At 54.9% G+C, this 57,671-nt stretch carries 52 protein-coding genes and 1 tRNA gene (1 of these 53 running past the window's edge); 15 read left to right on the forward strand and 38 right to left on the reverse strand.

Annotation, left to right across the window (positions count from 1 at the left end; all coding sequences use genetic code 11):
- Positions 1-85 precede the first annotated feature (85 nt).
- From ACQUWM_RS13405 to ACQUWM_RS13415, 3 genes are all read right to left on the reverse strand, one after another.
- Complete coding sequence (locus tag ACQUWM_RS13405; RefSeq protein WP_428922486.1) at positions 86-1,438, reverse strand: phosphomannomutase; 1,353 nt, start codon at positions 1,436-1,438, stop codon at positions 86-88.
- A gap of 9 nt (positions 1,439-1,447) precedes the next feature.
- Positions 1,448-1,924 (reverse strand): bacterioferritin, encoded by a 477-nt coding sequence (bfr, locus tag ACQUWM_RS13410; protein WP_406985488.1) that lies wholly within the window; start codon positions 1,922-1,924, stop codon positions 1,448-1,450.
- Between the two features lie 98 nt (positions 1,925-2,022).
- On the reverse strand, positions 2,023-2,229 hold the full coding sequence (locus ACQUWM_RS13415; protein ID WP_406985489.1) for a bacterioferritin-associated ferredoxin: 207 nt from the start codon (positions 2,227-2,229) through the stop codon (positions 2,023-2,025).
- Between the two features lie 180 nt (positions 2,230-2,409).
- Here ACQUWM_RS13415 and ACQUWM_RS13420 point away from each other — a divergent pair, with 180 nt between their 5' ends.
- The 6 genes from ACQUWM_RS13420 to ACQUWM_RS13445 all read left to right on the forward strand — a co-directional run bounded on the left by ACQUWM_RS13420 (position 2,410) and on the right by ACQUWM_RS13445 (position 8,994).
- A complete protein-coding gene (locus ACQUWM_RS13420; protein WP_428922487.1) occupies positions 2,410-2,952 on the forward strand; it encodes a YaeQ family protein in 543 nt (180 codons plus the stop codon).
- A 216-nt stretch (positions 2,953-3,168) separates the two neighbouring features.
- Complete coding sequence (locus tag ACQUWM_RS13425) at positions 3,169-4,353, forward strand: thiamine pyrophosphate-dependent dehydrogenase E1 component subunit alpha (RefSeq protein WP_428922488.1); 1,185 nt, start codon at positions 3,169-3,171, stop codon at positions 4,351-4,353.
- 1 nt (position 4,354) lies between these two features.
- The gene (locus tag ACQUWM_RS13430) at positions 4,355-5,332 is read left to right on the forward strand and encodes an alpha-ketoacid dehydrogenase subunit beta (RefSeq protein ID WP_407001446.1); all 978 of its coding nucleotides are present in this window, start codon (positions 4,355-4,357) and stop codon (positions 5,330-5,332) included.
- Between the two features lie 26 nt (positions 5,333-5,358).
- A complete protein-coding gene (locus ACQUWM_RS13435; protein WP_407001447.1) occupies positions 5,359-6,960 on the forward strand; it encodes a dihydrolipoyllysine-residue acetyltransferase in 1,602 nt (533 codons plus the stop codon).
- A gap of 9 nt (positions 6,961-6,969) precedes the next feature.
- Complete coding sequence (locus ACQUWM_RS13440; protein WP_407001448.1) at positions 6,970-8,895, forward strand: protein kinase domain-containing protein; 1,926 nt, start codon at positions 6,970-6,972, stop codon at positions 8,893-8,895.
- A 22-nt stretch (positions 8,896-8,917) separates the two neighbouring features.
- Positions 8,918-8,994: transfer RNA gene (locus tag ACQUWM_RS13445), tRNA-Arg, on the forward strand.
- 352 nt (positions 8,995-9,346) lie between these two features.
- On the opposite strand, the gene ACQUWM_RS13450 is transcribed toward ACQUWM_RS13445, so the two are convergent.
- From ACQUWM_RS13450 to ACQUWM_RS13490, 9 genes are all read right to left on the reverse strand, one after another.
- Positions 9,347-10,375 (reverse strand): Rieske 2Fe-2S domain-containing protein, encoded by a 1,029-nt coding sequence (locus ACQUWM_RS13450; protein WP_428922489.1) that lies wholly within the window; start codon positions 10,373-10,375, stop codon positions 9,347-9,349.
- A 260-nt stretch (positions 10,376-10,635) separates the two neighbouring features.
- Positions 10,636-11,760: an FAD-dependent oxidoreductase gene (locus ACQUWM_RS13455; RefSeq protein WP_428922490.1), complete on the reverse strand. Its 1,125-nt coding sequence runs from the start codon at positions 11,758-11,760 to the stop codon at positions 10,636-10,638.
- A gap of 41 nt (positions 11,761-11,801) precedes the next feature.
- Complete coding sequence (locus ACQUWM_RS13460) at positions 11,802-12,959, reverse strand: alpha/beta hydrolase family protein (RefSeq protein WP_428922491.1); 1,158 nt, start codon at positions 12,957-12,959, stop codon at positions 11,802-11,804.
- Positions 12,960-13,135: 176 nt separating this feature from the next.
- Positions 13,136-13,528: a 4-carboxymuconolactone decarboxylase gene (gene pcaC, locus ACQUWM_RS13465; protein ID WP_428922492.1), complete on the reverse strand. Its 393-nt coding sequence runs from the start codon at positions 13,526-13,528 to the stop codon at positions 13,136-13,138.
- Positions 13,529-13,541: 13 nt separating this feature from the next.
- Positions 13,542-14,927 (reverse strand): 3-carboxy-cis,cis-muconate cycloisomerase, encoded by a 1,386-nt coding sequence (locus ACQUWM_RS13470; protein WP_428922493.1) that lies wholly within the window; start codon positions 14,925-14,927, stop codon positions 13,542-13,544.
- 53 nt (positions 14,928-14,980) lie between these two features.
- Positions 14,981-15,589, reverse strand: coding sequence for a protocatechuate 3,4-dioxygenase subunit alpha (gene pcaG, locus ACQUWM_RS13475; RefSeq protein ID WP_428922494.1), 609 nt, complete (start codon positions 15,587-15,589; stop codon positions 14,981-14,983).
- Positions 15,590-15,600: 11 nt separating this feature from the next.
- Positions 15,601-16,323 (reverse strand): protocatechuate 3,4-dioxygenase subunit beta, encoded by a 723-nt coding sequence (pcaH, locus tag ACQUWM_RS13480; protein ID WP_428922495.1) that lies wholly within the window; start codon positions 16,321-16,323, stop codon positions 15,601-15,603.
- Between the two features lie 89 nt (positions 16,324-16,412).
- Positions 16,413-17,336, reverse strand: coding sequence for a pca operon transcription factor PcaQ (pcaQ, locus tag ACQUWM_RS13485; protein ID WP_428922496.1), 924 nt, complete (start codon positions 17,334-17,336; stop codon positions 16,413-16,415).
- Positions 17,333-18,214, reverse strand: coding sequence for a helix-turn-helix domain-containing protein (locus ACQUWM_RS13490; RefSeq protein WP_428922497.1), 882 nt, complete (start codon positions 18,212-18,214; stop codon positions 17,333-17,335). The genes pcaQ and ACQUWM_RS13490 overlap by 4 nt, the downstream gene beginning before the upstream one ends.
- 113 nt (positions 18,215-18,327) lie before the next feature.
- Between ACQUWM_RS13490 and pobA the strand changes: the two genes are divergently transcribed.
- On the forward strand, positions 18,328-19,512 hold the full coding sequence (gene pobA, locus ACQUWM_RS13495) for a 4-hydroxybenzoate 3-monooxygenase (protein WP_428922627.1): 1,185 nt from the start codon (positions 18,328-18,330) through the stop codon (positions 19,510-19,512).
- A 49-nt stretch (positions 19,513-19,561) separates the two neighbouring features.
- Here pobA and ACQUWM_RS13500 read toward each other — a convergent pair whose 3' ends face one another.
- The 5 genes from ACQUWM_RS13500 to ACQUWM_RS13520 form a co-directional block, all read right to left on the reverse strand.
- Positions 19,562-19,861, reverse strand: coding sequence for a DUF2218 domain-containing protein (locus ACQUWM_RS13500; RefSeq protein ID WP_428922498.1), 300 nt, complete (start codon positions 19,859-19,861; stop codon positions 19,562-19,564).
- A 10-nt stretch (positions 19,862-19,871) separates the two neighbouring features.
- Positions 19,872-20,537, reverse strand: a complete 666-nt coding sequence (locus ACQUWM_RS13505) for a CoA transferase subunit B (RefSeq protein WP_428922499.1) — start codon at positions 20,535-20,537, stop codon at positions 19,872-19,874.
- A gap of 1 nt (position 20,538) precedes the next feature.
- Complete coding sequence (locus tag ACQUWM_RS13510; protein ID WP_428922500.1) at positions 20,539-21,237, reverse strand: CoA transferase subunit A; 699 nt, start codon at positions 21,235-21,237, stop codon at positions 20,539-20,541.
- 23 nt (positions 21,238-21,260) lie between these two features.
- Positions 21,261-22,490: an MFS transporter gene (locus ACQUWM_RS13515; protein WP_428922501.1), complete on the reverse strand. Its 1,230-nt coding sequence runs from the start codon at positions 22,488-22,490 to the stop codon at positions 21,261-21,263.
- Positions 22,491-22,754: 264 nt separating this feature from the next.
- Positions 22,755-23,828, reverse strand: a complete 1,074-nt coding sequence (locus ACQUWM_RS13520; protein WP_428922502.1) for a Rieske 2Fe-2S domain-containing protein — start codon at positions 23,826-23,828, stop codon at positions 22,755-22,757.
- Positions 23,829-23,999: 171 nt separating this feature from the next.
- Between ACQUWM_RS13520 and ACQUWM_RS13525 the strand changes: the two genes are divergently transcribed.
- Both ACQUWM_RS13525 and ACQUWM_RS13530 read left to right on the forward strand, forming a co-directional pair.
- A complete protein-coding gene (locus ACQUWM_RS13525) occupies positions 24,000-24,464 on the forward strand; it encodes a MarR family winged helix-turn-helix transcriptional regulator (RefSeq protein WP_428922503.1) in 465 nt (154 codons plus the stop codon).
- Between the two features lie 214 nt (positions 24,465-24,678).
- A complete protein-coding gene (locus ACQUWM_RS13530; RefSeq protein ID WP_428922504.1) occupies positions 24,679-25,629 on the forward strand; it encodes a PDR/VanB family oxidoreductase in 951 nt (316 codons plus the stop codon).
- 73 nt (positions 25,630-25,702) lie between these two features.
- On the opposite strand, the gene ACQUWM_RS13535 is transcribed toward ACQUWM_RS13530, so the two are convergent.
- The 10 genes from ACQUWM_RS13535 to ACQUWM_RS13580 all read right to left on the reverse strand — a co-directional run bounded on the left by ACQUWM_RS13535 (position 25,703) and on the right by ACQUWM_RS13580 (position 39,711).
- Positions 25,703-27,646: a methyl-accepting chemotaxis protein gene (locus ACQUWM_RS13535; protein WP_428922505.1), complete on the reverse strand. Its 1,944-nt coding sequence runs from the start codon at positions 27,644-27,646 to the stop codon at positions 25,703-25,705.
- Between the two features lie 180 nt (positions 27,647-27,826).
- Positions 27,827-27,994, reverse strand: coding sequence for a hypothetical protein (locus tag ACQUWM_RS13540; protein WP_428922506.1), 168 nt, complete (start codon positions 27,992-27,994; stop codon positions 27,827-27,829).
- Between the two features lie 217 nt (positions 27,995-28,211).
- On the reverse strand, positions 28,212-30,683 hold the full coding sequence (locus tag ACQUWM_RS13545; RefSeq protein ID WP_428922507.1) for an efflux RND transporter permease subunit: 2,472 nt from the start codon (positions 30,681-30,683) through the stop codon (positions 28,212-28,214).
- Positions 30,680-31,672 (reverse strand): YCF48-related protein, encoded by a 993-nt coding sequence (locus ACQUWM_RS13550; protein ID WP_428922508.1) that lies wholly within the window; start codon positions 31,670-31,672, stop codon positions 30,680-30,682. The genes ACQUWM_RS13545 and ACQUWM_RS13550 overlap by 4 nt, the downstream gene beginning before the upstream one ends.
- A 172-nt stretch (positions 31,673-31,844) precedes the next feature.
- Positions 31,845-33,176: a DUF1329 domain-containing protein gene (locus ACQUWM_RS13555; protein ID WP_428922628.1), complete on the reverse strand. Its 1,332-nt coding sequence runs from the start codon at positions 33,174-33,176 to the stop codon at positions 31,845-31,847.
- 83 nt (positions 33,177-33,259) lie between these two features.
- Complete coding sequence (locus tag ACQUWM_RS13560; protein WP_428922509.1) at positions 33,260-34,939, reverse strand: DUF1302 domain-containing protein; 1,680 nt, start codon at positions 34,937-34,939, stop codon at positions 33,260-33,262.
- Positions 34,940-35,234: 295 nt separating this feature from the next.
- Positions 35,235-36,899 carry an arylsulfatase gene (locus ACQUWM_RS13565; RefSeq protein WP_428922510.1) on the reverse strand — a complete coding sequence of 555 codons (1,665 nt, stop codon included), beginning with the start codon at positions 36,897-36,899 and terminating at the stop codon, positions 35,235-35,237.
- A gap of 27 nt (positions 36,900-36,926) precedes the next feature.
- Positions 36,927-37,712, reverse strand: coding sequence for a cyclase family protein (locus ACQUWM_RS13570; protein WP_428922511.1), 786 nt, complete (start codon positions 37,710-37,712; stop codon positions 36,927-36,929).
- The gene (locus ACQUWM_RS13575; RefSeq protein WP_428922512.1) at positions 37,712-38,719 is read right to left on the reverse strand and encodes an NAD-dependent epimerase/dehydratase family protein; all 1,008 of its coding nucleotides are present in this window, start codon (positions 38,717-38,719) and stop codon (positions 37,712-37,714) included. Before ACQUWM_RS13575 ends, ACQUWM_RS13570 begins: the two co-directional genes overlap by 1 nt.
- Positions 38,716-39,711, reverse strand: a complete 996-nt coding sequence (locus ACQUWM_RS13580; RefSeq protein ID WP_428922513.1) for a fumarylacetoacetate hydrolase family protein — start codon at positions 39,709-39,711, stop codon at positions 38,716-38,718. Before ACQUWM_RS13580 ends, ACQUWM_RS13575 begins: the two co-directional genes overlap by 4 nt.
- A 282-nt stretch (positions 39,712-39,993) precedes the next feature.
- Between ACQUWM_RS13580 and ACQUWM_RS13585 the strand changes: the two genes are divergently transcribed.
- Positions 39,994-40,899, forward strand: coding sequence for a LysR family transcriptional regulator (locus tag ACQUWM_RS13585; RefSeq protein WP_428922514.1), 906 nt, complete (start codon positions 39,994-39,996; stop codon positions 40,897-40,899).
- Positions 40,900-40,923: 24 nt separating this feature from the next.
- Here ACQUWM_RS13585 and ACQUWM_RS13590 read toward each other — a convergent pair whose 3' ends face one another.
- The 6 genes from ACQUWM_RS13590 to ACQUWM_RS13615 form a co-directional block, all read right to left on the reverse strand.
- On the reverse strand, positions 40,924-41,505 hold the full coding sequence (locus tag ACQUWM_RS13590; RefSeq protein ID WP_428922515.1) for a cupin domain-containing protein: 582 nt from the start codon (positions 41,503-41,505) through the stop codon (positions 40,924-40,926).
- 54 nt (positions 41,506-41,559) lie between these two features.
- The gene (locus tag ACQUWM_RS13595; protein WP_428922516.1) at positions 41,560-41,892 is read right to left on the reverse strand and encodes a Rieske (2Fe-2S) protein; all 333 of its coding nucleotides are present in this window, start codon (positions 41,890-41,892) and stop codon (positions 41,560-41,562) included.
- Positions 41,893-41,897: 5 nt separating this feature from the next.
- Positions 41,898-42,839, reverse strand: a complete 942-nt coding sequence (locus tag ACQUWM_RS13600) for a VOC family protein (RefSeq protein ID WP_428922517.1) — start codon at positions 42,837-42,839, stop codon at positions 41,898-41,900.
- A 171-nt stretch (positions 42,840-43,010) separates the two neighbouring features.
- Positions 43,011-45,074, reverse strand: coding sequence for a cytochrome c3 family protein (locus tag ACQUWM_RS13605; RefSeq protein ID WP_428922518.1), 2,064 nt, complete (start codon positions 45,072-45,074; stop codon positions 43,011-43,013).
- Between the two features lie 201 nt (positions 45,075-45,275).
- Positions 45,276-47,540, reverse strand: a complete 2,265-nt coding sequence (locus ACQUWM_RS13610; RefSeq protein WP_428922519.1) for a glycoside hydrolase family 3 protein — start codon at positions 47,538-47,540, stop codon at positions 45,276-45,278.
- Positions 47,541-47,765: 225 nt separating this feature from the next.
- On the reverse strand, positions 47,766-48,545 hold the full coding sequence (locus ACQUWM_RS13615; RefSeq protein WP_428922520.1) for an IclR family transcriptional regulator domain-containing protein: 780 nt from the start codon (positions 48,543-48,545) through the stop codon (positions 47,766-47,768).
- 194 nt (positions 48,546-48,739) lie between these two features.
- Between ACQUWM_RS13615 and ACQUWM_RS13620 the strand changes: the two genes are divergently transcribed.
- Genes ACQUWM_RS13620 through ACQUWM_RS13635 form a run of 4 tightly spaced genes read left to right on the forward strand, consistent with a single transcriptional unit; the run spans position 48,740 to position 52,355 of the window.
- Positions 48,740-49,555 carry a CoA transferase subunit A gene (locus tag ACQUWM_RS13620; RefSeq protein ID WP_428922521.1) on the forward strand — a complete coding sequence of 272 codons (816 nt, stop codon included), beginning with the start codon at positions 48,740-48,742 and terminating at the stop codon, positions 49,553-49,555.
- Positions 49,555-50,331 carry a CoA-transferase subunit beta gene (locus tag ACQUWM_RS13625; protein WP_428922522.1) on the forward strand — a complete coding sequence of 259 codons (777 nt, stop codon included), beginning with the start codon at positions 49,555-49,557 and terminating at the stop codon, positions 50,329-50,331. Before ACQUWM_RS13620 ends, ACQUWM_RS13625 begins: the two co-directional genes overlap by 1 nt.
- 8 nt (positions 50,332-50,339) lie before the next feature.
- Positions 50,340-51,542 (forward strand): 3-oxoadipyl-CoA thiolase, encoded by a 1,203-nt coding sequence (gene pcaF, locus ACQUWM_RS13630; protein WP_428922523.1) that lies wholly within the window; start codon positions 50,340-50,342, stop codon positions 51,540-51,542.
- A gap of 24 nt (positions 51,543-51,566) precedes the next feature.
- Positions 51,567-52,355: an alpha/beta fold hydrolase gene (locus ACQUWM_RS13635; protein ID WP_428922524.1), complete on the forward strand. Its 789-nt coding sequence runs from the start codon at positions 51,567-51,569 to the stop codon at positions 52,353-52,355.
- 11 nt (positions 52,356-52,366) lie between these two features.
- Here the strand turns inward: ACQUWM_RS13635 and ACQUWM_RS13640 are convergent, their stop codons facing one another.
- Together ACQUWM_RS13640 and gcvA are read right to left on the reverse strand one after the other, a co-directional pair.
- A complete protein-coding gene (locus tag ACQUWM_RS13640) occupies positions 52,367-52,504 on the reverse strand; it encodes a hypothetical protein (RefSeq protein WP_428922525.1) in 138 nt (45 codons plus the stop codon).
- Between the two features lie 171 nt (positions 52,505-52,675).
- Positions 52,676-53,617, reverse strand: coding sequence for a transcriptional regulator GcvA (gene gcvA / locus ACQUWM_RS13645; protein ID WP_428922526.1), 942 nt, complete (start codon positions 53,615-53,617; stop codon positions 52,676-52,678).
- 126 nt (positions 53,618-53,743) lie between these two features.
- Between gcvA and ACQUWM_RS13650 the strand changes: the two genes are divergently transcribed.
- The gene (locus ACQUWM_RS13650; protein ID WP_428922527.1) at positions 53,744-53,923 is read left to right on the forward strand and encodes an RSP_7527 family protein; all 180 of its coding nucleotides are present in this window, start codon (positions 53,744-53,746) and stop codon (positions 53,921-53,923) included.
- Positions 53,924-53,960: 37 nt separating this feature from the next.
- Here the strand turns inward: ACQUWM_RS13650 and ACQUWM_RS13655 are convergent, their stop codons facing one another.
- From ACQUWM_RS13655 to ACQUWM_RS13665, 3 genes are all read right to left on the reverse strand, one after another.
- Complete coding sequence (locus ACQUWM_RS13655; protein ID WP_428922528.1) at positions 53,961-54,914, reverse strand: ketopantoate reductase family protein; 954 nt, start codon at positions 54,912-54,914, stop codon at positions 53,961-53,963.
- A 70-nt stretch (positions 54,915-54,984) separates the two neighbouring features.
- Positions 54,985-56,007, reverse strand: coding sequence for a formylglycine-generating enzyme family protein (locus ACQUWM_RS13660; protein WP_428922529.1), 1,023 nt, complete (start codon positions 56,005-56,007; stop codon positions 54,985-54,987).
- On the reverse strand, positions 56,004-57,671 hold the 3' portion of the coding sequence (locus tag ACQUWM_RS13665) for an arylsulfatase (RefSeq protein ID WP_428922530.1). The gene runs 30 nt beyond the window's last position; only the last 1,668 of its 1,698 coding nucleotides appear in the window; the start codon falls outside the window, past its right edge — the gene reads right to left on this strand; it ends in the stop codon at positions 56,004-56,006. Before ACQUWM_RS13665 ends, ACQUWM_RS13660 begins: the two co-directional genes overlap by 4 nt.

The raw sequence follows: 57,671 nt of genomic DNA on the forward strand, positions 1-57,671 counted from the left end.
TTGGGCTCCGCCATCCATGGCTCCGCACAGTTTCTGACAAAGATCTCCGCCTGACTGGCCCCATACTTCTGCGATAGGCTTGGCCTTACTTGTTCAAACGTTCCATTTCCGTCAGAAGCTCTTCGGTTTTCGCTTTCATCAAGGCGATGTCACTCCGAGATTCTACGTTCAGGCGAACGACCGGTTCGGTGTTGGACATCCGCAGGTTGAAGCGCCAGTCGTCGAACTCAACGCTTACGCCGTCCACGTGGCTGACGCTTTTGGCATCGGCGCCGTAGGCGGCTTCGATGGCGGCGATGACCTTGGGGGGATCGGCGATGGTGCGGTTGATTTCACCGCTGGCCGGGTAGGCTTCGATTCTGGCATCGATCAGTGATGACAGTGGCTTACCGGACTGGCACAAACGCTCTGCCACCAGTAACCAGGGAATCATGCCGCTGTCGCAGTAGGCGAAGTCCCGGAAATAGTGGTGGGCGCTCATTTCGCCGCCGTATACCGCATCTTCATCCCGCATGCGCTGTTTGATGAAGGCGTGGCCGGTTTTGCTTTCGATGGCTTCGCCGCCGGCGGCTTTGACCAGATCGAGGGTATTCCAGGTCAGGCGCGGGTCGTGGATGACTTTGCCACCGCCGGTCTTGCGGAGGAACTGGTCCGCCAGCAGGCCAACGATGTAGTAACCTTCAATAAATCGCCCGTTTTCGTCGAAGAAGAAGCAGCGGTCGTAGTCACCGTCCCAGGCTATCCCCATGGCCGCACCGTTGGCTTTAACCGCTTCGGCGGTGGCGGCACGGTTTTCCTCCAGGATCGGATTTGGTACGCCGTTAGGGAAGTGGCCATCCGGCTGGTGATGCACCTTGATGAACTCAAATGGCAGGTGCTTCTCCAACTGGTCAATCACCAGGCCCGCACCGCCATTTCCGGCGTTTACCACGATTTTCAGCGGTTTCAGCGCAGCGGCATCAACGTAGCCGAGAAGGTGATCGATATAAGCGCCCATGACTTCCAGGGGCTCATAGCGGCCCTGGGCCGGCGCGTCGCCAAACGGCTCGGGGACGCGGTCGCGGATGTCGTTGAGGCCGTTGTCGGAACTGATAGGCCGGGATTCCGGGCCCACCATTTTCATGCCGTTGTGGTCTTTCGGATTGTGGCTGGCCGTTACCATGATGCCGCCGTCCATTTTGTAATGGCTGGTGGCGAAGTAGACCTGTTCGGTACCGCACAGGCCAATATCAAACACATCCGCGCCCGCGGCCATCAGGCCGGAGCTTAGGGCTTCGGTGATCTCATGGCTGGACAGGCGGATGTCATAACCGACAATCACCTTTTTGGCGCCCGTCACTTCTACATAGGCCCTGCCAATGCGCTCGGCCAGTAACGGGTTGAGCTGATCCGGCACGCGGCCACGCAGGTCATAGGCTTTAAAACAGGACAGATCCATTGTCTGGAATTACTCCGCAGCAGACGATTGCAGTTGAACGTAATTCTGAATACCCATCTGACCGACCATTTCCAGTTGTGTTTCCAGCCAGTCGATGTGTTCTTCTTCGCTGTCCAGAATATGGCGGAACAGCTCACGGCTGGTGTAATCCTTGACGGTTTCACAGTGAACGATGGCTTCCTTGAGATCCGCATGGGCCGTCAATTCCAGCTTCAGATCACAGGACAGCATTTCCTCAACGTTCTCGCCAATCAGCAGCTTGTTCAGGTCCTGCAGGTTGGGGAGGCCCTCAAGGAACAGGATGCGCTCGATAAGAAGATCGGCGTGCTTCATTTCATCAATGGATTCTTCGTATTCCTTGGCGGCAAGTTTGGTGATGCCCCAATCCTTGTACATGCGGGAATGCAGGAAATACTGATTGATGGCGGTAAGCTCGTTGGCGAGCACTTTGTTCAGGAACTGGATGACTTTCTTGTCGCCTTTCATGACGGTTCTCCTTGCTTGGATGTTCGATCCGTACAAGGATAGCCCTTCCTAAAGGAAGAAAAAATCACAAATGGGAAAGGGTCGCAGTAACAACCGGATCAGGCGGGCTGAGCCAGCATGTTTGCCATCGCAAGATAATCCGGGGTGCGGCTTTCACGCAGGATTTCACGTGCGGTGCAGGCGCAACGGCCACACTGTGTACCCACGCCGAGTTCCTTACCGAGCTGACGCATGGAATTGACGCCGTTATCGGCGGCTTCACGAATTTCGCGGTCTGTTACACCATGACAAAGGCATACATACATAGAAAGATCACTCACGGCCCAATGAAAGCTAGTGATAATTATTGTCATTTGCATGCGGCTTTGCAACCCCTGTGAGCGATTTTTGTGCAAATCAATGTATCAGCAGCCTCTCAGCAGAACCCGGCCATTTGATTTACACTGCCCACATATCACCAAGCGAACACGACTACGGAAAGCTCAATGGCGCTCAAGGCAACCATCTTCAAGGCAACACTGAACATCGCCGACATGGACCGGCACTACTATGGCGACCACCACCTCACGGTCGCCCGCCACCCGTCGGAGACCGATGAACGCATGATGATCCGGCTGCTGGCGTTTGTCCTCAATGCCAGTGAGACCCTGGAGTTCACCAAGGGCATCAGCACTGACGACGAGCCGGATCTTTGGCAGAAGAGCCTGAGCGACGATATCGAACTGTGGGTGGAGCTTGGCCTGCCCGACGAGAGTCGTCTGCGCAAGGCCTGCAATCGTGCCGAACAGGTGATCCTTTATACCTACGGTGGCCGCGCCGTGTCCCTGTGGTGGGAAAAGCACCGGGGGAAGCTGAGCCGTTTCAGAAACCTGACCATCATCGACCTGCCCCCGGAAGCCACCGCCGAACTTGCCAGCCTCGCGGAGCGGGGAATGAACCTGCAGTGCACCATCCAGGACGGAGAGGTCAACATCGGCAACGAGGAGTCCCTGGTCAGCATAACGCCCGCCCCTCTCTACCCGGCGTAACAATCCATACGACGATTCGGGAGCCCGCGCTCCCCTCACGCAAAGATTAAAATCATCGTACCGGGTCTACCCGAAAGGCGCAGTTTACGTTAAGGTAAACACCAAGTAGTCCTGTGAGGATCACACCAGATCCCGTCAGGTTGTCTACAATAAAATCAGCGACACCCTCACAAGGGGTGTTTTTGTTCCTCAGGCCAATACCCCAGGAAGAGGATTATGACAACAACAAAATCCAAAGTTGTTTATTCCCCGGTCTTTACCGACGGTGCGGAATTCCGTATTCCCACCTTCAAGTTACTGAAGCAGGACGGCTCCCTCTATAAGGGCGCAAAGGCGCCTGATCTCGACAAAGAGAAAGCCCTGCGCATTTACCGCGCGATGGTCACCACCCGGATTCTCGATGAACGCATGCTCGCCGCCCAGCGACAGGGGCGCTTGAGCTTCTACATGCAGTGCACCGGCGAAGAAGCCGCCGTGATCGGCAGTACCGCTGCGCTGGATGACGCCGACATGATCATGGCGCAGTATCGGGAACAGGGTTCCCTGGTCTATCGCGGCTTCACCATCGATGAGTTCATGAACCAGCTGTTCGGCAACGAACTGGACTATGGCAAAGGGCGCCAGATGCCCGTTCACTACGGTTCCAGCAAGCTGAACTACATGACCATTTCATCGCCCCTGGCCACGCAGATTCCCCAGGCCACCGGTTACGCCTACGGCCAGAAAATGGCGGGCGAGGGCCACTGCACCATTACCTATTTTGGCGAAGGCGCCGCATCGGAGGGTGACTTCCACGCCGCCCTGAACATGGCCGCCGTGCATCGCGTTCCGGTGATCTTCCTGTGCCGCAACAACGGCTACGCCATTTCCACCCCGGCCGCTGAACAGTTCGCCGCCGATGGCGTTGCACCCAGGGCCTACGGTTACAAAATGGACGTGATCCGCGTGGATGGTAACGACATTCTCGCCATGCACGAGGCCACCAAAGCAGCCCGCAGCCTGGCGGTGGAGCACAATCGCCCGGTACTGATCGAAGCCATGAGCTATCGCCTGGCCGCCCACTCGTCTTCCGACGATCCCTCCGGCTATCGCAGCAAGGACGAGGAAGCCGTTTGGCGTGAGAAAGACCCCATCCTGCGGATGCGGCTCTGGCTCGAGAGCAAGAAGTGGTGGAGCGAAGACGACGAAAAACAGTTGCAGGAAAACATGCGCCGCGAGGTGCTGGAAACCATGAAACGGGCACAGAAGCGGCCACCACCCCCGCTTGATTCGCTGGTCAGCGATGTCTACGACGAGGTGCCGCCCGCCCTCGCCCAACAGCTCGACAAGCTCAAAGCGCACATCCGCCGGCATCCGGACGCCTATCCGAAGAGTGCCGAACACGCCAAGGGAGGGGCTTGAGATGACCAAGATGAATATGCTCCAGGCCATCAACAATGCCCTCGACACCGCCATGGCCGAAAATGAACGGGTGCTGTGTTTCGGTGAGGACGTAGGCGTCTTCGGCGGTGTTTTCCGCGCCACCAGCCACCTGCAAGAGAAGTACGGCAAGGCCCGCTGCTTCAACACGCCGCTGGTGGAACAAGGCATCATCGGCTTCGCCAACGGTCTGGCGGCCCAGGGTTCCGTACCCGTGGCCGAGATACAGTTTGCCGATTACATCTTCCCGGCATTCGACCAGATCGTGAACGAGTCTGCGAAGTTCCGTTACCGTTCTGGCAACCTGTTCAACGTGGGCGGATTAACCATTCGTGCGCCCTATGGTGGCGGCATTGCCGGCGGGCTTTACCACTCGCAATCACCAGAAGCCTACTTTGCCCATACACCAGGCCTGAAAATTGTGGTGCCGCGCAACCCGCACCAGGCCAAGGGCCTGCTACTGGGAGCCATCCACGATCCTAATCCGACTCTGTTCTTCGAACCGAAACGGCTCTACCGCGCCTCCGTTGGCGAAGTACCGGACGAAGACTACCGGCTGCCGCTGGGCGAAGCGGAAGTGCTCAAGGAAGGCACGGATGTGACCGTGCTGGGCTGGGGCGCGCAGATGGAAGTGATTGAACACGCCGTCGAAATGGCGGAAAAAGAAGGCATTTCCTGTGAAGTCATCGACCTGAGAACCATCCTGCCATGGGATGTGGAAACCGTGGCCAACTCGGTATTGAAGACCGGGCGCCTGGTGGTGACCCATGAAGCCCCGCTGACCGGCGGTTTCGCCGGCGAAATTGCGGCGACCATACAGGAGCGTTGCTTCCTGTACCTGGAGTCCCCGATCGCTCGGGTCACCGGGATGGACACCCCCTTCCCGCTGGTGCTGGAAAAAGAGCATCTGCCCAATCACCTGAAGGTCTACGAGGCCATCAGGTCGAGCGTGGAATTCTAGGTTGATATCAGGACAGGAGAGCAATCATGAGTGATTTTATACTGCCCGATATCGGCGAAGGTATCGTGGAGTGCGAACTGGTCAAATGGCTGGTCGCCGAAGGTGACATCATAGAAGAGGACCAGCCCGTAGCCGAGGTGATGACCGACAAGGCACTGGTGGAAATTCCGGCACCGTACAAGGGCAAGGTTACCCGCCTGTATCACAAGGAAGGCGACATCGCGAAAGTCCACGCCCCGCTGTTTGAGCTGGTGGAAGAAGGTGGCGAAAGTGAACAAGGTGCAGAACCTCAAGCACAGCCCGTCGAAACCGACACCGCTAGCGAGGCGCCTGTAGCGCAGGAACCATCCGGCGCCAGCAACGCAACCGCTGACGACGTCACCGAGGACTTTATCCTGCCGGATATCGGCGAAGGCATCGTCGAGTGTGAAGTGGTGGAATGGCGCGTGGCCGAGGGTGACGAGATCGAGGAAGACCAGCCGGTAGTGGATGTCATGACCGACAAGGCGATGGTCGAGATCACCGCCCCCAAGGCCGGCCGTGTCACCAAACTCTATCACCAGCAGCAGGAGATGGCCCGGGTGCACTCCCCGCTGTTTGCGTTTATTCCCCGCGATCGTGATGAGCCCGCCGAGACAAAAGCCGCGACACAGCCGGCGCCTGCTTCGGAGTCCTCGCCGGCAACCGCAAAACCGGTCACAACGGGAAAACGGCAGCGGATTCCCGCCAGCCCCGCCGTGCGCCGCCTGGTGCGGGAACATGACCTGAACCTGGCGGACATCGCCGGCTCGGGCAAGGATGGCCGGGTGCTGAAAGCCGATGTGCTGGCCCACCTCGACAAGCCCGCCGCGCCTGCGCAAGGCCAGGCACGTGCCGGCGAATCACAGCCGGGCAGTGCACGCAGGCAGCCGGAGGGTGAGCAGGAAGTGCGGATCGAGCCGATCAGGGGCATCAAAGCCGCGATGGCCCGCAGTATGGTGGCGTCGGCGACCACCATTCCTCATTTCATCTACAGTGAAGACATTGATGTCACCGACCTGCTGAAACTGCGGGAACAGCTCAAACCGGAGGCCGAAGCCAGTGGCTCACGGCTGACACTGATGCCCTTCTTCATGAAGGCCATGGCACTTGCGGTTCAGGAATTCCCGGTACTCAACAGCCGTCTCAATGACGACGTTACCGAGATTCACTACCTGTCCCAGTGCAATATCGGCATGGCGGTGGACAGTAAGGCGGGGCTGATGGTCCCCAACGTCAAGGGCGTGGAAAGCCGCACCCTGCTGGGCGTTGCCGATGAAGTGGCGCGCCTGACCGAGGCGGCCCGCTCAGGCCGTGTCAGCCAGGAGGATCTCAAGGGCGGCACCATCACCATCTCCAACATTGGCGCTCTGGGCGGCACCTACGCCGCACCCATCATCAACGCACCGGAAGTGGCGATTGTGGCCCTGGGCCGGACCCAGAAACTGCCGCGCTTCGACGCCAATGGCCAGGTGGTGGAACGCTCCATCCTGACAGTGAGCTGGGCGGGCGACCATCGCATCATCGATGGTGGCACCATTGCCCGTTTCTGCAACCGCTGGAAAGGCTATCTGGAATCGCCGCAATCGATGCTATTGCATCTGGGCTGACGGGGCATCATGGCGCAGAAGACGCAACTGCAGCAGTTCTACATACCTGAAGAGCAGTCGATCTACCTGCTCAGCCATGACGATGCCAAGAAGCTCAAGGACTGGGTGGCGCTCTGCGCCACCCAGCTCCGCCAACTGGGTTACCAGGACATTGAGATGATCGGCAAGGGCGCCTACGGCTTTGTATTTGCAGGCCGCCTGCCAAGCCAGAGCGCCAATGATCCCGAGCATGTATTCAAGTTCACCCGCATCAACCTGCCACAACACCTTCAGGACCGGCTCGAAGACGAAGCTTACATCCTCGAGCAAGTCCGGCACCCGCGGGTGCCCCGACTCATCGCCTATCAGCGGGCACGCAACCAGCCCATCCTGGTGATGGAGCGGGCCGCCGGCCTTAACCTGGAAGAAGTGTCCCTGCGTGAGGGCCGCCTGAAACCGAGGCTGGTGATCCGGATCGCCGACCAGCTTGCCGACATCCTGCGCAACCTGCGCCGCGAGAACGGCCCCGCCGGACGGCCCATCGTGCACGGCGATATCAAACCATCAAACCTGGTCTTCGATGCCAGCACCGAAAACATTGCCCTGATCGACTGGGGCTCATCGGTGTTCGCGCAGCTCGACGCCAATCAGCAGTTCATCACCGCCAATGTCATGGAGCTGATGTCCGACAACCTTCAGCAAACCAACGCCCGTCTGGGGGATGTCTACTTCATTGGCGAGGAGCAGCTGAACGGCGGCCTGTCGTCGCCCCGCTTCGACGAACAGGGCGCAGCCGGAACACTCTATGCACTGGCTTCCGGCCAGTCATGCCGCTTTGGTCATCAGGCAATTCCCGCGAGCTCCCTGGGGCTCCCCATGGAATTCGCCCGTATGCTCGATGGCATGCTGGCCCCGGACCCGGAGACGCGTCGACAGGCCGGTGACTACTACCTGAAAGAAATGCCGAGAATGGCGCGCACGGTGATGATCGATCTGCCGGAACCGCCCGTGGCCCCTCTGGTGCCAGTGTGGACACGACCATCAGACCACGAAATCGACACCGTCGTGTACAGTTCCCGCAAATCCTTCCTGCGGCAGGAGGGCGCCCCGGAAACCCTCAACGACGTCAACGACGTTCAACTGGACCGGTACTACAAAAACTTCATGCAGGGCATGGGGGAGACCGAAAAGGCGTTCCTTGCCGCCGTCAGCCGACTGGGGCGATACCCCGTCGAAGGCGGCCTCGCCGTGCGCTGGGAGACCGACGGCGTCTACATTGACACCTCACTGAACCTGCACGACCCCAACCTGAAGGCGGCCTTTGTCAGGGCCGTCAACAACATGGTGTACCTGGCCCAGGCCATCTACCGCCAGGGCATTTTCAAGAGCTGCCTGTTCAACGCCCGCAACACCCTGCACATCGACCGCGACGAACCGGACCAGCCCTTTCAGGTCGAACCCGGCATGCAACTGCGCTACGAGGTCAGCGCGGCACCGGAAGTGGAAGACGAGTCCCGGGTGCATTCCTACTTCGAGGACGGCCCCGACCCGGAGGAATTCCTGGTCCTGCCCAAAACCATCATCACCGCACTGGAAGCCCTGAACGACATCCACCACACCGGCATGATCATCTTCGAGGCCCTGCCCCGCCACCTCAAGATCCACAGCCATTACCGGCTGCTCGACCCGGACCGGGAAGAAGAATTTTCCCGCCTTCTCGACGAGATTCTCTCCGCCGTGGATCATATTACCGGCCTCGGCGTCTCCGGCTTCATGAAAATGCCCTACAAGGACACCCGTTTCTTTCCCCACATCGAACGGTTGCCAGAACGCTACTACCCCAGAAACCCCAGGGCCGAAGCCGATTCCGCCAGAAACCCGGACCAGCGCTCCGAAGATGCCAAGAGGACTGGACAGAACACCCCATCACACGTAAGATTGCGCACTCGAAATTGACGCACCAAGCGTTTGATTTCTTCCGCCCGTAGCTCAGCTGGATAGAGCGTTGCCCTCCGGAGGCAAAGGTCTCAGGTTCGAATCCTGACGGGCGGGCCATATTCCATAAAAAAGCCCACTTCGTGTGGGCTTTTTTATGGAACTCTGGTTTGTTCGTTAGTCCTGTTGAGAACCTGCGTTTGACCCGGAGCCTGCAACGCAGGCGGAGGGAACGTCGGAACGCAGTGACGACGGCCCCGTAGGGGTGAGGTCGCTAAGCGGCCGAATACAAACGGCGCCAGCAGTTTGGGCGCCGCAGCGCAGCGAAGGCGGGGCGAAGCCCCGAGCAACGCGCCCAAAGCGTTGCGAGTCCATCCTGATCTTTTAGGCAATTGCCGAGTTTGATTTAAGCCGATATCGAATCAGAGATAGTCTGGGCTTGGCTTTATGGTGTGTAAGCATCCCTGTTTTATTAGCTAGATTCCTCAGCCAGGATTTTGTCGATAATTTTTCGTGCCCGAACGCCCCCACCATCAATGTTGAGCTTCAGAAGCTGTCGTTCGGGGTTGTTGGATAGATTGCGTTGTTGTGACTCCAGCATCTCCAGGTCTTCCTCAAAGATCTGGCCCTGGCCTCGCCTGATCTCATCGGTTAGTGCTTCGTCATCCGGTTTGAAATTTCGCGCCATGCCCCAGAAGTACCAGATTGACGTCTCAGTCTCGGGAGTGATGAAGTCAACCACAATACTTGAGGCCTTTCGTTCCTGCGGAGCATCATAGCCACCATATCCAGCATGGGCGACCCCCACCTCGATCATGACGTGGCTTGGTGGCGTGAATCGACAAACCTGCCAACGATCCACCGGCACATCGTCGGCGAGATTATTACCTCGTAACGCCGCTCGCCAAAACGGGGGTGCACTGATATTTTCCATGTGCCGGCTAGTGATCACTTCCTGTCCGTCCACTGAGGTTTTCGGCGCCGCTTCTTCTATCTCAGGCTGCCCGATGCTCGAGGCATGGACATAGGTTTCATGGGTCAAATCCATGAGATTATCAATCATGAGGCGGTAGTCGCATTGAATATGATAAAGGCCTCCGCCGTAGGCCCAATTGGGGTCGTCCGCCCATTCAAGTACGGGGATTGCCGCCTCATCCGCAAGCGAAGCCTCGCCGGGCCAGATCCAGATAAACCCAAATCGTTCTACAACCGGGTATGCTCGGATGCAGGGGAAGCCTTTTACCCGCTGTCCAGGCATCTCCACGGTCGCGCCATCACCTCCCATTGCCAGGCCGTGATAACCACACACCAATTCGTCTCCACGGACAAACCCAAGTGACAACGGCGCACCTCGGTGAGGGCAGAAGTCCTCAAGGGCATGAATTCTCTTGTTGGCGCTTCTGTAAAAAACGATAGTTTGGTTACAAATCGTTCGGGAAAGCGGCTTTTCATCAATTTCGTCAGAGGTGCAAGCAACATACCAGGTGTTTTTCGGGAACATATTGATACTCACTTATTGTTGGTTGGATTGTCATGAGCCTGAGCCAGACTTACTGCATCGCTACATCTTTCCGTTAAACATCATGCACTTCTGACTTGTAATATGGGGCGACTAACCAGTTCATAAAAAAGGGCCATCCTTGGCCAAATAAGTGACATCCGTTCAATTGCAGGTCTCAGACAACAACTGCAGCAACAACGCTTTGGTACAAGCAAACTGGTGAATCCAGCTAACCTGCAGACTAATACCGAGCAGCAAAATCAGATCGGTTCTGCTGCCACCGCCAGCATTTCCTTGGTCAGGCCAATCCGATCAAATGTCTCGTCTTTATTCATTTCCACTTGGCCAGTCAGGACGGATTTCTCGTAAATGTATTTGCAACGATCAAATCGCCTTTTCATAAACCGTTTCAACTTCGTCTCAACCGACTCTTCACCCACCAGCTCAAGACTTAGAACCAGCGCATCCTCGATCGCCATACCTGCTCCCTGCCCCAGGTGAGGTGTGGTGGCATGAGCAGCGTCACCGATCAGTAGCACTCGGCCCCGATACCAATCTTCATCGACAAAGACGACCTCAAGCGGCTTGTAGACCACCTCCGAGTCCTCGGTAATCTGTTCACGCAATTGGCCGATCAGGCCTCCGAAGCGCTCCAGACGCTGGCGCATTTCAGCAGCCAACTCGAAAGTCTCGAACCGCGGATTTCCAGGTTCGTGAGACGTGACGTACATGTACATGAGATCTTTAGCTAGGGGGACCAATCCTGCGTTCGTGTCGCCGAAGGCACACACCGCCAGATGGTCAATAGAAGGGTCCCGGGGGAAGTTATAACGCCAAACGCCCTGGCCGGTGAACGTCGGCTGATACTTCTCGCCAAAGACCATTTCCCGGACCTTTGAATAGACACCGTCCGCCCCAACCACGAGATCGTAGCGAGACCATGACCCGTTCGTCAGGTGCACATCCACACCCTCGGCATCCTCGCTGAGCTTATCCACGGTGACTCCCAGATAAACCTTGGCGCCGAGCTCAGTCGCCGTATCAATCAGCACGTGATGCAGGGAAAGCCGTGATATACCAACGTTTGCAGGATATTCAGGTCCGGCCAGGCGCTGCCCCGGGATCCGCACCAGCATCTCACCTGCCGGGTTGTACATACAGACATCCTCAAATGCATAGGCTGCATCCAGATATTTATCTAGCACCCCTAGCCGAGACATCTCGCGAACAACGTTGCTTTGCTGGATAATGCCAACCCCGTACACCGTCCACTGGGATTTCACCTCAACAAGATCCACTTCAATACCCTGACGACGCAGCGCAATAGCGGCACAGAGCCCCCCGATACCGCCGCCAACGATCAAAACCTTGCTAATATTGCTCACGATTCTCTCCCTTGTTCTTGTAATTGGGTAATCTTGGTTGTTCAGGCCACGCGACCACCCAGTGTTTCAGCCACCCAGTCGGCAATGTACTGACCGGCATTGATTGAATTATCGAAGCTGGAGTGTTGTACACCGCCCTCTCTCTTGGTAAAGATTTTCAACTCACGCTTGGGAGAGTTAACCAGCTGCTCATAAGTGCGGTGGGCCCACTTCAACGGAATCTGCGAATCCTGCTCACCGTGGGTCACCAGGAAGGGCACCTTGATCTTCTCGACAACGCCATCAAGATGGACATTCTCGGCGATCTGCATGAACTCCTGGATGTCCTTACCACCCCATACCCAGCGAACGTGTTCCCAGTAGTGAGGAACCGGGAAATCCCCTTCCCGTTCAAGGCGACGCTTTTGAACATCACGCCAGTCGTGGTTCGCACCCCATGTCACACCACAGGCGAAGCGGGGTTCGAAAGCAACAGCCCTGGGGCAAAAATATCCGCCCAAAGACACGCCTTCACAACCAATACGGCGCTCATCCACATCGTCCCGGGCTTGCAGCCAATCCACGACCGGGGAAGCCCAGTGTTCCGAGTCATAGCGTGCCTTCAAATCATGCAGCCTCAGCGCTTCACCGGTTCCGGGCTGATCAATAATCAGGGACGACACGCCCCGCTTGGCCAGCCAGCCCGGAAGACCAACGCGGTATTTCATTTCCTTGGTGGAGTCGAGGCCATTGACCTGGACAAGAACCGGAGCGGGACCGTCGACACCTTCAGCCTTGACGTAAAGACCGGCAATTACTTTGCCTTCATAGGGGATTTCTACTCGTTCACAATTTTCCTTGGACAAGCGAAGGCCCAACTGGAAAGTGTCAAGAGCCTTGTGATACCACGTCAGGCGCTCAGGGTCATCGAGAGCCTGAAGCCTTTCACTTGTGAGGTAATAAATAGCTGCTCGGTTATATTTTTCACCTGCTGACAGGATCCGTCCGCGCTCCTCATCCTCTTCTGCCAGGTCACAAAGCTTGTCGGCCATCTCGGACCAGGCTTTACGAAATGCGGCAGAACCTGCTGCGTCCGGCTGTTTGGACGCTTCCAACAAAGGTTCACACATCTCGACGATTTCGCCGATTCGCGCCCCCATCTCCAACGCGAGATCAACTGCGAGATTCCAGGGATAATTCGTGGGGAAGTACCGGAACATAGAGAACTTGTCCTTATCGATTCTTGGCTGTTTAAACGAAGATTTTTGATTGATTTCCCACTACCTTGCACCGCAATCAAACCTTGCACAAATCACTTGTATGGATAGAAAGTATCGCCTGTCTAGATAGTTCGGGAGTGTATAGGGAGAATTCTTCGCGGTCGTTTTACCCGCGGTTAATCCAGCGACTCCGTGCCCAGTTCATCCCAGACGGACTCGGCTAAATGGAACGCACTGTTCGCCGCAGGAATGCCACAGTAAATCGCACTGTGCATCAGCAATTCCTTGATTTCTTCACGACTCACTCCATTGCTTTTCGCCGCTTTGAGATGCATCGCCAACTCATCATCCCGGTTGAGCGCAATCAACATGGCAAGGGTAATCAGGCTGCGGGTATGCCGCTCAAGGCCGGGCCTGGTCCATATGTCACCCCAGGCATGGCGTGTAATCATTTCCTGGAATTCGCCATTAAAGTCTGTGATTCTTTCGAGGCTCCGGTCTACATGCTTGTCGCCCAGAACAGAGCGTCTTACCACCATGCCTGCCTCGTAACGCTGTTTTTCGTCCATATCTACACTCCACTTAATCGGGACTGGCGTTCGAATCGCCGTCAAACAATTCGGCATACTCTCGCACCGCCTGATGCACCCATCGACTGGACTGCCCCAGGTACTCGCCGGGTTCAAGCAACCGTCGAATATTGGCTTCAGTGAGATGCTCAAGAACGGCTGAATTTGCCAACACCACTTGCAACAAATCCTGGTTCTGCGCAACTGCCACCTTGCAGCATTCCTCCAATAACTTGTGGGCAGGATGCCGGCCCATATGCTCAGCCAATTCGAGGCTGACAGATTCGGCAAGGATCAACCCACGAGTACACTGGAGGTTCTCAGACATTCGTCCGGCATTGACCTCAAGCCCGCCGGCCAAATAACCAGCCTGCTCAAGTGCCCCCGAGACCAGCTTGCAAAGCTCCGGCAGGGTTTCCCACTCTGCATGCCACAAGCCCAGGCTTCGTTCGTGTTCTTGCGGCATAGCCGACAACATGGTGGCGACCAGGCCGGGAGCCCGGGTTGCAGTGCTAATCAGCATTGCCGCTCCAACAGGATTGCGCTTGTGCGGCATGGTTGAGGAGCCGCCCTTTCCAGGGGCAGATGGTTCGAACACTTCACCCAACTCTGTCTGCATCAACAGGCTGATATCCCGCCCGATCTTCCCAAGGCTTCCGGCCAGGCTGCCTAACCAGCCCGCCAACTCAGCAAGCCGATCACGCTGTGTGTGCCAAGGCTGCTCCGGCAACGCCAAGCCAAGTTCCTTTGCCAGATTTTCTGTTACTGGCCAGGCATGCTCACGTAGCGTGGCCAGGCTGCCGGATGCACCGCCAAACTGCAGACACAGGAGACGCGACCTCATTTCCCTGAGCCGCTGGATATGACGGGTCACGGGCCCCAGCCACCCGGACACTTTCATGCCCAGGGTCACAGGAGGTGCGTGCTGCAGCCAAGTCCGGCCGGCCAGCACCGTTTCTTCATGGCTAGAGGCCAAGGCAGCCAGATTGTCACCAAGCGTCTTCAGTTGTCCTTCCATCAAATCCAGAGCCGCTCTCAGTTGCAGAATCAGGCCCGTGTCCATGACATCCTGGCTGGTGGCTCCAAGATGAAGGTATCGCTCGCTGCCATCCCCGGCGTCCGTAATTAAACGCTCAAGGGACTTGATGAGAGGAATTGCGGGGTTGCCGGACAGCGTGACCGCGTCTGACAGGTTCGTAACATCGAACAGTTCGGCCCTGCACTGTTGTTCGATTGAGTTTGCCGCGACTGAAGGAACGATACCGGCCTTCTCACCTGCCCGGGCCAGCGCTGCCTCAAAGTCCAGCATGGCCTGCAACCGGCTACGGTCAGAAAAAATAGCCTGCATGGACTTCGCGTAGAAAAAGCGGTCCAGAAGCTGATCACCATGCTCAGTCAATGCTTACCCTCCCCTCGATGCCCCGCATGCGCGGCACGTAAATACTTATTCAATTAGAAGTCGAAGAATACCGTTTCTTCAGTCCCCTGGACCCTGATATCGAACCTATACAAGGTCCTCCCGTCCCTTTCTCCGATGGGACGCGCAACCAGAGTCTCACGTCGCTCTATTTGCTCTACCCTGTTTAAAACCGGGTCGGCTTCGTTCAGGTCCCGCTCATCTTCAAAATAGATTCTTGTCTGCAGGTGTATGTTGATACCACGGGCAAAAAGCGAAACATTAATATGTGGCGCCATAGTCTTGCCGCTGCCCTGAGAAATGCTGCCAGGCTTTACCGTGTGAAGTTCCCATTCACCGTCGTCGAACGTAGTCGAGGCACGGCCGAAACTGTTAAATGGGTTTTCGGGGTTATATACCTGCTGGTAGTTTCCCTCACTGTCTGCCTGCCAGAATTCCAGAAACGCGTCTCGCACCAGATGTCCATTGCCGTCGAACACGGAGCCAATCAGCGTAATAGGTCGCCCCGGCGCATCGGATCGAGCCAATATGTTGTGAATTTCCTGCCCTCGCTCAGGCAGTCCGGCCGCTGTCAATACAAGCCCGATATGGACGTAGGGACCACCGGTCTGCGAAGGGGTTTCTGGCAACAGTTCAACGCTCATCGCACGATCTCCTAGCAATTCTCAAAGAAAGTCTGATGCTGCCCGCGCAGCACAATGTCAAAGCGATAGGCCAGCGCGTCCATGGGATTGGCCGCACTCATGTCCAGCTTGGCAATCAGCCGCCTGGCCATGCTTTCGTCGCTGATCGTTTTGATAATCGGGCACTTGGGAATCAATGGATCACCCTCGAAATAGAGCTGGGTGACAAGCCGGGTTGCAATGGCGGGCCCCATCACGGAAAAGTGAATATGGGCCGGTCGCCAGTCGTTGGGGCCATTCGGCCATGGGTAGGGCCCCGGCCTGATCGTACGGAAGACGTAACGACCTTCACTATCGGTTCGCGTGCGACCCACACCCCCAAAGTTCGGGTCCAGCGGAGCCATGTACTTATCATTACGGTGCCGGTAACGACCGCCTGCATTGGCTTGCCAGATTTCGACCAGGGTATTCGGGACTGGAGCCCCGAACTGGTCAAGGACTTTCCCGTGAATCAAGACCCGCTCACCGATGGGCTGACCGCCATTGTTGAAGTTGAGGATCAGATCGTTGTCGTGCTCATCAAACCTGAGGTGGCGAAAATCCGGCCCGGTGACTTCCGACACCGATTGCGGGATACCCACCAGTGCCTGACGTGGCGAACGCGCAATAGAGGTTTTATAACCAGGGGAATAGGCAGCCGGGTGCCGGGTTCGGTCACGGACCACGAAACGATGGTTAACAGATTGTTCAGTCATGCAGGCCTTCTCCTTTAACGTAACCGTATTCTGGCTAGCACGGGAAAGCCTGACTAATGAAATTAGCCACTCATGACATAACCTATGGGTTATCCCGGTCGGGCATCCCCCATCTGTTTCAGCAACTCCAGGCACCACTCGCCGGCCACAGAAAGCGGCGTCGAAGGATTGCGACAGACACCAACAGCACCTCCCCGGTACGCCTCGCGCAGTGGCAAGGCAACCAGTTCGCCTTTTTTGAGGTCAGACTGAATGGCATCTTCAGGGGCAACCCAGACCGCATCCGTGATCTGAACGTAGCTGCGGGCCAATGCCGTGGAAAGGGTTTCAACACAGGTCGGCGGAATACGGACGCCATGTTGCAGCAACAAGCTGTCGGCCTGCTGCCGAATACTGGTTTCCTTCGTAGGTAACACCAGGGCATAGTCCGCCATGCCACTGACAATTGCCTCCATGGGGCTGCCAACCAGCGGGTGGCCAACACGGACCACCAGCCGAAGCGCGTCGCCGTAGAGTGACTCGAACTGCAGACCGGAAACATGGGGGCTATCACTTAAACGACCAATCACAAGGTCAAGATCGCCACTGCGCAGCAAATTCAGCAAATACTTGGCAGGCCCCCCTTCGGCGATGACTACCACATCTGGATGGGCTTCATGAAAAAGCCTCAGTAATTGAGGCACCAACCCTACCTCAACAGAAGAAAGTACACCCAAACGCAACTCTCTGGTTCTAAAATCACCACTCATAACACTGCGAACGCCATGCCTCAGTGCCTGAACACTGGGACCGGCCGCGTTGAGAAAGGTCAAACCGGCATCGGTTAGAGTCACACCTCGCTTTCCCCTCTCAAACAGTGCGTAACCGAGCATGTCCTCCAGCTCCCGAATCGTTTTCGAGACGGCAGGCTGCGTGATGGCCAGGGTATCTGCCGTCCTCTGGAAGCTCCCCTGCCGGGCCACCTCCAGAAAGCAGTTCAGATGACGAAACTTGAGATGAAGATCGGGATTCATTGCTCGACTCTCCTGACGTCCTTATTCCTGAACTCCCTCGGGGAAGTGCCTGTGAGGCGCTTAAAAAAGCGTGAAAAATAAGCCGGTTCGGAAAAGCCCAGCCGGTCAGAGATTTGAGACACCGACATGGTGGTGTATATCAGACCCCGCTTCGCTTCCAACAAAACTCGCTGATGAATTACCTGCAGGGCAGAGTGGTGGCATAACCTTCGGCAAACGGCATTCAGATGGGGAGTACTGACGCCCATTCGTTCAGCATATGCGTCCACCGGCCACTGCTCGTTAAAATTCGTCTCCACGAGGTGGAGAAAGACATCCATATGTCGGCGCCCGCGATCCATCTCCTGACCTGTCCGAACCTGGTCATGGTGCCGGCGACACCCCCATACCAGTATTTGATCCACCAACGAAGAAAGTACAAGATCGCGGCCAATTCGACGCCCCGCGTATTCCTGACCTAATTGATCAAACCTGGAGTCGAGGTACATTGCTTCGGTCTCATCGAGGACATAACAGTCGGGTGATCGAAGCACCTGGCACTCAAGCCGCTTTTCCACTTGCTCCAGCAACGGCAACGCGACGCTCAGCACATATCCCTGTACGTTTTCGGCAAACCTGAACCCGTGCACGCAAAACATAGGTATCACCTGCACCGCCGGCCTTTCCAACACGCTTAACCGACCTTCGATCTCTATTTCGGCACGCCCTTCCCGCAGGTACAGCACTTGCGCCAAATCCGCGTGCTGGTGCGGAAGGATATGCCAATCGTGCAAACGACTTCGTTCCGCCACCGACTCAATATGCATCAAGTCCGGCGTCGGCCAGATTTCTGTTTCTCCGTATAGCCGGAACACCGGCACCGCTTCCTGAGCCTGCATGCCAAATCCTCGAAAAGTCCAATTTACTCATTCGATAGTGCCTTCATACCAGTGCTAAGACAACGAAGAATGAAAGATCAATAAATCAACAACCACAAAAAGGCCAAAGCATGATGAAAACCAAAGTAGCGATTATCGGCGCGGGACCCAGTGGGCTGCTTCTAGGCCAATTGCTACACAAGGCCGGGATCGACAATGTCATCATTGAGCGCCAATCACCCGACTACATTCTCAGCCGCATTCGTGCAGGCGTTCTGGAACAGGGCATGGTCGATCTTCTTCGCGAAGTCGGCGTCAATGAGCGCATGGACCGTGAGGGAATCGTGCATGGCGGTTTTGAGCTCGCCTTTTCCGGCCGCCGCGAACGCGTCGATCTTGAGGAACTGACCGGTGGTAAATCGGTAATGATCTACGGCCAGACTGAAGTCACCAAAGACCTCATGGACGCCCGCCAGGACTCTGGTCAGCTCAGTTTTTACGGTGTGCCGGACGCTACATTGCACGATCTGAAAAGCGACAAGCCCACGGTGACTTTCACGCATAACGGTGAGCAAGTTCTTCTGGAGTGCGACTACATAGCCGGCTGCGATGGCTATCATGGAGTGACACGGAAATCGATCCCGGACGACGCCATCAAGTCTTTCGAGCGAGTCTATCCGTTCGGCTGGCTGGGCGTACTCGCGGATACACCACCGGTCAGCGAAGAGCTGATCTATGCCAAACATGAGCGCGGTTTTGCCCTGTGCAGCATGCGCTCCCCAACTCGTACCCGCTATTATGTTCAGGTCAGCCTCGATGAAAAAGTTGAGGACTGGAGCGATGAGCGGTTCTGGGAAGAGCTTAAATACCGCCTGCCTGTAGATACGGCCAATAAACTCGTGACAGGCCCCTCCATCGAAAAAAGCATCGCACCGCTACGGAGCTTCGTGGTGGAACCCATGCAGTATGGTCGACTGTTTCTCGTCGGCGATGCCGCCCACATTGTGCCGCCCACCGGAGCCAAGGGTCTGAACCTGGCCGCAAGTGATGTCAGCACTCTTTCCCGCATCCTGGACAAGGTCTATCACGAGGGCCGCACAGACCTGCTCGCACGCTACTCAGAGGTGTGTTTGAGGCGCATCTGGAAAGCAGAGCGCTTTTCCTGGTGGATGACCTCAGTCCTGCACAGGTTTCCGGAAAGCGACGAATTCAGCCAGCGTATTCAGGACACCGAACTGGACTACTTCGTCGGCTCGCGCGCCGGGCGTACGACCATTGCGGAAAACTACGTGGGGCTGCCATATGAATCCATAGAGTAAACTGCTCTGAGCCACCCACTTGAGTGCCGCAAGGACGCGCCTCACTTCTTTAGAACTGATCGCAACGTGATTCTTGAGTCCACCGAATCTCCAAGCGCTCTTTACCAGCCATTCTCTGAACGTGATCAGAAACCACTTCCCGTAATCGTTCAGCATTCTCTGCCTTGCATACCGACTTCAAGGTCAACACGTCCTCATGCGCTGCCATCACCAATGGTCCGGCAGGCAACTCAATTCTACAACTCACCTCCCCCTCCTCTACAGCGAACTTGTGGGCCCAATGACGCATCAAACGCACCAGAATTTTTTGGGGCTGAGAACAAATCACTGACGCACTGCTTTCTATCATCTTTACTCCCTTAATAACTCATCTCGTAGTGGTATTTTTCAGACTCAGTCCATAAAAGCTCACAACCTGTTCTGTCATTCAGGTCGTCCTCGCTTACACCTTCAGCTACCTCAACAACTTTCAGCCCTTGGTCAGTCACATCCATAACGGCAAGGTCTGTAATGATTCGGCTGACCACGCCAACACCTGTCAGCGGTAACGAACACTCCGGCAGTATTTTATGGCCGCCGTCGCGCGCCACGTGTTCCATTAGCACCACAACGCGTTTAACGCCGGCCACGAGATCCATGGCGCCACCCATGCCTTTCACCATTTTTCCCGGAATCATCCAGTTGGCCAGATCGCCGCTCGCGGACACTTGCATTGCACCAAGGATTGCCAGATTGATATGTCCGCCCCGGATCATTGCAAAGGACTCAGCATTGTCGAAAATACTGCTACCTGGAAGGCAGGTTACCGTCTGCTTTCCAGCATTGATCAAATCCGGATCCACTTCATCCTCTGCCGGGAATGGCCCTATTCCAAGTAGGCCATTTTCACTCTGCAGCCAGACATCCATTCCCTCGGGAATGTAGTTGGCTACCATCGTAGGCAGACCGATTCCGAGGTTTACGTAAAAGCCGTCAACCAGTTCCTGGGCGGCACGATGCGCCATTTGCTCACGGGTCCAGGCCATATCAATTGCTCCTCGTGGTACGTTTCTCGATACGCTTTTCTGGCGACGCATTTATAACAAGGCGATGCACGTAAATGCCGGGCAAATGAATCTCATCCGGTCCCAGTTCTCCAGTCGCTACGACTTCCTCTACTTCTGCCACACAAACCTTCCCTGCTGCAGCAACCTGGGGATTAAAGTTACGCGCTGTCTTATTGAAAATAACGTTTCCCGCACGATCCGCTTTTGCCCCCTTTATCAACGCCACATCCGCAGTGAGGGACTCCTCGAGAACGAACCAGTCTCCATTGAACTGACGGGTTTCCTTACCTTCGGCAATACGGGTGCCATAACCAGTTCGGGTGTAGAAAGCCGGAATACCCGCGCCGCCGGCACGGAGTTTTTCCGCGAGCGTACCTTGTGGGGTGAATTCCAGCTCCAACTCCCCGGAAAGATACTGTCGCTCAAATTCCTTGTTCTCACCGACATAAGAAGAGACCATTTTGCGAACCTGGCGACTTTCAAGAAGTAACCCCAGGCCGAATCCATCCACCCCGGCATTATTGCTGATTACCGTCAGATCCCGCTTGCCGGAATCACGCAGACTTCTAATCAGAGCTTCTGGAATTCCACACAATCCAAAGCCACCCACTGCCAGCGTCATTCCGTCATTCACCAATCCTTCCAGTGCCACCGTGGCACTGGGGTAAAGCTTATCCATTACATTACTCCTCGGTCCTGTAACTACGCCCCGTCGTGAAGAATCCGCGTCGCTGCATGTTTTCTGAAAGCCCCCACTATGGGGAGCAGCAAACAAGCAAAGCCCAGCACAACGTGCCAGCTACCGAGCACACCCAGAGCGAAAGGCAACCGCTCAATAACACCGCCACCTATCACCAGCACTACCAAGGGGCTGAGAAATTCGCCCCCAAAGAATGCCGCCGTGAAGCCACCCATTGCGCGGCCACGCATATCAAACTCAACGAGGCTCATAATCCAGGTCAGCAAGGTCGGGATCATCAGGCCCACGCCCAGGCCATTGACAGCGACACCGATAACCACTTGCATGTGGGTTTCGGCTGACATCATCAGGAAAAGCCCCCCACCAGCAACAATAAAGGCGCCTGCAAGCAAGCGCTCAGCGGGGAAACGAGTCAAGAGGCGAAAGCTAATAGCGCCAACAACCACACCCAGCTGATTGCCGCCCATGGTCATGCCGATCTGGCTTGGAGAGCTGATGCCGAGCAAGTTGAGCAGATAGCCCGCCTGTACCGGTACAATCATCAGACTTGCCCCCGCCATCAATGCCAGAACATACAGAGGGCTAATCTGGCGCCAAGGGAAGTGCCCCGCCTTGTGCTCAGCGGCCGCAGAATGCTGCTCCGGCACGGGTTCCCAGATAAGGCACAGGATCAATGGAATGAAGATAAACCCAACCCCATAAAGCACAAACGGCGTACGCCAGCTATCTTGTCCAAGCATCCCGCCCACTACGATAAACACCACGGCAGAACTGGAGGCAAACACAGTTTGCAGAGCCAGCAAGCGCTGTCGCTTGGCACCAGAGTAATAATCACCAATCAGTGTGGTGCATACCGTCATAATGCCGGCTTCCGCCAAGCCCAGCCCCGCTCGGCTTGCCACAATGCCATAAAGCGAATCCAGCCAGAGTGGCAATAGCCCACAGACCGTGTAAATCAGCATGCACACAAGCAGCAACGGCTTACGCCCGAACTTATCGGTCAGAACGCCCGCAAAAGGCGCCAGCACGGCTATCATCAGCGCAGGGAGTGTCAAGACAATCGGCACCAGCCCGACGCTGCCCGGCACCTCATTAAATTGGGCCTGAATAGCCGGAAGCACCGGAGCAAGCAACACTGCCCCGAGAACTGGCAAGCAACTGCCCAAAAGAAGAAGGAACGCCTGAGGCAAACCAGCTCGACGATCACTGATCAAAGCGCGATCAAGAAACATATATGGCCACCTTGTTATTATCAGAAAGATATCTGGCAGATCCGGGACCCGGATTACGCAGGATGACAAACATTCTCAACGGTGAATGTGGCCACAACAAATCGAGTCTGGGGATTGGATGTATCGGTAAAAATGATAGTTAGAGCGCTGATCCGGGTCTCTAGATCGCTCTGCGGAACCTTATGCTCGTTGAAGGGGCCAATACCAGTGGCTTGCTGGCCACTGGTATCAGGTAAACGATGGGTGTCGCAGCGAACTCAACAACTACTTGCCTGAACGAGTCCTCAGATGCTCAATGATGCGACGAGCGCGATTGGGTGCAGCATCTACATGAATGTCAATCATCGGCTCGCCCGGGAAATCGATCATGTTGCGGTATTGCGCCTCAATGACCTCTTTATCTTCCTCAAAGGTGTATGCCGTTTGATCCACCACCTTCTTCATCACCTCTTCCTGGTTTTCGGTCGGATTACTGGCGATGGTCCAGAAGTAATGACTGGTGGTCTCGGTTTCCGGAGTGATGCCATGGAAGCCACGCATGTGGAATCCGCCACGGCTGGGGTTGTCGATGGGCTCGCTACCGGCATCTACTGCACCCGTCCATATCCTTAGATGTGAAATATGGAACTCAATCTCCTGCCAGCGATCGACCCGTCCCTTGAACGGATAGGCTGCCGTATAGGTAGGAGGTGGCTCGGAGTCCAGCATATGGCGTACAACATGAACGGATTTCTCGTCAGAACTGACATCCATTTGCGCGTTCATATGAACTTTCGCATTGCCACCAATGGTCTTAAGATGGACATAGCCTAGGTGACTCAAATCCAGCAGGTTGTCATGGATAAGCTGGTAGGGGGCCTGGTAGTGGAAAACACCCCCATCGAAAAAATACTGATCGGATCTATGAGGGGAGTAACGAGGTGGCTCAAACGCCGGAGGCTCATTCGCATCCTCGCCGAACCATATCCATACAATGTCGTCCTGCTCTTTTACCGGATAAGCCTTGACGCGTGCTCGCCTGGGAATCTTTTCCTGTCCGGGAATCTCTGTGCACTGACCCTGGGAGTTATAAAGCATTCCGTGGTACCCGCAACGCAAGCCATCCGGCTCAAGGGTTCCGCAGGACAGGGGCAATGCCCGGTGGCAGCAGCGATCTTCAAGCGCGGCAACTTCGCCATCCGCATTGCGGAACAATACAATCGGATTCCCCAGCATCATACGCGCCACTGGCTCGTCTTTGAGCTCCCTGGACAACGCTGCGACGTACCATTGGTTTAGCGGGAATGGTGGCAAATGTTCGGTTTTCTGTTTTACGGGTTGGGCTGCCAAATCAGACATGAGGGGCTCCTCTCTTCGAAATGGTGCCGCCAATACCTTTTGGATTAATAGGCTGTGTATACGGCAACCAAATGTCTTTATTCTTGTTGACTAACAGTGTGTGATACACAGTACTAATCTTATCCAATTTAGTTGACAGGTCAACTATATTTTTCCGCAATAGGACGTCATATGCATCAGAAGCCTCATCTGGATCTGGACAACTATGTGCCAGCCTTGCTCAATTTTTTGTCCAACAAACTTGCCGCAACGGCATCAAAGGAATACCGGAAGCGCTTCGGTGTGGGCGTGCTTGAATGGCGAATGCTGTCGATGCTGGCCGTGGAAGATCACATCACGGCCAATCGTATTTGTCAGGTCATCGGGCTGGACAAGGGAGGCGTTAGCCGGTCCTTACACAAGCTGGAGCAGAGCGAACATGTAAAGTTCGAAGTGGATCCAACGGACGCCCGTCGCCAGGTCGTCAGTCTGACCGCCAAAGGCTGGAAGCTGCATGATCAGATACTTACCGTGGCCCTGAAGCGGGAACAGATATTGCTCGGCGGGCTCTCACAGGAGGAAATCGAGACACTGATCGGCCTGTTGAGACATCTTCACGGCCGCGTGAGGTTTCTGGGCGATCTGGAGAATCAGTAACACCCGGATACGCCACCAAAGTTCTTTTGACGCTCACACTGCACATAGCCCTGCATCATCCCCGCAGATGCCTGACATCGGAATAATCGATTAGTCAGCTACCTCGATCGCCCACTAACTTGAGCTCTTCTACTAATACAGATTGTACCCTCACCCAGTGAACGTTCCGGGTGAGGTTTGGCAAATACAATCCCGCTTGTTAATTGGTACGCTCATGATTGATGTGATTGTTTCTCGTAAATCCATGATTGCCGACGACGTCTGTGCATTTGAACTCGCAAGCCCTGACCACTCTCCCCTGCCAGCGTTCAGCGCCGGGTCGCACATCGATGTTCACCTGCCCAACGGCATCATCCGTCAGTATTCACTTTGCAACGCGCCTGATCATGTACACCGGTACGAAATCGCAGTCCTTCGGGAAGGCCAGTCCCGTGGTGGATCCGTCGCGATGCACGAGTTGCAGGAAGGCGATGCGCTGCAAGTCAGTGAGCCTCGCAACCTGTTTCCACTAACCCCTGAGGCAAAGCGTTCTTTCCTTTTTGCAGGCGGCATCGGCATTACGCCGATACTTTGCATGGCAGAACGACTGGCGCACATCGATGGTACCTTCCAGTTGCATTATTGCGCCAAAAGCGAAAACCGGGCGGCGTTCAGCGACCGGATCAGCGCGTCTTCCTGGTCAGACCATGCCTCTTTCTACTTCAATGAACCAGAAGGTAGCGCGCGGCTAGCCGCAAAAGCACTGAAGGATTACGAACACGGTGATCACCTCTATGTGTGCGGCCCGGCAGGATTCATTGACTTTATTCTCTCACAGGCTCGAAATTCAGGCTGGCCAGAAAACAGCCTTCACCGGGAGTTCTTTGCGAGCGACAGCGCCGAACCCCATGAAGATGACGGCGCTTTTGAAGTGCAACTGGCCAGCGATGGCCGCTGCTTCAGTATTCCCGCCGACCAGTCAGTGGCTGACGTCTTGGACGACGCCGGTGTGGAAATTCCCCTGTCTTGCGAACAGGGCGTTTGCGGCACATGTGTCACTCGTATCCTGGACGGTCAGCCGGATCACCGGGACATGTTTCTGACCGCCGAAGAGCATGCCCGCAACGATCAGTTCACGCCCTGCTGCTCTCGCGCCAAAAGCGCCAGACTGGTTCTGGATTTATAATCATCAGCGCAGTATTTTACGTAGAGGCACCGCTCATGCTTTCCTGACAGGTGCCTCTACACTGCTTCCTGCATCAGACAGAAAATTGACCCACGGCCGATTTGAGCCGATAACCAACCTCACGAACGCCATCCGCAGATGTCCCCAATCCATCGCTGTCCCTGAGCCCGTTATCGGCAATCGCTTTAACACGGTCAATGCTCTCACTGATTTCTTTGCTTACGGTACTTTGTTGCTCAGCCGCGGTCGCAATCTGATGGCTCATTTTCTCCATAAGTGAGACCGCATTTGCTATCCGCCCCAGGGCGTCACTGGACTTTTCGCTCAGCGAATAAACATCGCTACTCAGGTTTTCACAACGTTGCATACCCTCTCTGGCATCGTCGCTTGCCGCATGTAATTGAGCAATCAGGGTCTCAATTTCTGATATTGAGTCCCCGGTACGCATGGCGAGAGAACGGACTTCATCCGCGACGACCGCAAAGCCGCGACCATACTCGCCCGCCCGCGCTGCTTCGATAGCCGCATTTAATGCCAGCAGGTTGGTCTGCTCTGCCACTGAACGAATGACATCCAGAACTTTTCCAATCTTCTGACTCTCACTATCCAGACTGACCATGGCTTTATTGCCTGCGGTCATCTCGGATACTAACTTCTCACCGGTCTGTCGGGTTTGCTCCAGTATCTCCTCCCCCTCGTTTCCGAGATGAGTAGCCTGATCAGCCGCCTGACTCGTTTCTACCGCATTTCTTGCGACTTCGTGCGCCGTCATCGTCATCTGGTGAACGGCACTGGCCACCTGCTCGGTTTCTGCATCCTGTTGCTCCAGCCCCTGCTTGGTCCGTGACGTCACTGAAAGAAGCGTTGTTGCGGTTTCATCAAGATGCTGAACGTCACTGCGGATTCCCAGAACCATAGTATTCAAACGCTCGGCCATGCGCTGCATGGCAGCCTGCAACTGGCCTACCTCGTCACTTCCGGTTTGCTTGAAGTCCGCGATCGAGAGATTTCCGTCGGTAATCCGGCGAACCATTTCCACGCAGTTACCCAAGGGATCGACAATCGACTTGCGAAGTAACCAGGCCGCCAGGCCGCCAGCGGCCAGCGCAAGCCCAAGGGCCGTCAGCAAACTTGCACGACTTTCTCTTCCCTTCGCTTGCAGAGCCTGCAAACGCTGATCATTAAGCTGCTGCAGTACTATCCCTACATTTTCTGCGGCCACATCTGCCTTCTCCGCCTCAATTTGAGATTGCTGGACACTGTCGTAATAGCGTTCAAAGGCGGTCCGATAGCCACCTAGGGCCTCCAGGGCCTCGGATAAAGTTTCTGATTGCTCCTCACTCAACCGCGCAGCCAGGCTCCTGATGCTGTTCGTCGCGTCGTTTACCCTGAGTTCCCAGTCAGAGATGTACTGATCGTTGGGGTCAAGCACCCAGTGCAGCTCACTGTCCCTGATCTTTTGCAGTTTCTCGTTCAGGCCGACGACCTGCTCCAGTTGGAAAAGACCTTGCGCATTTATAGTGCCATCCTGCTCAGATTCGTAAGCCAGAGAATCGAGTTGATCGAGAAACGCTCCGTAAAAACTGGAAGACATCTCCCGGGCATGCTCAAGCATATCCATTTGCGATGAAACGGACCGATTGAGTTGAATGGAGAGATCTTCAAAAGCAGTGGAAAATTCGGCAAGAGCTTCTTCTACACGCTCCCTGTCACTCCTGGACCAGCTTTCAGAGAGGCCGTTATGTCTGTCCTGCATATTCTGAATGGATTGGCGTACCTGCTCGGCATCGCCAGGGTTACGGCTGAGTGCGAAGCGCTTTTGTAATACGCTTAACTCAACAGCTTGGCGGCCAAGCCGCTGTTCGTGCATCATCAACTGGATGCTTTTTTGTGTATCCTGCTGGGAATTCAGTGCATTCAATGCAACCCAGAGGGTTAAAAAGAGGATCAGGGCAAAGCCAAGCGCCAACCGCGTACCCACACGCAAGTGGCGCCAATTCAAAATTGAGTGACGCATATGTCATTCCGATTTTTTCGTTATCATTCAGGATAAAAAACATGCACATCGCGGAAGGGAAGAGGACTCCACGCAATGTCAGTAGAGTGAATGGTGCTCTTCGGAATAACTAATCGTTTCTCTGGAAGGTAGGTATTTAAGAAGAAGATGGGTGGCGTTTGAGCCACCCGAATTGCTGGCTCAGTCTTCAAACGCAAGTCGTTTCGCCAGGTGGCAATTCACTTTTCCATCACAGCCCAGGCACAAGCTACTTGCACGACAAGACAAATCTTTCCCGATGCTGCCGGAAGCACCAAAGCGGTGGCCGGAACATAGCCAATATTCAAAAAAAGCGATAACACGTTTCATGGCAGACCTCCTGCAATCATATGCTGACATGATATGTATACCGATCCTTCTCTTCATTGACACACATCAATCTGCAGATTCGTGAGATCGCATTTAGCGACTGTGTAGGAGGAACTCGTTTGATTGATACCTGGAGACCCAGGACCGGAACCTAAATGCTTCAAGGTACGCGGCCCAGGCCTGGAGTAAATCAATTAAGAGCGTTTGCGGAGATAGCTCACTCCCACACAGCTGCTATTCTTCTTTCAGCTTCAGTTTTAGCAGTTACTCCGCCTTTGGGGACACTCGATTCCAAGCCGTCGCTTCGCCCCCATTCCTTATTAAGCAGGAAGTAGGAAAGTGCTGGGAGTAGAACAAGACAGCTGACCATGTTACCAAGGAACATGAATGCCAGAAGCAGCCCCATATCCGCCTGGAATTTAATGGGCGAAAGCAACCAAGTAGAAACGGCTATGGCCAATACAACACCTGTCAGGAGTACCACGCGACCCGTCGTCAGCAGTGCGCGATAGTATGCTTGTTGAAGGGAAGCACCACTTTTCAGGTTCGCCATCAGCGCACTCATAACGTAAAGGGCATAATCGATGCCTATACCTACGCCAAGAGCAATCACTGGGAGTGTCGCGACCTTGATACCGATACCAAGCGTTGCCATTAGCGCCTTGCACATAATCGACACGAAGATGAGCGGGATAATGGCGCAGAGTACTGCCCGCCAGGATTTAAACGTCAACAAAGAAAGCAGGATTACCGCCGAGTACACCAGCAACAACATTGTCCTGTCCGCCTTTTCGACGACCTGATTCGTTGCAGCCTGAATACCGGCGGTACCTGCAGCAAGAAGAAACTTGGCGTTTTCTGAGTTGTTTTCCCTAGCGAATGCCTCAGCCGCAGACGACACGTTCTCCAAGGTCTCTGCTTTGTGGTCATTAAGGTACGCCAGCACCGGCATCGTATTGCACTGGATGTTATAGAACTCCCGCGGCGCATTTGCCGTAACAAAGTTCAACATGCTTTGGTTGGGCAATAGATCCAGCCATTTAGGGTGACCCTCGCTCAACCCTGCCAAGACGTGGCGGGCCATACTGGCTAGCGACGCAGTGGAGTCTACACCCGGCAAAGCACGCAAACGCCACTCCAGCGCATCCATCCGCATCAGCGTGTCGTAGTTGGAACACGCACCATCTGGCGTACGAACCAATACGGCAAAGATGTCTGTGCCTGCGCCATAGTGTTCCTTCACGTAGCCTACGTCCCGGTTATACCGGGAGTCCGCTCTTAGTTCCGGCGCCCCCTGGTGTACGTCCCCAACCTGAACGTCTTGGCTGATGACATACGCGCCCGCCCCGATCAGCAAATGCACCGAAACCACAAAGAATGCAAACGGGCGGCGGGTCAGCTTACTCAGACCATGCCAGAGACCTCTGCGGTTCCCACTAATGCTTTCCAACTGGTTCTGGCGTTGAACACGCTCGCAAGCCTTCCTGCCGACACCAACATAACTCATGAGAACCGGCAGCAGAATCAACTGAGTCAGAACAAGCACCGCCACGCCGACACTGGCGGTCAGGGCAAGATGCTGGATAGCAGCAATACCGATCACCATCAGTACGGCAAAGCCGACGGCATCACTCAGGATGGCCGTAAAACCGGGCTTGAACAGCCGCCGGAATGTGAACCGTGCTGCTTCAAGACGTGATGCTCCCAGACTGATGTCCTGCATGATGCCATTCATCTTCTGGGCACCATGGCTCATCCCTATAGCGAACACGAGGAATGGAACGAGAATGGAATACGGATCCAGCGTGTATCCAAGTGTAGGCAGCAGTCCAAGCTGCCAGACAACCGCAACCAGGGAGCATCCCAGGACAGCCAGTGTGCTGCGAATACAGCGTGAGTACCAGAACAGGAAAATGCCAGCTATGACTACGGAAGCCAGGAAGAACAGCAGAATGGACCGGAGACCGTCCATCAGGTCGCCCACGATCTTTGCGAAACCTGTTATGTGAATATCAACGGCATCCGAGTCGTATTTGCTGCGGATCTCCTCAAGCAGCTCGGCGAATTCAGCATAGTCGAGGGGTTCACCGGTTTTCGGGTCAGTGTCAGATAGAGGCACAAAAACGACACTCGAACGCCGATCAAACCCAACAAGCTGACCAATCAGGCTGGAGCGTTCAATATTCTTTCGAAGCTCCTGAATGCTCTGCTCGGAACCATCGTAATCATTGGGGATAACCGGGCCGCCTTCCAGACCAACTTCAGTTACCCCGGTCCAGCGAGTGTTCGGCGTCCACAGTGATTTGACTCCTGTTCTGTCCGCACCTGGCAACAAAAACACTTCGTCACTAATATCCTTGAGGGTATCCAGGTACTCTTTGTCAAAGATGGTGCCCTCTGTGTTGGCCACGGTGATACGTATCGCGTTGCCCAGACCGTATACATCATCCTTCGTTTCCAGATAATTACGGATATAGGGATGGTCGGTGGGTATCATTTTCTCGAAGCTGGCATTCAGCTTCAGTTCCGTGGCCTGGTATGCCATCACAAGCGAGAAAAGTGCACACGCAACAACAATCAACAGGCGATTGCGGAAAACCAGTCGCTCCAGTAATCCACCACTGTCGAGATTTTCTGCCGAGTGCTTAGATCGGTTCCCCGAGGGCGAATGCTCGTGCTCTTGTTTCATTGCTGTTCTCCAGGCTCAGTCGATAGCGCCTGAGCGTCAAACCTGATGGGGCCTCGGAAGGTTGCTGCCACGAACGCACCGTCGCCTGAAGATATCAGGGTGGAAGATGGAGGCAGGGATCGCATTGGTATTGGGCTCAGGCTAAGCTTTTCGACTCCGGCCTGGTAGACGTTTCCAGCCTGGTCGACTAGCAACACCCGCTCGTCCGTTACAGCGAAAGAACCATTGATCGAAATTCCCGAATTTGCGGGAAGCTTCTTAAAACTGTCATCCGAGGGAGAATGGATGAAAGCATTACCCCTGAGCCCGGCCAATAGCCAGTCACCAGAGTTCACCGGTGAGATCGTAAAGAAGGAACCGCTATAGGGCGTCTGATGCTGGAAAAAACGCTCATCAGGCCCATCTGCCCTGAGATAGAGACCTTGCTCACCAACCATGGCCATGCTCGTGCCATTTGAGCTCAATCTATACAGGTGCAGCATGTCGGGGTTTTCAAGCTGTTCGAACCATGGCTGCCAGGTTAGCCCCCCGTTTTCGGTTCGAAAAGCCAACCCAAACGCACCAATAATAAACCCCTGCTTTTCGTCCAGAAAAAGGACATCCAGGAAGGGCTTGTCCGGGCCGTCCTCAACCAACAGGTTCGCGTAGTTCTGTAGTGGCCAGGCTTCATCCTCGGTCATCTCCGAGGTTATTTCCCCAACCCTTGCGTCGATAGCCTTCGCGGCCCGGATCCCGTCATACTGCTTCTCCCAGGTCTCGCCACCATCGCGGGTATGGAGAACGACGCCAGAATGGCCTACCGCCCAGCCAAGTTGTTCATTGACAAAGTCGATGGCTGTCAGCGTGACACTGACGGGTGATGGCACCTGTCGCCACGACTGACCATGGTCATCTGACAGAAGGATGACACCTCGCTCACCGACAGCAACCAGTCGGTCACCTGCTGACGCCATACCGATAGTGATTGACCGCTGGGCTTCATCAGTCATCAATGCCGGTCGTTCGTGGGGCAAAGACAAACTCTTCTCAGACTCTGCCCTTACGTCACCAACGCCCAACGATAACGAAAGTGCCAGCAATAGGACGCAAAAGGGTTTAGTGCTCATTTCGTAATTCTCTGGGTAGGCAGCCGGCCCGGGACCTTGGACCGGCTGTGGAGGATTAGCGAAGACCGCGTGACATCAATCCGGATGCGGTAAAGATCCTGGTTGGGTATCGGTCCGTTTCCACATACTTCAGATCCGTCTCGTTATAGACACCGTTGGCATACCAGGCACCTGAGACCAGATCATAAAAGCCGTTGGTCATTACTGTGGTGGCAGGGAGATCCGGCCTTACCACTGGGATTCCCCAGAGCGTCTTCCAGAGTTTATCCTGTTGATCCCAACGATCTGCCAGTACCGCATTCCAGGAGTCTTCGTCGATATAGTAGATGCTCCGGGGTGCCTGGTGGCGCTGCCCTTCTTTTAGCGTGGCCTCTACCACCCAGACCCGATGGAGTTCCCATCTGACATACTCAGGATTGAGGTGGTGTTCGTCCATGAATTCGTCGTCGCTTTGAGCCTGCAGCATGCGATTGGAATTGTACGGAACATACATTTCCTTTTTGCCGAGAATCTCCCAGTCAAACCGTTTGGTTGTACCAGAAAACAGGCGAAGCTCATCGAAGCTCTGGACACCCGCCGTAGCCGGTGTCGGAGTGTCACAGCATGATTCTGGGAGCTTTCTGGTGCGACGCTGGCCTGTGAGGTAAACGTAGGCTTCACCCTGTCCCCAGGTATTTCGTCCGACGATGCCCTCACCCGCACGGATGGGCGGCCCTTCGTTGATCAAACGGATATTGTAGATTTCCCCGTTGTGGGACTCCACCGACCCATCAGGGAAATAGTAGGGGTACTGTTCTTCGGCCACCGCATCAACGGTCAGCACATGGTCGCCATCTTCGGTACCCAGCACACCGTGGAACCGACGCTTTTCCGCAACACCTTTCCACGACACCAGGTGGTTCCAGATAACCTGCTCACCGTTCTGAGGAATGGGGAAAGGAATACCGCCATGGGCATTCTCTGGCCGCATACCACCGTCCGTATCCTTCACAAGTTCAGCGCGGGTTGCGTTCTTAAGGGTATTCTCATAAACCCATTCCGGCGCTGCGGCAGTGCGATGTGTTTCGTACACATCAATACGATAGGTCTCAGGGTATTTTTCGAACATTGCTTTGACGCCGTCGGTCAGCTTGTCCGCATGCTCACCCATGTTATCTGCTGTTATGGAGAACAATGGCTCGTCATCAGCAAACAGATCGGGTCTTGGCTTCTCGGACGATTCAGAACCAGAACCTGTATACCCACCTGTCCACTCAGGAATGGTTCCATCGTCGTTGCCTGCTCGCTCCCCACCCAGAGGCATGAGTTCGCCTTTCAGACGCTCAGCTTCCTCAGGGGAAACAGCGGCCGGAGCCACCTGGGCGGCCGCAAGGAATATGCCGGTCATTCCCGCCAGGAATGGCCTGGTCCAGTTTCTTTTATATTTGTTTAACATGATTATTGCTCCACTTCCCCATTCAAACTATTGTTTTAAAAGGTTCGATTGACCGAAAAAGCTACAAAGTCACGGTCTTTCAGGTTTTGCTTGTAGGTAAACACATTCTCCCCATTCGCATCTTCCCCTGAACCGGGGCCAGCAGGTCCGAAGTATCCGGTATAAGACAGGGAGAAATCCCATTGACCAAGATAGGTGCCGCCGACGCCGATACTGTACACGCCACCTTCCTCAACGCCTCCATTGAATGCAGCAATAGCACCTGAGCGACCGTCGAGGTTGTAACCCACCGTAACCGGAATAGAAAGGTCAAGACCGGACATCGCTTGTCGATAGCGTGGCGTGTAGCCGACTCTCAGTCCCGTCGCATCTCGGGTTGTTGTGGAATCAAGAGCTTCCGGATTCTCATCCACGCTTAGCACTCGGTTCCAGGCAATTTCGCCTACGAATGTCGCCTCCCGGGAAAGCCAGTTCGGACCGGCGCTATACAACCATGACACCTGCGCGTGCGCTGTATTCCCCACAGGGTAAGGCGGATTTGCGCGAATATCCTCTTCCGTGGATCCCGGAGGGGCTCCATCGGTAATGCTTACGAGGTTGGTATTCCGCCGGGTTGAAACCTCAAACCCGACACTGGCATCTGCGATCACCATTGATGCACTGGCACCGAAGAGGTCAATATCCTCGTGATAGGCCAGACCATAGGACCCCAACACGGCACCCGGCCCTGGTGGTGGGGGTGAGGCTTTGTAGGTTGTAACTGTTTGCGGGCCCTTTGAGTGGAAACGGATCGCATAGAGCCCGTAGTCTATTTCACTGTCCGGCAGACGGAAGCGAACTGACACGCCCCCTTGCCCCGAATCGTCGGCGTCGTAGTCATTCTCTCGCAAGATTTTGTAAGGACCTGCAATAATGAAATCTGAACCCTTGCCCAGGACATCCGTACCCGCCAGGTAACTGCCCTGGCCCGGGAGCCGGTTTTCTTCCCACTCAAACTGGTAGTAGGCAGCAAAACTGAGGTACTCATTGAGCTGCAGCTGTCCAGAGATCTGATTGACCGGCCGGATGGCTTCGCGAAACTGTGTACTTGGAACCGAGGTCAATTTGACCACATCGACAGGCGCCATGGCACCAGCGACACCGTTGGCCCCCAGAAACAGACTTTCCCCCCAGATATGGGCGTGCCGCCCCGCCCTGACATTCAGCGCACTATCGCCAATCACCCAGAAGCCAGTAGCGAACAGGTCGAGCAGTTCTGCGTCACGGCCATGAAGCTCCTGGGTTTCATCGGAAAACTCGTCAGCCGGACCAAACTGGTTAACGGTACTGGGAGAGTCGTTATCATTGCTTTCGTTATAGACCGTGTCATACCACGCGGCACCACTCACCCGGAACCCGTAGTTCTGGTAAACCACATCGATCTCGGAAAGAACATCAAATCGATTGGAAACCAGACCCTTGTCAAAATTCCGGTCGCCATCGTCAGCATTCGGTGCATCGGGGGGAGTAATTTCGTCAGAGCGGTCTTTTACCCGGAAAGCGTTACTGTATTTAAGAGTATTGTCCCAGCGCACTGACAGATCGGGGTTCCCAGTACTAATGCTGGCTGCGTTTGCGGCGCCACTCACCGCCAGGGCGATAAAGACTGGCAGTGATGCCGCGGTACCGCCTCGTAAGGCAGCACGACATGCTTGATTGAGTTTGTTTTTGTTCACCACTCGCCTCCAAAAATGATTGTTATTTTCCGTGCGAATCTCAGCTGGTTCGTGTGAGATAAATCAAGACTAAAGCGGCGGCGGTATCGGGGGAAATGGTGAATGCTGATAGCAAGCATCTCCTAATCAGATAGCTCGAAAGGAAAGGGAGTCTCGACGGAGGAAAACATAACCCATTGTTTAAAAAGATATTTATATCCTCTTGCATGGGCGACGAGCAAAAAAATAGGGGCATGCCTCACACAGCATGCCCCTATAAGCTTCCACTCCGACATCCGACAGGTATTGCCTCGGGTTATTGCTTAGTAAAGCCCTCTGGAAAAACAATGCCGACTTTATCAGCGTACTCCCACCAGGCTTTCTTCATGGCCTCGACACGCTCTGGATACTGATCGGCCAGATCGGTCGTTTCACCAGGATCCGTTTTCATATTGAATAGCTGCCAGTCAAACGGCTCGTACCCGTGATGGAATCCGGGTTTGGCTGACAACAGCTTCCAGTTTCCTTCCCGGTAATAAGCATTGCCGAACAGCTCTGCTCCCAGCCCTGCACCTTTCCCATGAATCTCATTACCACTCTGCAGCATGGGCACCATTGACTTGCCTGTAATCGGCAGGCGCTTCTGCCCCTGGAACTCGGCACCCGGGTCCTTCAAACCTGCGATTTCGAGAAAGGTTGGAGCAAGATCATCTACGCGAGCAATGTGCTCAAGACGGCCCGACAAACCTTGATCACCGGGCATTTTAATCAAAGCGGGTACCCTGACCCCGCCCTCTGCCATAGTTCCCTTGGTGAGATACAGCGGAGCGTTGCTTACTTCCGCCCATCTCAAACCATAATTGATATTAGAGCCAACTTTACCGAGATTGTCATAGCTATCGTCAGTTTCAGGACCATCTTTGAAAAAGATTTTATGATTCAAGGCGTCCGCCCCGTTGTCGGATATGAACACAATCAGTGTATTTTCGTACTGTCCTGTTTCCCTGAGGTAATCGAAGAGGCGGCCAACGTTATCATCCAGGTTATCAACCATGGCCGAATAGATTTCCATCTTGCGAGCTTCGTAACGCTGCTCTATCTCGGTCAGCTGATCCCATTTCGGGAACTTCTCACTGGCAGGCATAGTACTTGCCGCTACAAAATCTTCCGGCAGAAGTCCCAACTTCCTCACTCGCTCGATACGCTCCTTACGAATCTGCTCAAACCCGGAGTCATATCGTCCCTGATACTTATCCAGATATTCTCTCGGGGCCTGTAACGGCCAATGTGGGGCAGTATAGGCTGCATAAGCAAAAAACGGCTTTTCCGAATTTCGAGTTTCTTCAAGATACTCAATCAACTGATCCGTATAGTAATCGGTTGAGTAAAAGTCATCCGGCAGATCTGCGTATTTCACCAACTGCTTGTCACGAGCATAGGGCATTCGCTCCATCACAGACGGCTGCTCGGCAACAGGCTTAAAGTGCGAGCCACCACCCGGCAATAAGGCGAAAGAGCGCTCAAAGCCGCGGTTTACCGGCCACTGGGATTGCTCTGAGCCAAGGTGCCATTTACCAGCCATCAGGGTGCGATAACCGCCATCTTTCAAGAGCGCCGGCAGCCAATGTACGTTGTCATTGAGGTGTCCCTCATAACCGGGCTCGCCTTTTTGATAGGGATCAAGCGCTTCTTTCATGGTTCCCAGGCCAGCAAGATGATTGTCAGTTCCCGACATCAGCATGGCCCGGGTCGGAGAGCAAGTCGGTGCAGTATAAAACTGAGTCAGTTGAACACCTTCGCTGGCCAGGCTATCCAGGGTCGGCGTCTCAATTTCACCGCCATAACTACCTAAATCCGAATACCCCAGGTCATCTGCCACAATCAACAGAATATTAGGCTGCTTACCAGAATCTCCGACGGCGCCTGCCTGGGCAGCTATGGCCACCGCAAAAAGAGCAAGTATTTTTGTTGAAAATTTCATTGGCTTTTCCTTGCGAGTGCGCACTGTTTAGTCTTCAAATATGGCTACAGCACGAACAAACCCCGCTGACGCGTGCTTTATCTTGTAGGGAAAACAGGAAACCATGAAACCCGTGGATGGAAGCTGCTCCAGATTACTCAGCTTCTCCATCTGCCCGTAGCCAATATCACGACCAGCTTTATGCCCCTCCCAGATAATGGAAGGGTCGCCACTCTCGGCAAAACGCTCTCGAGTGAACTTGAACGGTGCGTCCCAGCTCCATGCGTCCGTGCCGACAACTCGCACCCCTTTTTCCAGGAGGTAGAGTGTGGCTTCCCGCCCAATCCCGACCCCGGTATCAATGTAACCAGGCTCGCCGAACACAGATCCGGCGCGGGTATTGATCAGCACAATATCCAGCGGTTGCAATTCGTGGCCAATACTCGCCAGAGCCGCTTTCATTTCATCGGCCGTGACAACATGGCCATCCGGGAAGTCACGAAAATCAAGCTTTACGCCGGGCTGAAGACACCACTCCAGCGGCATTTCATCAATGCCCCAGGCGGGCTTTCCACCATCCGTGGTAGAGGCGTAATGCCAGGGAGCATCCATATGCGTGCCACTGTGTGTTGTCACTTTCAGCCACTCGGCTGCCCAGGCCTCATCCCCGGGAAGATCTTCCTTCCGAAGCCCCGGGAACAAAGCACCCATTTCAGGCCACCCTTCCTGGTGATCTGTATATTCGATGCTTGGCAGCAATGGAGGAGGGTCAGTATAGGGGTTATTTTCCAGAGTGACGGACAGGTCGACCAAACGTCGTTTTCCGCTGATCATCAGACAGACTCCTTAACAAGATGTTTATGTGTTGCTCCTGAGGCCGGCTTCCCAAGCTCTCCAGCATGCTCCGCCAAGGCGTTCCTCACCAGCCGATGGACATTGCCATCATGCGCAAGTCCGAGTTGACGCGCCCAGGGCGTACGAATTTTCGGGTATTGTCCAAACAATTTTTCAATGTGGGCGTCCGGCTCAAACGTGACCAACGAGCGACGCTCTTCCCCGAACCGTTTAGCAAGGGCGTCTACTACTTGCGCAATGGAAAGATGCAGCACTGGCAGTTGGATGATTCGGTGCTTGTCGAGGGAAGCCGCATCCACCTCAGCCAGCCTGACCAGGTTCTCGACGCAGCATTTCAACGAAAGCCACCAGGCAGTGGCCGTTTCGGAAACCGGACAAATGTAATGCCTATCTTCTGCGATATGAACCAACAGATCACTCATGAACGCAGAGCCCATACCGCGAGACTGTGGTCTGGCGACAACGCCGGGAAGGCGGACGGCACAGCCATCTATTTCCCCTCGACGTCCCAGGTCATCAACGAGCAGCTCAATCATATGTTTGTGGCAACCATAAGAAAGCCTGGGCCGGACAAAAGACCTCTCGTGAAGCTGTCCCGCCAGCTCATCACCGTAGACGGCCACACTGCTGGCAAACACCAGGCGCACGGCGGGTTCCATACACCTGATCTGCTCAATGATCTCTTGTGAACCCAGCAGATTGACCTGGTAGCCTAAAGAATAATCTTTCTCCGCAGCCGCACCCGGAACACTGGCCAAGTGAAATACAATGCTCACTCCATCTGCCAGTACACGGCGCAGCAGTCTTGGATCGCCGATATCCCCACAATGAATTCTGACTCTGGAATCGGAATACTGCTTTTCAAACTGCCTGTCGACCAGTAACAGACGGGTAATCTTTTTCCCTGCGACATCGCTGGCATGGAGTAACTCTGCAACCAGAGCTCTTCCAATGAAGCCATCCGCGCCCGTAACAAGGACCCTCACAGGATCTCACCGTGATCGCTGCAAACGATACGTTGTTCGATGACACCGAAAATCGAGGTGTTATCTTCCCCAATTACTTCCATGCGCACGCTGTCACCGAATTTCATGAAAGGCGTCTTTGCAGATCCGGAGTCCACTATTTCCAACGCCCGCCTCTCGGCAATACAGGCAGATCCAACGGACGAATCCGCATTGGAAACTGTTCCGGACCCAATCACAGTGCCCGCGTGGAGTTTCCGTGTTCTGGCGGCGTGGCCAATGAGTTCGGGAAAGCTGAAGTGCATCTCTCCACCATGAGGACGCCCAAATAGAGCACCATTCCATCGCACCTCCAGCGGCAGACACACCCTCCCCTGCTTCCAGCTATCTCCCAATTCGTCAGGCGTGACCGCCACTGGTGCGAAGGCGGATGACGGTTTTGCCTGAAGAAAACCAAAACCGGTCCGCATCTCCCGGGGCCCGAGAGCTCTCAAACTGACGTCATTAACCTGCAGGATGAGTTTAATGTGCGCTTCAGCCTCTGCAGGCTTACAGCCCATCGGGACGTCACTGAGCAGAACGGCAAACTCTCCCTCAAAGTCGATACCATCCTCTTCCGAGGGCAGAATCACATCATCCAGGGGACCAAGAAAATCATCGCCGGCCCCCTGGTACATCAGGGGAATTTTGTCCGAGTCAGGGATCGGCTCAATATTAAAAGCCTTCTCCATCAGGCGACCATGGCTCTGGAACGCAGAGCCATCCAGCCATTGGTAGGCTCTGGGCAGGGGCGCGGCGACCTGCTCGGGTTCAAAGGGAAAGGCTTCCCTAGCATTGCCATTATTCAGAGCCTGGTATATCCCCTCCAGTTCATTTTCGGAGTCAGACCAGTTTTCGATAACGTGCTGCATGGTAGGGGCAATTTGCGGCACCTGGACCGCCATTTCCAAATTGCGGGAAACAACAACCAGCTGCCCATCCCGGGTACCGTTTTTCAAAGTCGCAAGCTTCATTGAACGTCTCCTGTTCTCAACGAGATATATCAGCGAATCAAACCAATGGGTTGCAGGATTCAATAGCTAAGCGCAATGAAAAACCGGATAACTGACTCTGATAATTGGGAAAAACAAGTTATTCATTGACAGCACCTTGGTCTGGATTCTTATAATGTTTTTATCTTATGTCTTGTTCTGTTTTTAAGCGCACACCCATCTTCATTACCGGGGAGGAAGTTGACAAATCGATTCTCGGAATGGAATGTATCCTGAAAAATAATAGGTGCCGGGAGTGCCTTAATGCGTTTCAACAAACTTGATCTGAATCTGCTCGTTGCTCTGGATGTCTTGCTGGAGGAACGGAACATTACCCGCGCAGCCGAGAGGCTGCACATGACACAGTCTGCGACAAGCGGTGTCCTTGCCCGCCTCCGCAGCTTCTTCGAAGATGACCTTCTGATCCAGGTTGGCCGCAAGATGCAACCAACCGCGTATGCCGAGCAGCTGGCCCCTCCTGTGAGGGAAGTGTTGCTTAAAATAAACGCTGAAATCACAACACGCCCTGTCTTCGATCCGACAACAAGCGACCGGAAGTTCAGGATCGTCACATCGGATTACTTCATAACGATTGCCCTTGCAGATCTGATCGCCAACATCAGCCAAGAGGCTTCAGGCATATCGTTTGATATACTCAGCCCCGCAGATGGCCCTGGAGACCTGCTGGCCAGGGGGGAGGTTGACCTCCTGATTATCCCTGATCAGTTCATCGACTTTGATCAACCATCCGAGTTCCTGCTTGAAGAAGAGCTTGCCTGCGCAGTTTGGGCCGATAACAAACTTGTTGGGGACACACTGACCTTCGAGCAATATATGGAACTGGGACACATCTCCGTGGGTTTTGGTTTGGGTCGTAAACTCAGTGTCGAAGACTCACTAATCAACGAATACGGAACGTCCAGACGGATCGAGGTAGTGACACACAACTTCAACACATTGCCACAGTTGCTGCTTGGCACTGACAGAGTAGTTACGACTCACAAAAGACTGCTTGAACGCTACGCAAAATATCTTCCCATCAAGGTCTTGCCCACACCTGTCGCCCTGCCCGCTACGAGAGAACACATGGTCTGGCATCGAAGCATGGAAAACGATCCGATGCTGAACTGGTTGAAGGAACAAATGAGACAGTTAGTGCAGTCAATTTAGCACTTGGGGCCGGAGGTAGCTGAGCTACTCCCTTTGAGCCAACGACTCTGCAATCTCCGGAGCGTAAGTCCCATCAACCAGCACAAACAGCATCCTGCAGATCTCTCCAGAGCGATTCGCCCAGGCATGATTGGTTCCTCTCTGGACAACCACGCTTCCGGGACAAAGCTGAACCTCTGAGTCGTCGAGAACCAGCGTCAACTCACCCTGAATAACGACGCCATAGTCAATGGACTCGGTTCGATGCATGAGAGGATGGGGAGAGTTGGACTTCACCGTCGACGCATTGGCATCCCCAATTTGTGAAAAAGCATCCCTCATCCTTGATGAACCCTCAGAGAGGAAGTCCTCGCTGTCAGGCGGAATGTCGACAAACCGAATTCGTGTGCCCGTACGGGGTGGGGGCAGGTGCAAAGACTCCAGCGTGGGATCATCACCGTTATCGATGAACGCCGGAGCTGAAGTGGTGCTCCATACTTCGTGGAAGACGGTGCCGGGAATAGCCTCAACCTCAACGCTCATCGGCAGAGGCCCTTCGCTTGAGACAATTGCCTTGCCATCTGCGTCGTGGCCAGTCACAACGCGGTGAATCTGGGGAAGTTTCATTGATTATGCTCCCTATTCCTTTCAAGCAGCTTTAGTGGGATAGCCATCCAAGGGTCACTCGACCAGCAACAGAAGTCCCTGTTCAGCCTTCACCGGTACAGGCTCCAGAGACTGCCCGAGACAAGGTCCATAGACACACAGCCCGCTTTCAGGCAAAAAGCGGGCATTATGGGCATAACAGACGATCTGTCGGTGGTCAGCCGAAAGGAAACGGTCCTTCCGGTATTCCATAGGCACCTTGAGGTGAGGACAACTGTTGCGGTAGGCCCGAATAGCACCATCGACCTTTACGACAAATATGCTGTCACGCCCCTCATGATACGGATCAAACCCAAGTGCCTGCCCTTCGGACAGGTCACTGAGATCGCAAAGGCGTTTCCCTGCCATTCAACCTAGCCCTTTGGTGGTGGGCCGCCAGCTGGCGCCCACTTATCCCTGGCAGTGAACAGAAATAGCTGGGAATTATCCGCAGACATCGGCGCCACGCGGGCCTCCCACTGGTCGTCATGGATGTCCATGTCGGCGTCATACTCGATATGACACCCCAGAGGGCTGTTGAAATACCAGAACCAGTTCGAACCAAAGAGATGCCGACCCGGGCCCCAGAAGCTGGTGTAGCCTTTTTCCGCAAACCGTGTTCCCGCCAGCAACACTTCGGTTCCGCTGCCCATGTGGAAAGTGAAGTGTTCCACTCCCTGCATATGGGGTGGCGTCTGGATGAAAAACAAAGCATGGTGGTCTTCCATGGCCGGCGCCCGCATAAACGGGCCCACATCGGAGAAGGAGTCCGTCGTTACGAACTTCAGGCGTTCCGCATAGAAAGCCTCGGCCTTTTTCGAGTCCGGAACAAAAAACACCACGTGCGACAGGGTGCGTGGCTCTGCCGGCATCTCGGGATCGACACCAATCTGGTTTGCCGGTCGCTGGGGCGGATGCCCGGGCGCGTTTGTAAGATCGTCAGGCGCGTCGATCGGGCGACGAACCGTCAACTGGAATCCAATGGCAAAGCCACAGTCATCGATGCTGTGTACCGATCCGTCGTCGCCACGGTTCACTGTGCGGTCTTTGCCGAGCTCGTCGGCAATCTGTTCCAACGTCTCCGCATCCTCGACGCCGTAGATTGTTTCGCGTATTGATGGAGCAGGACCGATAGCAGGCGGCAAAGACTCGTCATCTGCCTTACGCAGAACAACGGCGGTTCCGTCCAGTGCCTCGAAGCGGCCCCCAGAGGCCGTCACATCACAAGCCTTGAGTCCGTAGTCCACCAGACACTTCGCGCATTCGTCCAGGTCCTCGACACCGAACACCAACTCATCCAAACCTATTATTTTCATTAAGTCTCTCCGTTCTTAATTATTACGCAGCCAGATCCCTCAGCGGGATATACCCGACGTAAACCTGACAACGAACTCAGATAGCTACAGAGTGAAATGAAAACCGGGAGATGACTAATCGTTTGTAACAAGGGCAGGTATTCGGTACGAAGATACTTCGTCCAGCAGGTACTATTGAATGTCTCTGTTCAGTACCTGGATTTCGGGAATTCCGGGAAATCGGGTTATCAGCTGTTGAGTGACTTTACGAGCCTCGGGAAAATTCCCGAAACGATAAAGCGCAACAGCGTAGCGATAACCATACAACCATTCTCCGGGGGCTAGCTCTGCAGCTCGCTTGAGGTCGTTCAGAGCCTTGTCTGAATCGCCAATCCCAATCCAGCTTAATCCCCGAACATGGATTAACTGTGCCTGGTCCGGGTCAGATCGCAATACACCGTCTATCACATCCACTGCCTCCCGGGCCCGCCCCCCGGAACGCAGAATGTTTGTCAACAGGAGTGCTGCAGGCGCATAACCAGGGTCTTTCTCCAGAGCAATCCGAAGGTCTTTTTCGGCGTTATACACACGATCCGTGGCGAGGAAGAACCTTGCGCGGTTTGCCCGCCCCGCAGGTAGGTCAGACTGCATGGCAAGATACTCTTCGTATTCAACCCAGACTTCTTCCGGCAGGTCCCCGGTATGCCCTGACAGGATCAGCGTTTCTATGGCCGCCAGGCGCACGGATAACGCACTGTCATCCAAAAGGTCACGGACGGCTGCAATCAACCTGGCCCCTCCTTCGCGGGCCACTTCAGCCGCTACAGCCCGGAGTAACGGATTGTCCAGAGCCATCTGTTCAAGGACCACTTCTGGGTAATTACGTGCGATGTCGGTGCTGTGCCTGGACAATAATGTTGCCCTTCGAATGGCTGGCTCATTTTGATTGCGAATAAAACCGGCTATATCTGTCAGGTTTCCTTGCTGTTGACGAAACCAGTGGGGACGCCTGGTAATATCTGGCGCCCACTCTTGCACAGTTGCCTCAGACCAATCCGGTGTTTTGTCGCTGTGGCAACCAAGGCACACATCCGGGCTTCCGCTCTCCTTTGCAATGTCCGGACGCGGAACCATAAAGCTATGATCCCGTCGCTTATCTATTTTCATAAACGTACGCTCAGGCATGTGACAGTTCACACACTGCGCGCCGCTGCTGGCAGGTGGGTGATGATGATGCGCTTCTGTTTCGAAATCCGCAGCAGCATGGCATTGAGTACACACCGCATTTCCTTCGGCGACGAGCTCGTTGCTGTGGGGGTTATGACAATTGGAACAAACTACGCCTTTCTGAAACATACGGCTCTGTTCAAAAGAGCCCATCACGAAAACCTCCTCCCGGACCTGTCCATCCGGGAAATACAGTGGTTCGTGAAGTAGTGAAAGTCGATAATCGTCATGGACGCTGCGTGAGGAATCGTCATTTAGACGAGTTCGCAACGAATGACACTTGCCACAGGTCGGCACTTGATCTGGACTGGAAGTTTCACCCACATGGCGTGGCGGCTTGCCCTTTCTCCCGAGCAACCAAGCCCCCATCGCGGAAAGTTCCACCCCCGCACCAAGACTCTCACCCGATCTTTGCTGCTGGGCATGTGCTTCAGCATCCTGATGACAAGCCGAACACCCAACAGAAATGTGATCGCTTGTGGTGCTATAGCTGTCGGATTCAGGAGAGTAGTTCCTGGTCAGACCCGTACTGTGGCAATCCGCACACTGGCTGTTCCAGTTCTGATATATGCCAGTCCAGTGGAATGGGTCGCCGGGGTGATCAGCACTCGACTGTCCCAATTGAAACCAACGCTGCCCACCATCCTTTTCTGGACGGGCGTCCCAGGCAATATCAAAGGCCTGCAAGCGGCCATTTTCTGTCTCAAGGAGATATTGCTGAAGGGGGTAGCTTCCGAAGGTATAAGCGACCGGGTAGGAGACCATGACGCCACTTTCGTTGACCATTCGAATTACCGGGCGGCCATCTTGCTCGTCAAACTCTACCGTCAGTTCATCACTGCGGTAATATTCCCCACTAAAATCACCCTTAATATTTCCTGTGGTGGCTTCGGCCATCGCAACAGCGTGATTAGATTTTTCCCACTGAGCAACCTCTGACTCATGACATTCCTGGCAACTTTCCATAGCCAGAAGCGGAGAAACTGAACAAGCCGTGGCGAATAACAATAATAGTGTTCGACTCAACATGGCGGGTGGACTACCCCTCTCGTTCAGGCGCGAGCAAGAGCCCGCTCTTCGGTTCATGACATGCTGAGATCAATCCGTAAACCGGATATAGCTTTCATGAGTTAGTAGGCGTTAGCCTTGGCACAAAGTAATGCCTGGCCTTGATAGGCCAGGCATTACTTACCGGAGAAAAACTCCGTGCAAAGGCTTCAACGTATAGCGTCAATCTTCGAACGTTAAGCCGAAATTAAAGTCAAACAACGTGTCCTCCGCAGGATAACCAGGGGCATCAGGTGCATTATCAACGACAGCTGACAGATTGTTCGCGAGTGCAAAGGGTAATCGACCTTGCGGAGCAAATTGTCCAGATACCACATCCATCAGGGACGGATTATCTACGCCAAACGTTGCCATTATGGCACCAGCATCTTTTAAACCACTGGCGTCATCAAGAACATATGGATTCCTGAAATATACGCTCAGAACCGTATTCTCCGCACCGACTTCACTCATTACAGCCTGGATTTCCGAGAGACTGGGTGACATCTGCCAGGTCTCTGTTTCGGCCATCGCCGTAAAAGAAAGGTCATTCACCTCCCAAGGAACCGGACCGCCAAACACCAACCCGAGACCAAACATATCGTCGACACATTGGGGGTTTACCATGGGATACATCCGACAAGGATCCTGAGCTCCCCAGGTCTCACCGGTCAGCGGATTCAGAAGCTCGGGATTGTCGCCCGTTTCTGATCCCTTAGACCTATAACTACGTAGAAGCGACCCTTGGTTTTCGACCTTGACCCGGATAAGTGCGTAGTCGTCCCCGGCGGCAGAAGGCCTTGGCAGCGGGTTTCCGGAAGAATCAACCGGTTCACCATCCGTGACCTGATAGCCATAGCTCTCGACGTCACCGGGCGCTATGCCCATCACATAGACGCTTGCCCCCTGCCGGAGAGGCAACACCTTCAGTCCATCCCCTCCAAGCTTGTTCTGGAGCAGAACAATGGACTTGCGCATGATGTCCCTTGCAACAGCACGACTTTCGTCGCTGCCAACTACACCCTCGGCGTTTTCACTATCAACATAGGGATTTTCAAACAGACCCAATTTAAACATTGGTTCTAGGACTCGCCCTGCCGACATTTTGATTCGCTCTTCCGACAGCAATCCAGCATCAACCAGCCCTATTATCTGGCTCAAATCATGAAACCCCGACAACACGTCAGTTCCGGCATCAATAGCAGAGGCTATTCGCTGAGGAACCGTTTTGTCCTCCAGGCCCCACGAACGCTCTGTAATAACTCCTGTATCAGAATTCACGTAACCCGAAAATCCGAGTTCATCTCGCAGCAAATCTGTTACAACCTGTTTCGAGAACGAATAACCGACCTGGTCGTAAGTCACGCCCTTATAGGTAACCTCAATTGGGACACCATAATACGGCATGATAGATGCGACCCCAGCGTCAATGGCCGCCTGAAAAGGCTTAAGGTGATCTTCGAAGTTATTCGCCGGATAAATTTGATTTTTACCGAATGAATAATGCGGATCCAGCCCCATCTCCTGCGGCCCCCCACCCGGGAAATGCTTCAGGGTGAGTGCAACTGAAGACTCTGGGGACAAGGGACCACCTTGAAGAGAATTCACCAACGTTGACATAATGTTGGAGGCCAAGTCGGAGTCTTCAGTAAAGGTTTCGTGAACCCTGTACCAACGTGGCTCAGTAGACAAATCGGCCATGTAGCCATACATACCTCGGAGGCCAATTGACTCCCACTCTTTGCCCATCACATCGGCAAATTTGTTAATTATAGTCATCCCTTGACCAGGTCGAAGGGCTTCCTCTCCAAGAGCCGCAGCCGCAAGGCCAGGTTCTTTCGGAAACGAGGTAAAGGAACCGGCAGCCGCATTGATGCCAACACGGGGATCATCATCATAATGATTGCGGGCGTTGGACTTGAATAGGACGGGCACACCTAAGCGACTCGCCTCCGCCAGTTCCTGAATCGAATTCATGTATTCAGCGGCCTGGAAAGGTGTCAACGTATTTCCCGGCGTAATCCCGCGATCTGGACCGCATCGACCGTCCAAACTCACAACGTTGCGAAAGATCAAACGACGCATATTCTGATTGTTAATATAGTCGTCGGCCGCATCAGGAATCGCGCCCTCGCAACCGCCGTTTAAGGTATCGATCATCATCAGCCCGGCCGCTTCTCTGATGGACATACGAGCTACAAGATCATCTACCCTTTGATCATTCGATAAACGCCAATCTTCATAATCATTCAGCTCACCATCTGCGTTCAAATCGCGGAATCGAAGCCCATCCACTTCGATTATAGGCTTGGAGCCAGAAACCAACTGGGGCTGAACAAATGGTGCATCGCCTCGGCTATTAGAGTCGGACAAACATCCTGCAAGCAGCAATGCGCTACTCACTGCGACCATGCCCGGCGGTAAAAATGTGGTTCCTTTTTTCCTCATTATCCCTCTCCATTGTTTTTAGATTTTGGGTATGACTAAAGACAGGCGCCAGCTTTTAAACCTGGAGAACTGACCCTGAACAAGTCTGTTATCGGAGAAGGGAGGTCACTAATCGTTTTTCCTGAACATAGGTATGTCCAGGAAAAATACCAAGCACCAAGATTCGGATTTTATTGAGAAAACCAACTGCCGTGGTGGGAATGAATAAAGCGCAAGCTACGAAGTTCAGCGGGTTGTCTCACGCACTCGATTGGCGGCCTGCTGCAATCTTGGCAGGTATGTTTGCATCAACGTTTCCATAGTCACCCGCGCCGCGTTGGTGCTGATATTGATCGCTCCCAGCAATTCACCATTGCCGGCAAACACCGGCACCGCCACGGAGCGAAGGCCCGAATCCAACTCCTGATCCAGAATGGAATACCCCTGCTCCCGGACTTTGAGGATTTCCTTTTTCAGAGCGTCGGAACTGGTGATGGAGGAAGCGGTGTAAGGCTCAAGCCTTATCCGGGCAAGAAACGCCTCCAGCTCCCCATCCGGTAATTGCGCCAACAGCACCCGACCCATGGAGGTATAGGCCGCCGGTAGGCGGGTACCCACTGACAGGGTGATGGCCATCAACCGGTGTCTTGCCGATGAGCGCACCACATAGACCACATCGTCACCATCCAAAACTGCCAGCGACGACGACTCCCCCAGCTCGGCGGTAATGTCTTCCAGGTATTGCTGGATCACCGCGCGGTACTGGTTAGAAGCCTGGTAGGCATAACCCAACTGCAGTACGCGGGGAGTCAGCTCAAACTGCCGGCCGCTTCGCTTCACAAACCCCAGAGAGTGAAGAGTCAGCAGGAAACGCCGCGCTTTGGCCCGATCCATGTCCGTGCGCGCAGCCACTTCGCTCAGGGTCATGCGGGGATTCTCCGCATCAAACGCCTGCAACACCTCCAGCCCTGAAGCCAGCGCACTTACATAGTCCCGGTCTCCAGGCTTGAGAATCTGATCGTCCATTCCTGTTCCTTCCTCCCCTAAAAAAGCACCCGCGAATGGTAGCAGCTCGTTCGGTATCCGAACATCCGTGCATTTTTGCTGATTGGTGAAAATTTGTACTTGACGACAGTAAAACCTTCGCGCCATTATGTTCGTATATTAAACTTATGTTCGTATAGCGAACTTTATATAATCACTGCAATGGAGATACCGTGATGGCCGAATTTCTCTCCCTGAAGGAGGCCGTGAGCCGCCACGTCAGCAACGGCGACACCGTTTGCATGGAGGGCTTCACCCACCTGATTCCGTTCGCGGCGGGCCATGAAATCATTCGCCAGGAAAAGCGCGACCTGACCCTGATCCGCATGACGCCGGATCTGGTTTACGACCAGATGATCGGCGCCGGCTGTGCTAAAAAGCTGATTTTCTCATGGGGCGGCAACCCCGGGGTGGGCTCCCTGCACCGTCTGAGGGATGCGGTTGAAAATGGCTGGCCGAACAGACTGGAAATCCTCGAACACAGCCATGCCGCCATGGCCTGCGCTTATGAAGCTGGTGCAGCTGGACTGCCGCTGGCGGTGCTGCGTGGTTACGTGGGTAGCGATCTGCCAAAGGTTAATGACCAGATCAAATTCATTGAGTGTCCATTCACCGGTGAACGCCTGGCTGCGGTGCCGTCCGTTCGCCCGGATGTTGCGGTGATTCATGCGCAGCGTGCCGATCGCAAAGGCAACGTATTGGTCGAGGGTATCGTTGGTATCCAGAAGGAAGTGGTGCTGGCTGCCAAACGTAGCATCGTTACCGTCGAGGAAATCGTCGAGGACCTCGGTGCTTCCGTGAACGCCTGCGTGCTGCCTTCCTGGGCCATCACCGCCATCGCCGAGGCACCGAAAGGTGCCAGTCCGTCATACTCTTACGGCTATTATGATCGGGACAACGCGTTCTACAAAGAATGGGACGGCATCGCCCGTGACCGGGAGACCTTCCAGACCTGGCTGAAAGAAAACGTGTTTGAAAAAGGAGCTGCGTGATGAGCCTTGAATTTACCTCCTCGGAAATGATGAGCGTCACTGCCGCCCGCGCATTGACCAGCGACATGACCTGTTTCGTCGGTATCGGCCTGCCCAGCGAGGCCGCCAATCTGGCGCGCCTGACCCATGCGCCGGATGTCACCCTGATTTATGAATCCGGCACCCTGCAGACCAAGCCGGACGTGCTGCCCCTGTCCATCGGTGACGGCGAGTTGTGCGAGTCAGCCCTGACGACGGTTTCAGTGCCGGAAATGTTCCGCTATTGGCTGCAGGGTGGCCACGTCAGCGTCGGCTTCCTTGGTACTGCCCAGATTGATCGCTACGCCAACCTCAACACTACTCTGATTGGTGATTACCGCGAACCCAAAGTCCGTCTTCCCGGCGGTGGTGGCGCCCCCGAGATAGCCACCAACGCGAAAGAGGTGTTCATTACGGTCAAGCACTCCAAACGCACCTTCGTGAAGGATGTGGACTTCGTGACCACCGTCGGCTTTGGCCGTGACGGCAAGGCTCGCGAAAACGTTCCGAACATTGGTCGTGGCCCCACGGTAGTGATCACTGACCTGTGTATTCTTAAGCCGGATCCGGACACCAAAGAACTGGTGGTCACGTCCCTGCACCCGAACGTGACCCGGGAAGAGGTGATCGAGGCGACCGGCTGGGAGATTCGGTTTGCGGAGCAGCTGGAAACCACACCAGAACCGACCGCAAAAGAACTGGACATCCTTCGTGACCTGAAAGCACGCACAAACGCCCACCATGCCGGCCAACAGTGAGAACTATCATGACTGACGTTTATCTCTGCCATCCCCGTCGTTCGGCCATTGGCCGCTTCGGCGGCACTCTGGCCAGCGTTCGCCCCGACGACCTGGCGGCGCACATCTTCAAGGCCGTACTGGAACAGGCACCTGAGCTGGACCCAGCGGCCATCGATGAAGTGATGATGGGCTCCGCCAACCAGGCCGGTGAGGACAACCGCAACGTGGCACGGATGTCTGCTCTGCTTGCAGGCTTGCCCACCTCCGTACCCGGTACCACCCTCAACCGCCTCTGCGGCTCAGGTATGGATGCCGTGGGCACCGCTTTTCGTGCCATTCGTGCCGGCGAGATGGACCTGGTACTGGCCGGCGGCGTGGAGTCCATGTCCCGCGCACCCTATGTCATGGGCAAGGCCGACGCTGCCTTCTCGCGAGGCCAGAACATTGAAGACACCACCATCGGCTGGCGCTTCGTCAATCCGCTGATGAAGAAACAGTACGGCATCGAGTCCATGCCGGAAACCGCTGAGAATGTGGCCGAGCAGTATAAGGTGTCGCGGGAAGATCAGGACCTGTTTGCTTTCCGCTCGCAGGAGAAAGCCGCCCTAGCCCAGAAGGAAGGCATCTTTGCCGAAGAGATCGTGCCGGTGTCCGTTCCACGTCGCAAGCAGGATGCGCTGGTATTCGATACCGACGAACATCTCCGCAAGAGCACCGTGGAAAAGCTCGCTTCCCTGCCAACGCCGTTCCGGGACGGCGGCAGCGTTACCGCTGGCAACGCCTCTGGCGTGAACGACGGCGCCGCTGCAATGCTGGTCGCCAGTGAGAGTGCAGTTAAAACCCACGGACTGAAGCCCATGGCCCGCATTCTGGGCATGGCGACAGCAGGCGTGGAACCGCGCATCATGGGTATTGGCCCGGTGCCGGCGGTTCGCAAGCTGCTGGAGAATCAGGGTATCAGCATCGACGACATCGACGTGATTGAACTGAACGAAGCCTTTGCTGCACAAGGATTGGCGGTATTACGGGAACTGGGAGTTGCCGACGATGACAAGCGAGTGAACCCCAATGGTGGCGCAATTGCCCTCGGCCACCCTTTGGGCATGTCCGGCGCCCGTCTGATCATGACCGCCGCCCACCAACTCCAGCGCACCGGGGGCCGTTACGCCCTTTGCACGATGTGCGTGGGCGTGGGCCAAGGTATTGCTACACTCATTGAACGGGTTTGAACCGTCCTGAGGTAAGGAGAGCACATGGCATTTCTGAAGCATAATGGCCGCACCATCTGTTACCGCTTATTGGGTGACACCACCAAGCCACTGATGTTGATGGCGCATCCCCTGGGTATGACTCAGGGCGTTTGGGACGACATGCTGCCAGCGTTGTTGGGCAAATTCCGGGTACTGACCTGGGATCTGCCAGGCCACGGTGCCAGCGCAGCTTGGCCTGACGAGCCCGACAAAATCACACCGGAAGACCTGGCGCAGGAAGCCATCGCGCTTGCCGCCATTGCAGATACTGAAAAATTCCACTTCGTCGGCACATCAATTGGTGGGGTTATCGGCCAGCAACTCGTCAGCGAGCACTCTGACAGACTTCTCTCCGCCACGCTCACCAACACCGGCGCCGTCCTTGGCACACCCGATGCCTGGAATACCCGCTCGGCCAACGTGCTGGAACTCGGCCTCAGTGCCATGGCGGTCGATATCGTACCGCGCTGGTTCAGCCCCTCCGCCTGCGAACAACAACCAGCACTTATCGAAGGATGGCGCGTGATCATGGGGCGCGGAGATGACCGCAGTTATGCCTTGCTATGCGAATTGCTCGGGCGTGTCGACTTCCGCGAGAAGCTAGGCCAGCATCGCGTACCGCTCCGGCTGATTGGCGGTTCAGACGACGTTGCTACTCCGCCAGAAACGCTCAAGGTATTAGCCCAATGCAGTGGTGCCCCAGATCCAGTTATTCTAGAGCATGTCGGACACGTGCCGTCGGTTGAGTGTCCCTCGCACTTCCGCGACCTGCTCTCGTCACCACGGATCTGAAATGGTGGCATTTAGCGAGTGAGCCGGATCAAGCTGACGACCTCAAGAAAGCGGGCTGCGCGCTCCTCATTGTTGATCTGCAACCCTCGGTGCTTCAGCAGTTGAATCTGTTGCGAGACATCTATCGAAGGCTTGGTGAACTGCATCATGCCTGTTATCTCCAGGCATAAAAAACCCGCTCGATTTGTGCGTGACTGCCGAGGCAGATATAGACATGGCGGGTGTGTTGCAACTCAACATAGTAATGACATCCTAATTACGCAAGCTCAACTTGTTCCCTCTGCGACTCAATACAGATACTTTGATACGAATCCCGCTAACTATGTCTTTTTGGCACTCTTGCCCAGCAACGGAGCATGCTCCACCTCATAAGCGTCGGTCGCCTGCATTTCGGTCATCAACCACTCCTTGAAGGCCTTCATTCCCGAGGTTAGCGGGCGGTGCTTTTGGTAAACCAGATAAAAAGCCCTGTGCGTATCAAGCGGAATATTGAACGGCACCACCAGATCCCCCGAACTGATTTCCCTGGACGTCAGCGTGGGGTCTGCCAAAGCCACACCCAGATTTTCCTGCGCGGCCGCAGTGGCTAGCTGACCACTGGATAACTGAAGGCTGTCCCTAGGGGTAATAAACTCTGCGTCAGCCAATTGTAACCAGTTCTCCCACTCCCACTTGCGCTTGCTGACATAAATCAACGTGTGATGGCGCAGGTCTTCCGGAACCTCCAAAGGCGACTGTCCATCTAAAAGCTTCGGACTGCACACAGGCACCAGCATAACTTTCTGCAGAAAATGAACCTCGATGTCATCCCATTCGCCGTTTCCATAATAGACCGCCATATCGGTGCTCGACCGATTGAAATCGAGCAACCCCATAGAAGCGTTTATCTGAAGCTCGACATCCGGATACAGCTCCCGAAAACGAGACATACGCGGCATCAGCCACCGGGTCAGGAAATTGGGTGCCACGCTAATCTGAACGACATTGGTTTCCTGATTCGTTGCCAGTCGGTGAGTCGCCATTTCAATCTCGTCCAGCGCGTGCTTGACGGACATCAGATACTGCTCCCCAGATGGCGTCAGCTCAACCTTCCGCTTGCTCCGGCTAAACAGTGCTACCCCTAAATATTCTTCAAGCGTTTTAATCTGGTGACTGACGGCGGAAGCGGTCACGGATAACTCTTCGGCAGCAGCCGCAAAGCTGCTTTTTCTGGCCGAAGCCTCAAACATTCTTAACGCATTTAGAGGAGGAAGACGGCGCATAGGGGTTACCACTTATGATGAATTTTTCTCATCATTATGCTTAGAAAGGATCGCTTTTCCAATTGCCATGACCTCAGTAGCATAACCAACATAGAAACTTATCCATGCCACCAGGAGGATCACACCATGGATCAACAACATTTAACTGCGCCGAGCAGAGCCGAAATTGATTACTATGTGAAACTGGCCAAAGCACAGCGCAACCAATACATCGCGGACAAGGCCACTGCTTTGGCAGCAAGCTTCAAAGCTGCTCTTCGTTCTCTGTTTCAGGTTACGGTTTCCAAACAGTCCCCGAGCCACTAATTGATCTGGTCTCCCGTGGTGCATGGCTGGCAAAGGCTCAGCCTTCCAGCCTGCTCTCGGACTGCAACAGCGCGTATATTGTTGTCGTATACGGAGCGTCAATTCCCAATAGCTCACAACGCCGCAACACAGCACCCGCAATGCTATCCAGCTCCAGCGGGCGGCCCTTCTCCTTATCCACCAACATCGACGTCTTGATTGCATTAAAGTTGCTGATCAGCTCGAACATCTCGTCCAGATCCTTCTTTTCGAGGTTCACACCGTCTGCCTTTGAGGCTTCGACAGTTTCAGCCATCATTCCATACACGATTTTGCTGAACTCCGGATGGTGGGTGAGGCTGCGGGTATCCAGACCGGCGAGAGCCGAAAGTGGGTTCACGCCGTTGTTGATGACCAGCTTGCGCCAGAGTTCGTAGCGAATGTTATCCGAGAGCGTGGTCGGGATACCGGCTCCATTAAAAGCGGCAGCCAGTGTCTCGAGTAGCGGGTTCCGGGTATCGGACCTGGCGATGACTTTAGGCCACGCCCCCATCACGATCTGTGCGACGCCTTCGGCTTCGATAACACCCGGCCTGGCAATGTGGCCACCTATACGAACGGCCAGTCCACCAATAACCCTGTCAGCGCCAATGGCTTCCGCCAGGAGTGGTTCATTATCGACGCCGTTTTGCAGGGACAGCACGGGCACCCGCCCCTGCTTTAACCAGGCACCGAGTTCATCCACTACCGACGCAGTCGCTGTCGCTTTGAGAGCAATGACGATAACGTCAAAATCATCCAGCTTATATCGGGTAACAAGCTTCTGATGATCACAGACATCCGGCCGATGGTGCCGTTCCCGGCCTTCGTAACGAACCGTCAGGCCATTTTCTGCAAGGGCGTGCAGGTGTGCCCCACGGGCGGTCAGTACGGCCTGATGTCCCGCGTCCAACAGCCTTGCTGAGTAGTATCCTCCGATACCACCGGCACCAATCATTAACAGTCTGAGCATTCACGGAATCCCCCGGATTTTCCGTAGTTTATTGCATCCAGCCATAGCCTGAGAGACTGGATGTGACTCATCAGGGCCCGGATGCGACGGTCCGAAAACCTATGTGGGAGGTAGACAGAAACACCGGTTGAGGCTGCCGTGCCGCCGGCCGGTAGCGGAAACAGAAATCCTCCGAACACAGGTGAGAGCCTCCCTTGATGACGGTAGCGGGCACACCGGGATCCCTTGGGTCGTAGCCTTGCTCCGGCCCGTCAGGATTGTCGACCGAAGTCTCGTCGTGCCCCGGCCGATAAGGCGTGCTGGTAAGCTCCCATACGTTTCCTCCCATATCAAACAAGTCAAAGCCGTTTGCTGGAAAACAACCCACTGGCGAAGTACCGTAGAACCCGTCCAAGGCCAAGTTCATTACCGGAAACTTTCCCTGCCAGACATTGGCCATGTTCTCCGGCTTGCCGTCCTCCAGGTTACCCCACGCGAAGGTGGCGCCAAGGCGGCCCCCTCGGGCCGCGTATTCCCATTGCGCCTCCGAGGGTAAAGAACGCCCTGCCCACTCTGCGTAGGCTTCACTATCTGCCAGGGTGACATGCACTACCGGATGGTGCATGCGATCCCGGATGTCTGAGCCGGGTCCTTCCGGAGCTCGCCAACTGGCTCCTTCTACAAAACGCCAGCCCGGGTCGTCCGGGGAGTGACCGAACACTAGTGACCCAGGCTTGACGAGGGCTGCTGGAAAGTCCCCCAGTTCCGCTTCGGTCAGCCCCCTCTCGGCCTGAGTACGATAGCCAGTTGCCTCAACAAATCGGGCGAACTGAGCGTTAGTTACCGGATGACGGTCCATCCAGAAAGCATCTACCTGAGCCAGATAAGCGGGCGCTTCTTCGGGATAGCCCTGATCGGACCCGAAGGTAAATTCACCACCGCCGAGCCGGACCATGCCATGGCCCGGCAATCCGCTGACCGATGTCGGTAACCCGGCGTAGCCCTCACACAGAGTGGACGGCAGCGACACCTCACGGTCACTGGCGACGGTGAAATACAGGGCCGCCGACACTGCCAACGTCGCTACCAGGGCTATGGGAACTGCGATCCTCATTGCCCTGACCTGGCCTTGGATGTGGTTTCAAGCAACGGCAAGGCCGGCGTGAGATCGTCATTGAGGGCGATGTTGTTTACCTGGGCGTAATACTGCCATTCCGTCAGCAGGCGACTCAGTTCCACCGGGCGTTCCTCCGCTAGGTCGTTGCGTTCACCCGGATCCTGCGCCAGGTCGTATAGTTGCCACCCCGTATCGGCTTCCTTCACCGTATAAACCAGTTTGAGGGGCCCCTTGCGCAGCGCTGCATTACCATCGACTTCCCAACCCAGCACTCCTGCCTCCCGATCCTGGACAGATGCATCATACAGTGCGGACCACTGCGAACGTCCCTGAACCGGGTACACGGAGCGACCCTGGTACTCTATGCCCGGAGGATTGACGGAAGCCAGTTCCAACAGGGTGGGCATGACATCCCGAACACTCATGAACACTTCATCCGAGCCTCCCGGCGCCAGCTTGGCCGGATAATGGATGATCGCCGGCACCCGAATACCACCTTCCTGAATGGTCTGTTTGTAACCACGGAAGGGCTGAGCACTGACTTGGGCCCAGGCCTTTGGGTAGGTTACGAATGAGTTCTTTCGCCCAAGGTTGTCAAGACTGTTGTCGAAGTTTTCGGCGATCCAGTCACCCACCCGAAGATCATAATCCTTTGACTCAGGGCCATTGTCAGACATGAACATGATGAAGGTGTCTTCGTACTGACCGGTACGCTTCAGATAATTCACAAGGCGGCCTACCTCGGTATCCAGCTGGGTAACCATGGCGGCGTATACTTCCATTTCGCGGGCGGAACGCTGCTGCTCCTCCGCTCTCAGTGTTTCCCAGGCCGGTGACTCGTCGAGAACAGCCCGGTCAGGGAAATCGTCCGGCAACAGCCCTAGCTCCTTCATTCGGCCAATCCGAGCATCGGCTATAACCTGGTAGCCCTCGTCGTACTTGCCACGATACATTTCCAGGTAGCGGTCGGGCGCCTGAAGCGGCCAATGTGGGGCTGTATAGGCCGCCAGGGCAAAGAACGGACGCCCCTCCTTGCGGGCCGCTTCAGTCGAGGCAATCAGCTTGTCCGTATAATATTCTGTGGCGTTGAAGTCCTCCGGCAATTCCAGCGGTTTTCCGTTGTGCAGGAAGGTTGCCGGATAATCGGGGAAGAGCCCCATCTCATCCTGTTTAAAGTTCGCGGATCCGCCTTCCAGCACGGTCCAGGATTGCTCAAATCCCTGGTTCTGGGGCTGCAGATCTTCAGTCTTGCCCAGATGCCATTTTCCCGAGAGGATGGTCTTGTAGCCCGCATCATTGAGTAGCTGGGCCAGGGTAACGACCTGATGTCGAAGCACCCCCTCATAGCCCGGCAGAACGGGTACGTTACCTGGGAAACGCCGTTTACGGACCTCCGCCATCAAACCGAGGCCGGCCATGTGCTGGTCGTTTCCAGTCAGTAGCATTGCCCGGGTCGGCGAGCAGCTTGGTGCACTGTAGAAGTCTGTCATCATGCGGCCCTGCGCCACCAGGGAATCAATATGAGGAGTCGCGATTTCGCTTCCGAAGGCGCCGATGTCGGAATAGCCCAAATCGTCCGCGACCAGCAGCAGAATATTAGGAGAAGCATTGGCACCGCTTGCGGGTATCGAAAGTGCGGAAAATACCACCAAAGCGGCGGT

This window comes from Marinobacter sp. DUT-3 (assembly GCF_050379435.1).
Taxonomy (GTDB): Bacteria; Pseudomonadota; Gammaproteobacteria; order Pseudomonadales; family Oleiphilaceae; genus Marinobacter.

Excerpts from the sequence above, each read along its gene's own strand:
- bfr (WP_406985488.1), bottom strand. The coding sequence starts at position 1,924 with ATGAAAGGCGACAAGAAAGTCATCCAGTTCCTGAACAAAGTGCTCGCC.
- ACQUWM_RS13565 (WP_428922510.1), bottom strand. The coding sequence starts at position 36,899 with ATGAAATTTTCAACAAAAATACTTGCTCTTTTTGCGGTGGCCATAGCT.
- ACQUWM_RS13615 (WP_428922520.1), bottom strand. The coding sequence starts at position 48,545 with ATGGACGATCAGATTCTCAAGCCTGGAGACCGGGACTATGTAAGTGCG.
- ACQUWM_RS13655 (WP_428922528.1), bottom strand. The coding sequence starts at position 54,914 with ATGCTCAGACTGTTAATGATTGGTGCCGGTGGTATCGGAGGATACTAC.
- ACQUWM_RS13435 (WP_407001447.1), top strand. The coding sequence starts at position 5,359 with ATGAGTGATTTTATACTGCCCGATATCGGCGAAGGTATCGTGGAGTGC.
- ACQUWM_RS13425 (WP_428922488.1), top strand. The coding sequence starts at position 3,169 with ATGACAACAACAAAATCCAAAGTTGTTTATTCCCCGGTCTTTACCGAC.
- ACQUWM_RS13405 (WP_428922486.1), bottom strand. The coding sequence starts at position 1,438 with ATGGATCTGTCCTGTTTTAAAGCCTATGACCTGCGTGGCCGCGTGCCG.
- ACQUWM_RS13595 (WP_428922516.1), bottom strand. The coding sequence starts at position 41,892 with ATGGCAGGGAAACGCCTTTGCGATCTCAGTGACCTGTCCGAAGGGCAG.
- ACQUWM_RS13500 (WP_428922498.1), bottom strand. The coding sequence starts at position 19,861 with ATGATAGAAAGCAGTGCGTCAGTGATTTGTTCTCAGCCCCAAAAAATT.
- ACQUWM_RS13570 (WP_428922511.1), bottom strand. The coding sequence starts at position 37,712 with ATGATCAGCGGAAAACGACGTTTGGTCGACCTGTCCGTCACTCTGGAA.
- ACQUWM_RS13415 (WP_406985489.1), bottom strand. The coding sequence starts at position 2,229 with ATGTATGTATGCCTTTGTCATGGTGTAACAGACCGCGAAATTCGTGAA.
- ACQUWM_RS13525 (WP_428922503.1), top strand. The coding sequence starts at position 24,000 with ATGCATCAGAAGCCTCATCTGGATCTGGACAACTATGTGCCAGCCTTG.
- ACQUWM_RS13520 (WP_428922502.1), bottom strand. The coding sequence starts at position 23,828 with ATGTCTGATTTGGCAGCCCAACCCGTAAAACAGAAAACCGAACATTTG.
- ACQUWM_RS13545 (WP_428922507.1), bottom strand. The coding sequence starts at position 30,683 with ATGAAACAAGAGCACGAGCATTCGCCCTCGGGGAACCGATCTAAGCAC.
- ACQUWM_RS13460 (WP_428922491.1), bottom strand. The coding sequence starts at position 12,959 with ATGTTCCGGTACTTCCCCACGAATTATCCCTGGAATCTCGCAGTTGAT.
- pobA (WP_428922627.1), top strand. The coding sequence starts at position 18,328 with ATGAAAACCAAAGTAGCGATTATCGGCGCGGGACCCAGTGGGCTGCTT.
- ACQUWM_RS13650 (WP_428922527.1), top strand. The coding sequence starts at position 53,744 with ATGGATCAACAACATTTAACTGCGCCGAGCAGAGCCGAAATTGATTAC.
- pcaQ (WP_428922496.1), bottom strand. The coding sequence starts at position 17,336 with ATGAATCCCGATCTTCATCTCAAGTTTCGTCATCTGAACTGCTTTCTG.
- ACQUWM_RS13605 (WP_428922518.1), bottom strand. The coding sequence starts at position 45,074 with ATGTTGAGTCGAACACTATTATTGTTATTCGCCACGGCTTGTTCAGTT.
- ACQUWM_RS13535 (WP_428922505.1), bottom strand. The coding sequence starts at position 27,646 with ATGCGTCACTCAATTTTGAATTGGCGCCACTTGCGTGTGGGTACGCGG.
- ACQUWM_RS13530 (WP_428922504.1), top strand. The coding sequence starts at position 24,679 with ATGATTGATGTGATTGTTTCTCGTAAATCCATGATTGCCGACGACGTC.
- ACQUWM_RS13620 (WP_428922521.1), top strand. The coding sequence starts at position 48,740 with ATGGCCGAATTTCTCTCCCTGAAGGAGGCCGTGAGCCGCCACGTCAGC.
- ACQUWM_RS13635 (WP_428922524.1), top strand. The coding sequence starts at position 51,567 with ATGGCATTTCTGAAGCATAATGGCCGCACCATCTGTTACCGCTTATTG.
- ACQUWM_RS13590 (WP_428922515.1), bottom strand. The coding sequence starts at position 41,505 with ATGAAACTTCCCCAGATTCACCGCGTTGTGACTGGCCACGACGCAGAT.
- ACQUWM_RS13540 (WP_428922506.1), bottom strand. The coding sequence starts at position 27,994 with ATGAAACGTGTTATCGCTTTTTTTGAATATTGGCTATGTTCCGGCCAC.
- pcaF (WP_428922523.1), top strand. The coding sequence starts at position 50,340 with ATGACTGACGTTTATCTCTGCCATCCCCGTCGTTCGGCCATTGGCCGC.
- ACQUWM_RS13420 (WP_428922487.1), top strand. The coding sequence starts at position 2,410 with ATGGCGCTCAAGGCAACCATCTTCAAGGCAACACTGAACATCGCCGAC.
- ACQUWM_RS13660 (WP_428922529.1), bottom strand. The coding sequence starts at position 56,007 with ATGAGGATCGCAGTTCCCATAGCCCTGGTAGCGACGTTGGCAGTGTCG.
- ACQUWM_RS13430 (WP_407001446.1), top strand. The coding sequence starts at position 4,355 with ATGACCAAGATGAATATGCTCCAGGCCATCAACAATGCCCTCGACACC.
- ACQUWM_RS13490 (WP_428922497.1), bottom strand. The coding sequence starts at position 18,214 with ATGCAGGCTCAGGAAGCGGTGCCGGTGTTCCGGCTATACGGAGAAACA.
- ACQUWM_RS13505 (WP_428922499.1), bottom strand. The coding sequence starts at position 20,537 with ATGGCCTGGACCCGTGAGCAAATGGCGCATCGTGCCGCCCAGGAACTG.
- ACQUWM_RS13640 (WP_428922525.1), bottom strand. The coding sequence starts at position 52,504 with ATGATGCAGTTCACCAAGCCTTCGATAGATGTCTCGCAACAGATTCAA.
- ACQUWM_RS13450 (WP_428922489.1), bottom strand. The coding sequence starts at position 10,375 with ATGTTCCCGAAAAACACCTGGTATGTTGCTTGCACCTCTGACGAAATT.
- pcaH (WP_428922495.1), bottom strand. The coding sequence starts at position 16,323 with ATGACTGAACAATCTGTTAACCATCGTTTCGTGGTCCGTGACCGAACC.
- ACQUWM_RS13510 (WP_428922500.1), bottom strand. The coding sequence starts at position 21,237 with ATGGATAAGCTTTACCCCAGTGCCACGGTGGCACTGGAAGGATTGGTG.
- pcaG (WP_428922494.1), bottom strand. The coding sequence starts at position 15,589 with ATGAGCGTTGAACTGTTGCCAGAAACCCCTTCGCAGACCGGTGGTCCC.
- ACQUWM_RS13585 (WP_428922514.1), top strand. The coding sequence starts at position 39,994 with ATGCGTTTCAACAAACTTGATCTGAATCTGCTCGTTGCTCTGGATGTC.
- ACQUWM_RS13625 (WP_428922522.1), top strand. The coding sequence starts at position 49,555 with ATGAGCCTTGAATTTACCTCCTCGGAAATGATGAGCGTCACTGCCGCC.
- ACQUWM_RS13550 (WP_428922508.1), bottom strand. The coding sequence starts at position 31,672 with ATGACTGATGAAGCCCAGCGGTCAATCACTATCGGTATGGCGTCAGCA.
- ACQUWM_RS13580 (WP_428922513.1), bottom strand. The coding sequence starts at position 39,711 with ATGAAGCTTGCGACTTTGAAAAACGGTACCCGGGATGGGCAGCTGGTT.
- gcvA (WP_428922526.1), bottom strand. The coding sequence starts at position 53,617 with ATGCGCCGTCTTCCTCCTCTAAATGCGTTAAGAATGTTTGAGGCTTCG.
- ACQUWM_RS13515 (WP_428922501.1), bottom strand. The coding sequence starts at position 22,490 with ATGTTTCTTGATCGCGCTTTGATCAGTGATCGTCGAGCTGGTTTGCCT.
- ACQUWM_RS13600 (WP_428922517.1), bottom strand. The coding sequence starts at position 42,839 with ATGAAAATAATAGGTTTGGATGAGTTGGTGTTCGGTGTCGAGGACCTG.
- pcaC (WP_428922492.1), bottom strand. The coding sequence starts at position 13,528 with ATGGACGAAAAACAGCGTTACGAGGCAGGCATGGTGGTAAGACGCTCT.
- ACQUWM_RS13610 (WP_428922519.1), bottom strand. The coding sequence starts at position 47,540 with ATGAGGAAAAAAGGAACCACATTTTTACCGCCGGGCATGGTCGCAGTG.
- ACQUWM_RS13440 (WP_407001448.1), top strand. The coding sequence starts at position 6,970 with ATGGCGCAGAAGACGCAACTGCAGCAGTTCTACATACCTGAAGAGCAG.
- ACQUWM_RS13555 (WP_428922628.1), bottom strand. The coding sequence starts at position 33,176 with ATGACCGGCATATTCCTTGCGGCCGCCCAGGTGGCTCCGGCCGCTGTT.